Below are 57,671 nucleotides of genomic sequence, written 5' to 3' on the forward strand. Positions count from 1 at the left end.
ACCCATGCTGGGCGCACACATTAAGAAACCCGCCTTGATACCAAGGCGGGTTTTGAGTTATATATTCATCTCAGGCTAATGCCTCTTTTTTCTTTTTATACTGTTTTATAAAACCGATGATAGCGGGTATGAATGCCGTTAACGAGACAAGCATTAAAGTAAGGAATAAATTCTCTACTACCCATGAAATATTCCCTAGGATGAACCCTGCCGCCAGCCAGAGTGAGGTCCAGATCAAACCCCCGATAAGGTTAAAGCATAAAAATGTCTTATATTCATATCCGGTGTATCCTGAAACAAATGGCACGGAAGTTCTCATGAGCGGAACAAACCTCGAGGCAGAAATGGCTAGCCTGCCATAGCCAGATAAGAAATCCTTCGCTTTGCCAATGGATTTATCTGATGTTAAACGGTTTAGATAATGTTTTTTGGAGTTTAACTTCATTAGCTGCTTGCCAATGAAGAAATTCTGACTGTCACCCAGGATTGTTGCAGCTGCAAAGAGCATAAACAAGCTATTAAGATCCAAATCGCCGGTAGCTGCCAGAGTTCCGCTTGCAAAGACCATTGAATCCCCTGGCAAAAATGTTAGGATGACGAAAGCCGTTTTAAAGTAAACAATTAAAAACAACATTATATAAATAGCTGCCCCATACTCATCAATATAGTAGTGGAGACTTGTATCAATGTTTTTTAGCAACGGAATGATTTGGTCCATTACGCCATCCCCCCTACCAGATCTCCTGACCGTAAATACTTCGATATATATCTATTGAAACATAATCTTATGTCAGTTTGCCAAATAGAAGAACCAAGCTGAATTTTGATTTTGTTAAAAATTGTATACCCATCCATTTTTATTCATTGTCTACTCACCTTGACACAAAGATTACAAACAGAAAATGTTATTGGATAAAAAGATAGTTATTTTCGAATAATAACGTCACATTAGTAATTATCTATAGAATACATACTTTAATGTTAAATGTGATTAATTGCTGGAGGTTTTTCTCTTGGAAGATATTAACCATAACGTTAGCCTGTCATCAGGAGAATTAGCGAATCTTTGGAGTCAGTATATGAATGATTCGTTATCTATTTGCGTACTGACCCATGCCGTTAATACGGTTCAGGATGAAGACATAAAGGAGATCCTTCAATTTGCCGTGAACCTTGCTGAACATCACATTGTAAAAATCAAAGAGTTTCTAAAGCAGCAAAATTACCCGAGGCCAAAAGGTTTTACCCTGGATCAGGATATTAACCTGAATGCTCCTCCTTTATTTTCAGATACCTTTATGTTGGTATATATGCATATCATGACATTGCATGGTATGACAGGCTATGCTGGGGCAGTGGGTACTTCAGTCCGCGCCGATCAAATCACCTATTTTATAGAATGTAATAATGAAGCTATGGCATTATACGAACGAACCGTTCACTTAATGCTAAAAAAAGGCATATACAGCAGAACACCACATATCAATAGTCCAGCAAAAATAGATTTTGTAGACAATAAAAGTTATTTATCTGGCTGGTTTGGAAAAAAGCGTCCATTAAATGCAATGGAAATTAGCGGGCTAAGTTTAAACATGCAAAAGACAGCAGTAAAAGTTGTACTGGAAATTGGATTTGGACAAATCTGCCAATCAAAAGAACTTCAGAAGTACTTTAACAAAGGAAGAGATATCTGTAAGAAACATTTCGAGACTTTTAGGTCATTTTTAATTAAAGACAATTTATCTTCTCCAAATTTATGGATTTCAGAAGTTACTAATTCAACTGTACCTCCATTTTCAGACAAACTGATGTTATTCCACATCGTCACATTAATTTCCGCAGCTGTTGGGTTTTATAGCGCAGGTTTGTCAGTATCACAAAGACGGGATCTTGCTTTGGAATACACAGGACTTGTCACAGAAATCGGGTTATATGCAGAGGATGGGGCTCAGCTGTTAATAAAAAACGGATGGCTTGAACGGCCACCGATGGCAGATGATAAAGATGCCTTATTCAATAGCCAGTAAAAAGTTTCTACTAAAAGATAAGTTCCTTAAGTTCTGATTATTATATTTGATATAAAAAAAACATGCAGCCTCTCATGGCTGCATGTTTTTTATTTATGCTTGGCTGCTCCCCATTCAGATGGATTCTTACGCCATTCTGCCAGGCTGTCAATATTCCCCTTCGTGATTAGCCCTTTTTCCTCTGCCAGGTTTGCAAGTGTCGTAAAGTCAGTCAAAGAATATGCTGTGATATTAGCTGCGCTAAGCTGCTGCCTTCCTTTGTCTAGTTCATATGTAAAAATCGAGACAACCCCGAGTACTTCGCAGCCTGCTTCTCGCAATGCCTCGACTGCTTCAATAACACTGCCTCCTGTTGAAATTAAATCCTCAACAACGACGACCTTCTGGCCCTCGGTAACCTTTCCTTCAATCTGATTCCCTTTCCCATGTCCCTTTGCTTTCGAACGCACGTAGCTCATTGGCAGATCAAGCAACTCGCTGACCCATGCCGCATGAGGGATTCCGGCTGTTGCAGTTCCGGCGACCATTTCTGCCTGAGGAAAATGTTCGGAAATCAAGTTCTTCAGTCCGTTGGCAACTTCCCTGCGAACTGCCGGGTATGACAGAGTCAGACGGTTGTCACAATAGATAGGGGATTTTAGGCCAGAAGACCATGTAAACGGCTGATCCGGCTGTAAGCTGACGGCTTCAATTTCAAGCAAAGCTTCTGCGATTTGTTTTTTCACTTGTATACACCCTTCCATTCATTTTTGATTGCCAGGTAGCTCTCAAGGGAATTTGCGGCACGGGTAATCGGCCTGCCAACTACGATTGCCGATATACCCTGTTTCCTTGCAAATTCAGGCGTTGCTGTTCGCTTCTGATCCTGCAGCGCACTTTCTGCCGGCCGGATGCCAGGGGTGACAGTGATAAAGTCTGCTCCTAACCGCTCATGGATTAAACCAGCTTCATTCGGGGAACAAACTACACCATCTAGACCAGAACTTTTTGCCAGATTTGCATAATTTAATACCGATTCCTGCAAGCCTGCTCCAATTTGTTGTTCCTGCTTAACCTGACTTTCAGATGTGCTTGTGAGCTGGGTGACTGCGATACAGTATGGTCTTTTTTGTCCAGGTGCAGTGCCGGATTCAAGTCCCTCGAGTGCCGCGCCCATCATCTCCGATCCTCCAGCAGCATGGACATTTACAATGTCACACCCCAGTCCAGCGAGCACCTTCATCGCACTTTTTACCGTATTAGGAATGTCATGGAGTTTCAGGTCAAGGAAGATTTTATGATTCTGCTTCTTTAACTCCTCAATGATGGACGGCCCTTCGGCATAAAAAAGTTCCATTCCAACTTTTACAAAAAGCTGTTCATGTTCAAAAGGCTTTAGGAATTCCATGACCTGGGTTTTCCCAGGAAAATCAAGGGCGATAATAAGCGAGTCTTTCATTCTTCTTCCAGCTCCTTCCCGTTAATTCAGAAATATGTTCTGCCCCAAGTTTATTTAGCCATTCCGGTAACTCTTCAATTATCTTCGGACATATAAATGGATCAACAAAGTTCTGTGTTCCAACGGCAGCAGCACTTGCACCGGCAAGGAAAAACTCGATGACATCTTCAGCGGACTGAATACCTCCCATTCCAATGATTGGAATCGATACGCGCTGGCTGACTTCATAGATCATCCTGATGGCAACTGGCTTCACGGAAGGGCCCGACAAGCCGCCGGTTTTATTTGCAAGAATCGGCTGCCCTGTCATAAGGTCGATTCTCATGCCAAGTAAAGTGTTGATCATCGTAAGTCCATCCGCACCGCCATCCTCAACTGCCCTGGCGATTTTCACAATGTCTGTAACATTCGGAGAAAGTTTCACATATACAGGCACTTCAGACACTTCTTTTACCTTTCGGGTCAGTGCCTTGGCCATCTCCGGATCTGTACCAAATGCAATCCCGCCTGTTTTGACATTTGGACATGATATGTTTAGTTCAAGTGCATGGACATTCGGAGCCTTGGATAACTGCTCTGCTACCTTTATGTAATCATCCTCCGTTGAACCAGCTATGTTCGCAATGATTGGCACATCAAACTGCTCTAACCATGGAAGCTCTTCGTTAAAGACCTTTTCGAGTCCAGGATTTTGCAGGCCGATTGCATTCAACATTCCGCCCGGTGTCTCAGCAACTCTTGGAGTTGGATTCCCGAATCGAGGTTCAGGTGTCGTCGCTTTTACCATGATTGCCCCTAGCAAACTCAAATCATATAATTGACTGAACTCTCGGCCAAAACCAAAGCAACCGGAAGCCGGCATTACCAGATTCTTCAAATTAAGCCCTGGCAGCTGGATTGATAGCGAACTCATATGACAACCTCCCCTGCTTGAAATACTGGCCCATCGCTGCAGACCTTTTTATATGAAAAGCCTTGCGGATCATCCTTCGTATGGCAGACACATGCAAAGCAAGCACCAATTCCGCATCCCATCCGTTCTTCGAGAGATAAATATGTTTTCGGCGCATAATGACCACCCTCGATTGCCCGTAACATCGGTGTCGGACCACAGGCAAAGACAATATCTGCTGGAAGCTCTAATCCATCAAGAATATCAGTGACAAACCCTTTTCTTCCGTAAGACCCATCCACAGTCGCCACAAAAACTTCTCCGAATTCAGCCAGCTCTTTTTCGTAAAAAACAGCATTTGCTGACTGGAATCCGATAATACTTATGACGTTTACTCCTTTACGGGCCAGCTGCTTAGCCAACTCATACATGGGAGGGACTCCGACGCCGCCGCCAACCAGGACAGCTGTCTGTCCCCGCTTCGCTTCATCCACAGGAAAGCCATTGCCTAATGGTCCCAGAAGATCGACACTCATACCTATGGACTTATCGGCAAGCAGAGAAGTTCCTTTTCCCTGCCTCCGGTAAATAATCGTGAACGTGCCATTATTGATTGAAGCGATGCTAATTGGCCTGCGCAGCAGCGGATCGAATCCGTCTGCTACCTTTACATGAACAAACTGTCCGGCCTGTGCCATTTCAGCGGAAAGCTCACCTTCCAGGACTAATTCAAAGATATCCTCTGCAATTGGTCTGTTGCTGACTATCTTGCAGTTTTCCTGCCTGATCATGAAAGCACACCTTCTTTGGCCGACTCCATCGGCTTTAAGGCATCTGCTGAAAATGTCATAGATTCAATGACTCTCAAAATCGCTTTTGCAGTATCCAGTGAAGTCAGGCAAGGCACGCCATTTTCCACAGATTCGCGGCGAATCCTGAACCCATCACGTTCCGGCTGCTTGCCTTTTGTCAACGTATTGATGACCATCTGTGCTTCTCCCTTGCGAATCACATCAATCAGGTTCGTGCCTTCAGAACCGATTTTTCCGACTGTTTTCACCTTAATGCCAGCAGATTCGAGATATTTGGCTGTACCTTCTGTTGCCATCAATTGATAGCCAATGTTCGAGAATCTTTTTGCAAGTGCCAAAGTTTCTTCTTTATCCTTATCTGCGACTGTAAGCAGGACTGTACCGAATTCTTTTATTTTCATACCGGCTGCAATCATGCCTTTATATAAAGCTTTTTCCAGTGTCGTATCCTTGCCCATAACTTCACCGGTGGACTTCATTTCTGGTCCGAGCGTGATGTCTACGCGGCGTAATTTTTCGAAGGAGAACACCGGAACCTTCACAAAAACGCCTTCTTGTTCAGGCACAAGTCCTGTTTCGTAGCCCTGTGCTTGCAGGCTTTGCCCAAGGATGACCTTCGTAGCGATCTTCGCCATCGGTACATTGGTGATTTTGCTCAGGAATGGTACAGTACGGCTGGAACGCGGGTTCACTTCAAGCACATAGACTTCTTCATTTGCAATGACATATTGAATATTCAGCAAACCGACAATGTTCAAGCCTCTTGCCAGATCGATCGTATAGTTCACAAGTTTTTGTTTTACTTCCTCGCTGAGGCTCTGCGGCGGATAGACCCCGATTGAATCTCCCGAGTGGACGCCAGCTCTTTCGATATGCTCCATAATGCCTGGAATTAGTACATTTTTCCCATCGGAAATCGCATCGACTTCTACTTCTTTTCCAGTCAGATAACGGTCGATCAGCACAGGATATTCAGGATTTACCTTCACTGCGTTTTTCATATAATGCAGAAGTTCTTCTTCCTTATAGACAATCTCCATTGCCCTTCCCCCAAGTACGTAGGATGGACGAACAAGAACCGGATAGCCGATTTCTTCAGCAATCAATGCTGCTTCTTCAACTGACTTAGCTGTGCTTCCCTTCGGCAGCGGGATTTCAAGATCAGATAGTGCGTGTTCAAACTTGTCGCGGTCCTCTGCACGATCCAGATCTTCCAGGCTTGTTCCGAGAATCTTCACTCCTCTGTCGACAAGCTTTGCAGCCAGGTTAATCGCTGTTTGGCCCCCGAATTGGACGACAGCGCCAATTGGGTTTTCGAGATTGATAATGTTCATGACATCCTCAATTGTTAACGGTTCAAAGTACAATTTATCCGAGATGCTGAAATCGGTAGAGACCGTTTCAGGGTTGTTGTTGACGATGATAGCCTCATAACCCGCTTCTTTGATTGCTTTTACGGAGTGGACAGTTGCATAATCGAATTCGATGCCCTGACCGATCCTGATTGGCCCGGAGCCCAGCACAATGACGCTTTTTCTTTCTGTCACTACTGATTCATTTTCTTCCTCATATGTGCTATAAAAGTAGGGCGTTTCCGATTCGAACTCAGCGGCACAGGTATCGACCATTTTAAAGACAGGGATCAGACTGTTATCAAGCCGCCACTGGTATACACCCTGTTCTTCGACATTCCACAGACTGGCTATTACCTTATCAGAAAAACCTTTCTGCTTTGCTGATTTGGCTGTTTCCAGGTCAAACTTCTTTTCAGCCAGCTCTTCCTCAAAAGCTATTAGTCTCTCTAATTTATGAAGGAAGAATAAATCGATTTTGCTCCAGCTGTGAAGAGTTTCAATGGATATGCCTCTTCTGATTGCCTCTGCAAGGTAAAATAATCTCTCGTCACCAGCCTTGCGAATTCTCTTTTCCAGCAATTCATCGTAGATTTCGCTTTGATTATTCAAAGAAAGGTGAATTACATCAGCTTCAAGCGAACGGATCGCTTTTAACAGTGACTCTTCGAAAGTACGGCCGATTGCCATAACTTCACCAGTTGCTTTCATCTGTGTTCCAAGTGTGCGGTTGGCTGATTCGAACTTGTCAAATGGCCAGCGCGGGATTTTTGTTACAACATAATCAAGCGCGGGTTCGAAGCAGGCATATGTTTTCCCTGTCACAGGATTCAGCATTTCATCAAGCGTCAGTCCTACAGCAATTTTCGCTGCAAGCTTGGCAATTGGATAGCCAGTTGCTTTAGAAGCCAACGCTGATGAGCGGCTGACACGCGGATTTACTTCAATTACATAGTAGTTAAAGCTGTCAGGATCAAGTGCGAGCTGGACATTGCATCCTCCTTCAATTTTCAGGGCCCTGATGATTTTCAGGCTGGCATTCCTGAGCAGCTGGTATTCGCGGTCACTCAATGTCTGGCTCGGCGCTACGACGATGGAATCCCCTGTATGGACTCCGACCGGATCGAAGTTTTCCATATTGCAGACTACAATGGCGTTATCATTGCTGTCCCGCATCACTTCGTATTCGATTTCCTTGAAACCGGCAATACTCTTTTCTAGCAAGCATTGACCTACAGGACTGTTTTTAATACCGCTTGTAACAATCTCGATAAGCTCTTTTTCGTTGCTGCAAATTCCGCCGCCGGTTCCTCCCATTGTAAAAGCAGGGCGGACAATCACTGGGTATCCGACTCTCTCCACAAAGGTATAAGCCTCTTGAAGATTGTGGATGATGTCGCTGTCAGGGACCGGCTGGCCGAGCTCGTTCATCAGGCTTCTGAACAGCTCCCTGTCTTCTGCCTGGTTGATCGCATCAAGCTTCGTGCCGAGAATTTCTACATTGCATTCTTCCAACACTCCTGCTTTCGCTAGCTCCACAGCCAGGTTTAATCCTGTTTGACCCCCAAGTGTCGGCAGGATCGCATCCGGGCGCTCCTTGCGGATGATCCTTGCCACAAATTCAAGAGTAAGAGGCTCAATGTATATCACATCTGCAATTTCGGTGTCAGTCATGATGGTTGCAGGATTCGAGTTGACGAGGATTACCTTATAGCCTTCTTCCCTCAGTGCGATGCATGCCTGTGTTCCTGCATAATCGAATTCTGCCGCCTGGCCAATGATGATCGGACCTGACCCGATGACTAATATACTGTTAACATCTTTACGCTTTGGCATGTGTGACAGCCTCCTTTTTTTCTGCTTCTACAAGCTCGATGAATTGATTGAATAATCCGTTCGCATCCTCCGGTCCTGGTGAAGCTTCCGGGTGATATTGGACAGTAAATGCCGCCGCTGTTTTATGGGCAAGACCTTCAATTGTTCCATCATTCAATGCTATGTGCGTAACCTCAAGCTCGGTACCTGTGACAGAGCCTTCCGTGACGGTATATCCATGGTTTTGCGAAGTTAGAGCTACTTTTCCCGTCCTTAAATCTTTTACTGGATGGTTTGAGCCGCGATGCCCGAATTTCATTTTCTCTGTATTTGCGCCGCAGGCAAGTGCGAACAGCTGGTGGCCAAGACAAATCCCAAACAATGGAACCTTGCCCAGCAAGCCCTGGATCATTTCGATTGCTTCTGGAACATCCTTCGGGTCCCCAGGTCCATTTGACAGCATGATGCCATCCGGGCTCAGACTGAGAATTTCCTGGGCAGTCGTATTGTAAGGGACGACAACCACATCGCAATTACGATCATTCAGTTCTCTTAAAATCCCATGCTTCAGGCCAAAATCAACAAGGACAACCCTGTGGCCGCGCCCTGGACTAGGATAAGCTGTTTTCGTTGATACTTCCATTACCTGATTGTTCGGCAGTGTTTTGCTTTTAAGAGCAGCAATAATATCTTGAGGATTTTCATCGATCCCGCAAATTGAACCCTTCAAGGTTCCGTGTTTACGAATGATTTTTGTCAGCTTCCTAGTATCAATTCCAGCAATGCCCGGGATGTTTTTCATTTTAAGATAAGCGTCCAAAGAAAGTTCTGAGCGCCAGTTGGATGGATATTCGGCATTTTCCTTTACGACGAGACCGTGGACAGCAGGACTGATTGATTCAAAATCATCCCGGTTGATTCCATAATTACCGATTAACGGGTACGTCAGGGTGACAATTTGCCCGCAGTAAGAGGGATCTGACAGGATTTCCTGGTAGCCTGTCATTCCTGTGTTGAAGACAACTTCCCCAATCGCCTCCGTTTCACTTCCAAAGCCTTCTCCAATAAATACCGTGCCATCTTCCAAAATCAACTGTTTTTTCATACGCTCACAACTCCCTTTTCCCAGACAATTTTTCCTTCAGCGATCGTCAGTACTGGCCATCCTTTGCATTTCCAGCCTGAAAATGGTGTGTTTCTTCCTTTTGATAAAAATTCATCTGGATTGATTTCCTTTTCTTCTTCAAGATCAATCAATACCACATCGGCCGGCGCGCCAGCTTTTAGCTGTCCATAAGGCAATCCGAAAGCTTCTGCGGGTTTGACAGTCAAAAACTCAAGCAACTGTTTTAAGGTAATGATGTTTGTTTTGACCAGATGCGTATATAAGAGCGGGAACGCTGTCTCCAGTCCGACAATCCCAAAAGGCGCTAACTGGATTCCCTCTGCTTTTTCTTCGATTGTATGTGGTGCATGGTCAGTAGCGATAAAGTCGATTGTTCCGTCCAGCAGTCCTTGTATCAAAGCCTCGTGGTCTGCCTTGCTTCTTAGCGGCGGATTCATTTTATAGTTGGCATCATTGCCTTTAATGTCATCTTCATTTAATAGCAAATGATGTGGAGTGACTTCCGCTGTCACTTTTATGCCATATCTTTTTGCGTCCCGGACTGCCCTGACAGATTCTTTCGTGCTGATATGGCAGACATGATAGTGGCATCCTGCTTCTTCTGCCAGCAGGATGTCTCTTGCTATATGTACAGATTCGCACACTGACGGGATTCCGTTGATTCCCAGTTCAGCAGCTTTTCTTCCCTCGTGTAGAGAGCCTTTATTGATCAATGTATTGTCTTCGCAATGTGCTACGATTGCAATATCCAGCTGTGCAGCCTTTTTCATTGCCTCAAGCATCATTCCCGCTGACTGGACTCCGACACCGTCATCGGTCAGGGCAAAGGCACCGGCTTCTTTTAATTCTGCAAAATTCGTTAGCTCCTGACCTAGTTCACGTACAGTAATAGAGGCATATGGCAGAACCCTTACGGAAGCTGTTTCCTCAATTTTTCTCTGAAGCCATTCCATCTGGTCTTTTGAGTCCGGAACAGGTCTTGTGTTCGGCATTGCGGCTACTGTTGTGAAGCCGCCCTTAGCTGCAGCAAGTGTCCCTGTAGCAATCGTCTCTTTCTTCTCTCCGCCTGGCTCTCGCAGGTGGACATGCAGGTCAACCAATCCTGGCGCAACCAGCCTGCCTTCTGCATCAATGATTTGCTTAGCATCTGCAGAGATTTCATTGCCAACTTTTGTGATTTTCCCGTTTTCTATTAAAATATCAACTGATTCAAACCCGTTCTCAGTAACTAGTTTGCCATTTTTGATTAGCATCGACATATTCCCTTCCCCCATTTCTATTTTCAAGTGCTCTTTTTAATACTGCCATCCTGATGTACACACCATTTTCCATTTGTTTGAAGATCCGTGACTTCTGACTTTCAACTAATTGATCTGCAATTTCGACGCCGCGATTGACCGGTGCTGGATGGAGAATAATGCTGCCCTTCTTCATCAACTTTTCTCTTTCAAGCGTTAAACCATACGATTTATGGTACTCATTTTTATCAAACAGGAGTTTGCCATCATGCCGTTCATGCTGGACTCGAAGGAGCATGACCACATCAGCCAACTCGATCGCCTCGTCTACTGACATATAGCAGCAGCCAGCTGGAAGCTGACTTTGATTCACCCAATCCTCTGGTCCTGAAAAAACAACTTTTGCTCCAAGTCTGACAAGTGCATCTGCATTGGACCTCGCTACACGGCTGTGGAGGATATCACCGATTATTGTTACTGTAAGCCCTGCAAATCTTCCGAATTCCTGCTGTATTGTCATAAGGTCGAGCAATGATTGTGTTGGATGATGCCCTTTTCCATCGCCAGCATTGATGATGGGAATCGAAATCCCTTTTTCAAGTTCTGTGAAATAACTGTCAGCACCGTGCCTGATTACGACCGCGTCGGTGCCGATCGCTTCAAGTGTTTTAACGGTGTCGTATAATGTTTCGCCTTTCAGTACACTTGATGTCTGGACCTCAAACGGGATCACCTCAAGTCCCAGCTTGCGTTCAGCCATCTCGAAGCTCGACTTCGTCCTCGTGCTTGGCTCGTAAAATAAATTGCTGATGAACAGCCTCTCTTTTGGCTGCCAAATCTTCCCGCCGGCAAATTCACTTGCGGACAAAATAATTCCCTGTATTTCCGTTGCACTAAGCTGTGAAGTCGTCAGTAAATCCCATTTCATGGCTGATTCCCCTCCATTTTTTCAAGAAAAAAAGCACCCTGTTTTCTGACTCAACAGGGTGCTTGACTATGAGCTTGCCGGCATAAACCCCGAATTTTCGGGTTTGCGTGCATCTTGAATAAGCCGGTTCGCTCATAACACCCTTTTAAGCCTCTCTGGACTTTATTAAAAGGTGGTACTATGCTACATCGTTCTTTTTCTCAGTTTTTTTTTCTTCTTCCACTTTAAACATATCTTCTTCAATATCCGGACGTCCTGGCAGCACAAGGTTAAGGATGACTCCAATCAGGGCAGCTAAGGCCATGCCATGTATTTCAAAGTTTTCATTTAGCTTAATGAATGCTCCGCCAATCCCGATAACCAGGATAACTGATGAGACGACAAGGTTTCTTGTGTTGCCAAAGTCGATTTTGCTGTCGACAAGCATTCTCAAACCTGATGAAGCGATGATCCCGAACAACAGGATGGAGACGCCTCCCATAACCGGTGTTGGGATTGAGCTGATCAATGCCGTAATTTTGCCGATGAATCCGAATACGGTTGCGATGATGGCTGCTCCTAGCAGGACATATACGCTGTACACTCTTGTAATCGCAAGGACACCGATATTTTCGCCGTAAGTCGTCTTTGGCGGTCCGCCGATCAAACCGGAAATCATCGTAGCCATTCCGTCACCCATGATGGAGCGGTGAAGACCTGGCTCTTTAATATAGTCTCTCCCGACAACCTTGCTCAGAACAAGCTGGTGGCCGATATGCTCGGACAATGTCACAATTGCTACCGGAACCATCAGCATGACGATTTCCCAGCTGATACTTACATTGTAATGAACGAATGGGAAGATAAAGTCTGGCATCTCGAATATATCTGCTTTTTTTACTCCGCTGAAGTCTACGATTCCTATTGCCATTGAGTAAAGATACCCGACAATAATCCCGGCAAGGATTGGAACCATGCTGAGCATTCCCTTTCCATAAATCGAGAAGACGATTGTCGCTGCAAGAGTTACTAAAGCGGCAGAGAAATGAATCAAGCTGTATTCAGTAGTTCCAGGGACATTCATTGCCATGCTGACCGCAGTTCCTGCAAGTGAAAGTCCAATGACAATGATGACTGGGCCGACTACAACCGGTGGCAGCAAGCGCATAATCCAGCGGTAGCCTGCTTTTTTGATGATAAGTGCAACGATTCCGTAGACCAAACCTGCAAGGAAGGTTCCAACCATGGCTGCACCTGGTCCCCCTCCCGCTTTGGCTGCGATGATCGGAGCAATGAAAGCGAAGGATGATCCGAGATAAGCCGGAACCTGGAATTTTGTGATGATCAGGAAAGCGATCGTTCCAAGTCCGCTTGAAATCAAAGCGATTGCCGGACTTAAGCCGACCAGGTAAGGTACAAGGATTGTCGCGCCAAACATGGCGAATAAGTGCTGAATGCTAAGTGTGAACCATTGGAATGGTGATGGTACATCTTTAATATCTAGGATTGGTTTGTTCATATTTATTCCCCTCTCTTTTGTACAAAAAAAACCCTCTTTGCCAGTAGATACAAAGAGGGTAAGGGTTAAAAAAACCCGCACAAAGCCATCAGCCATGCGTTCCCCCTTTTCAGCCTCTCTGGACTGCATTTAAAAGGGCATTATTTATTTTTCAAAAATGCTTACGCGTTCTTCTTCATCAACTTCCTGAAGCTCGACGACGATTCTTTCCGAGCTTGATGTCGGTATGTTCTTGCCTACAAAGTCTGCCCTGATCGGCAATTCCCGGTGTCCTCTGTCGACCAGAACAGCAAGCTGGATGGTCGCCGGCCGGCCGATGTCAATCAATGCATCCATCGCCGCACGAACTGTCCTGCCTGTGTAAAGAACATCATCCACCAGAATCACCTTTTTATTCGAGATGTCGACTGGTATATCCGACCCTTTTACCTCAGGCTCCTTGTCATCCGTCTTTTTCGTCAAGTCATCACGATACAGGGTGATATCCAGCTCACCTACCGGGATATCTGCACCTTCGATCTCACGGATTCTTTCCGCCAGCCTTTTGGCGATATAAATTCCTCTCGTACGGATCCCGACAATGACACTGTCCTCGATCCCTTTGTTTCTTTCAATGATTTCATGGGCTATCCTCGTCAATGCCCTGCGGATTCCCTGGTTGTCGAGCACAACCGCTTTTTCAGCCATTTGTTTTCACTCCTTCTCTGTCTGTGGTATGAAAACGGAAGTTCAGCACGTCGTATGTTTCATACAAAAAACCCTCTTGTCTGTTTAGGCAAGAGGGTAAACGTGTGGTGTTAGCATGCAGCAGAGCATACATCATATGCCTGCCTGCAAATCCGTTTCCTTCTCAGCCTCACGGGACTGTCTTTAAAGGACTTATTAAACTATAGTCATCTTAAAATAGATGTTGAACTTTGTCAACAATTTTCTCTAAAATCGTTTAAAAGCTCAACGAAATATTCAGGCAGCGGAGCTTCAAATTCCAGATACTCCCCTGTCCTTGGATGATCGAAACCAAGCAGTCCAGCATGCAAGGCCTGACCGCCAAGATCGAGCGTCTTTTTCGGACCGTACTTCGGGTCTCCAGCCAGCGGATAGCCGATGTATTTCATGTGGACACGAATTTGGTGCGTCCTGCCTGTTTCAAGCTGGCACTCAACAAATGTAAAATCCTTAAACCGTTCGAGTACATTGAAATGTGTGACAGCATTTTTGCCATTATCAACCACTGTCATGCTCTGGCGGTCCTTTTGATCGCGCCCAAGCGGCGCATCGATCGTACCGTGATCATGCTGGATATTTCCATGAACGAGCGCCTTGTATTTGCGAGTAACTGTTTTAGCTACAAGCTGGTTGACCAGGCTTTCGTGGGCCATATCATTTTTTGCCACCATCAATAGACCTGAGGTATCTTTATCGATCCTGTGGACGATTCCCGGGCGAAGCACGCCATTAATGCCTGATAAATCCTTGCAATGAGCCATCAGCCCGTTAACAAGCGTCCCAGTCATATGTCCAGGAGCGGGGTGGACGACCATTCCCTTAGGCTTATTCACAACAAGAACATCTGCATCCTCATAAAAGATCTCAAGATCCATTTCCTCAGCGATTACATCCAGGACTTCTGGCTCTGGAATGATGATTTCAAGCTGATCATTCAAGCTGCATTTATAATTAGTTTTGATTTGAGCTCCATTAACAAGAACATTTCCGTCCTTGATCCATTGCTGCACCTGGCTCCTCGACCAGTCTGCTTCAAGTGTCGAAACTACTTTATCTATTCTGTCACCAGCCTGTTCCTCACTGATGATGTGTTCCATTTTCTCCATAAGCTTTTCTTTTCGCCTCTCTCTCTTCCCTGATCATGTCAATCATCAGCAATCCTACACCGATTACCAGCGCAGAATCCGCGATATTGAAGATAGGGAAATCGTATCCGAAGATATAGGTGTTGATGAAATCGACAACTTCCTTTCGGTATACCCTGTCGATAAAATTCCCAATCGCCCCGCCCAGCATGAAACCAAGCGAAATACCAAGCAGAAGTTTGCCTTTAGCTGCCTTTTGAATATAGACGACAAGGCCAATCACTACAATGATGGTAATGACATAGAAGAACCACATTTGTCCCTGCAGGATTCCCCATGCAGCACCACGGTTACGGTGCGAAGTAATATACAAAAAGTTCTCTATGACCTTTATGCTCTCTCCAAGCTCCATATTTTTGACTATAAACCATTTAGTAACCTGGTCAAGCAAGATAACAAACAGTGCAATTATGTAATAAAACACAAAGGTAACCTCCACATCAATTCATTACCTTTGAATTTTAGCACATATAAGATCAAAACGACAGATTTTATAAATTTTAGTAAGAAAACACCTACTAACAGCAATGTTCTACTTGAAAATAGTGATTAGGATCTTAATTTTTAACAGAAAATGAACCTTCAAAATGGTTTATTTCCGATGTATCCATTTTTATAGCGAAAATTTATTTTTTATAGCGAAAAAATTTATTTTATAGCGACTTTTTCCTTTTTATAGCGAAAAAATATGTTTTATAGCGACTTTTTTTCTTTTATAGCGAATTGGAAATTTTCAATGATTTTTTCCAGTACAGTTTGTGTGGAAATATAATTCTAAGTTTCAAAGTGCATTTTTATATGATCTCTTTTTGCGGGACCAAATTTAATCTTAATAAAACTCAGGAATAGATGGGCTTCCGGTAGTATTGTTCGATTTGGTCTAACTCCACAGCTGACCTAGCTGTAGGAATTCTCTGCAAAAACTCATAGGGTAAATATTCTCCAGATATCTCGCACTTCCCATATTCACCAAATTCCATTTTCTCCAATGCTGTTTCTATGTCGTTTAATTCATCAACAATGTATTGCAAAATCCTCTCATCTTTCTGGCCGTGATTCAGGTACGCTAACAATTCTGTTCTCGTTTCGCGGAGCTCATTGTAAATGTAATCAAGATTACCTTCCATGTATCTGCCCCCGTTCCTGTTTACAGCTATTATTTCCACAGGCTTCAGGCTGACTCAGCTAAACTTTTTACATGTACTGCAGGATTTCCCAAGCATAAAAAAACTCCGGGACAAAAACCCGAAGTTCGAAAATGGATTAGTAATTTTCTTTTACAACAGTTGCACAGCGTTCACATAATGTTGGATGTTCTTCGACTTTGCCGACTTCTGGTGTAACAACCCAGCATCTTTCACAAGTTTCACCTTCAGCTTTTGTAACAACAATCGCTGCACTGTCAAGCTTGATCGCATTGTCAGGAGCCTGGTCGTAGTTTCCTGCCACTTCAAACCCTGAAACAATGAACAGCTGGCTTAAGTTTTCAGAGATTGAATCCAGAAGCTCTTTTGTGCTGTCGTTTACGTATAGCGACACTTTTGCAGTCAGGGACTTACCGATGACCTTCTGATTCCTTGCTTCTTCAAGAGCCTTTAGGACATCGTCACGAAGCTTCATGAATGCATTCCACTTGTTTTCAAGTGCTTCTGCATTGGCGATTTCCTTAGCTTCAGGCATATCTGTCAGCTGGACGCTGTCTTCCTTTGCTGAAGGGATGAATCCCCAAACCTCATCAGCTGTATGCGAAAGGATCGGTGCAGTCAACTTCACCAACGCAAGCAAGCTTTCATGCAACACAGTCTGGATAGCTCGTCGCTCAGAGTTATCTGCAGCTTCGATATAAAGGACATCCTTTGCAAAATCAAGATAGAAAGAGCTCAGATCCAAAGTACAGAAGTTGTTTACCGCATGGTATACACCTGCAAACTCGTAATTGTCATACGCATTGCGGACATATTTGGTCAATTTGTTCAGCTTCACGAGCATGAACTGATCCACTTCGCGCAGCTCGTCGAATGGCACTGCATCTGTTTCAGGATTGAAATCAGAAAGGTTGCCAAGCAAGAATCTGAATGTGTTACGAATTTTACGATACACTTCAGCAACCTGCTTCAGGATCGCGTCCGAAACACGTACATCTGATTGATAATCGACGGATGCAACCCAGAGACGCAGGATATCGGCACCCAATTGGTTCATAACCTTCGCAGGAACGACAACGTTACCAATAGACTTGCTCATCTTTCGGCCTTCGCCATCAAGTGCGAAACCGTGGCTCAGGACACCTTTGTAAGGTGCTTTCCCTGTTACTGCAACTGCTGTTGATAATGATGAGTTGAACCAGCCGCGGTATTGGTCAGATCCTTCAAGATAAAGGTCGGCTGGACGCTGAAGGTCATCACGCTCTACCAGAACTGCCTGGTGGGATGAACCTGAGTCGAACCAAACATCCATAATGTCCGTTTCTTTCGTAAACTGGCCATTAGGGCTGCCAGGGTGGCTAAAGCCTTCAGGAAGCAATTCTTTCGCTTCTTTTTCAAACCAGATATTTGATCCATGCTCACGGAAAAGGTTTGAAACATGTTCGATTGTTTCATCCGTAATGATTTCCTCTCCGTTCTCAGCGTAGAATACCGGAATCGGAACGCCCCATGCGCGCTGACGGGAAATACACCAGTCGCCACGGTCACGTACCATATTGAATAGTCTAGTTTCACCCCAAGCCGGAACCCATTTTGTTTCTTCAACCGCTTTTAACAATTCTCCGCGGAAATCCTTGATTGACGCAAACCACTGTGCCGTTGCACGGAAGATGACAGGTTTCTTTGTTCTCCAGTCATGAGGATAGGAGTGACTGATGAAGCTTAGCTTCAGTAAGGCACCTGCTTCTTCTAGCTTTTCTGTGATTGGCTTGTTTGCCTGATCATAGAATAAACCTTCAAAGCCTTCAGCCTCAGCTGTCATAACACCTTTGTCATCAACAGGGCATAAAACTTCAAGGCCATACTTCTGGCCAACATGGAAGTCATCTTCCCCGTGTCCAGGTGCAGTGTGGACACATCCTGTACCAGCATCGGTCGTTACATGGTCACCTAGCATGACTAAGGAATCGCGACCGTACAATGGATGCTTTGCAAGAACACCTTCAAGCTCTTTACCAGCAACTTTCTTAACGGTAGATACATTCTCCCAGCCGATTTCATTTGTAACTGATTCGAGAAGTTCTTCAGCCACAAGGAACTTTCTTCCGTCTGCTTCAACAACAACATAAATCAATTCAGGATGTACAGAAATTCCAAGGTTAGCTGGGATCGTCCATGGAGTAGTCGTCCAGATGACGATTTCTACATCCTGGTCAAGAACTCCTTTGCCGTCTTTCACAGGGAATCCAACATAAATGGATGCAGAACGCTTATCCTGATACTCAATTTCAGCTTCTGCAAGAGCAGATTCACTTGACGGTGACCAGTAAACTGGCTTTTTCCCTTTGTAGATGTATCCTTTTTTGGCCATCTCGCCGAATACTTTGATTTGCTGTGCTTCATATTCAGGCTTCAAAGTGATATAAGGATTTTCCCAATCACCTCTCACTCCCAGACGCTTGAACTGTTCACGCTGGTTGTTGATCTGCTCATAAGCATACTCTTCACATAGCTTCCTGAACTCAGCTACCGTCATTTCCTTTCGTTTTACGCCCTTGTTCGTCAATGCCTGCTCGATTGGCAATCCATGAGTATCCCAGCCAGGTACATATGGCGAACTAAATCCGCTCATTGATTTATAACGGACGATAAAGTCCTTTAGGATTTTATTAAGTGCGTGCCCCATATGGATATCTCCATTAGCGTATGGAGGTCCGTCATGCAGGATGAAAAGCGGCCGTCCTTCAGTGTGCTTTTGAACCTTTTCATAAATATTCATTTCTTCCCATTTTGCCTGAATTTCAGGTTCCCTGTTCGGCAGATTTCCGCGCATTGGAAACTCGGTCTTCGGCATGAGCAAAGTATCTTTGTACTCCATTCTATTGATCCTCCTAATTTTACCGTTGCAATCATGAAATAATACGATTTCAGAAAACAAAAAAACCTTCTCATCCCTGAAAAGGGACGAGAAGGTTTATATTCCCGCGGTACCACCCTAAATAGACAAGAATTCATGATTCTGTCCTCTTAGCATTCTTAACGCGAATGTCACGCCTGTGCTTACTGATCCTTAAAGGATGTTCAGCTCGGAACTATCGGGTGATCTTCTGGCTAACCGCTTGCAATGGGCTTCCACCTTCCCCATTTCGCTGAAAAGCAAGCAACTGGAACGCCATACTGTCCCTGTCATCGTTTCTGTCATGTATTGCACTTTGTTATGAAATTATATGCGAAATAATGTCCCCGCGTCAAGCCAGTGAATCTTCTTCTTCTCTTGCAGCAGCCTTCAATTCTGTTGAATCCAATTCATATTCAAGCAGATGATCCCAATCATCGGTATTCAGCATATCAAGCTGCGCCTCGATCAGCATCTTGAACCTTGTTCTGAAAACTTTTGACTGCTTCTTCAATTCTTCAATTTCAAGGGCGATTTTCCGTGCCTTTGATAAGGATTCGTTGATGATCCTGTCAGCGTTCTTTTCGGCTTCCTTGACGATCAGCTTTGCTTCCTTTTGTGCATTGCGGCGGACTTCTTCCCCGGCTTCCTGGGCAATGACGATTGATTTATTCAAGGTTTCTTCTATATTTGTAAAATGGCCAAGCCTGGAATTCATTTCATTCAGCTTTTCTTCCATTTCTTTTTTCTCACGGATAATTAGTTCATAGTCCTTGATCACCTGGTCAAGAAACTCATTTACTTCATCTTCATCATACCCGCGAAATCCCTTATTAAATTCTTTGTTGTGTATATCTAACGGCGTTAAAGGCATGACGCCACCTCCCATTAAGTTATAATCCTTTATGTACTTAAAGCAATGATTCGACAAATAAACTAAAAATCCTTCTTCTATTACTATATAATTATTTTTTTCTCCCGGCAATAACTCGATATTTATCTTTTTTTGTTTTCCCTTCAATTGTGATAATTTTCGCACGCCCGTAACCACGTGCGGAAATGACATCACCTTCACCGCATTCAAAAGCAGTATTTTCAACCGCAGTCCAGTTAACCTTTACCTGGCCATGCTGTATGAGAAGCTGGGATTTTTGCCTGGATACATTGAATAGAGCGGACATGACAGTATCTAGCCGCATTGAGGAAACAGTAGTGGTCATTTCATTCCATTCCTCAGCAATACCAACAGCTTTTTCAAGCGGAAGCTCTGACAAGCCAATCGAAGCTCTGCCAATAGATTCTAATTGAAGCCCGATGTAGTCGGCGATTTCCTCTGCTGCGAAAAATTGCACTGTATCCCCTTCAATCAGGATATCCCCAAATTTCCCGCGCTTCAAGCCAAGTGACATTAGGCTGCCCAGGACTTGGCGGTGTTCAATATTCACAAATTTCTTTGCATAATCAATTCCAAAAAGCTTGACCTGAAAATCATCTTCTTTAACTTCCAAATACTCTGGAAAAAGAAATGCCCGTTTTCTCTCGGTACCTGGTGCACCGCCAAACAGCTCCCACTTAACATCGGGATGCTTGCCGATGACAGTAGACAAGATTTGCTGCTCCCTCGGATCCAAAAAATCCGTCAGTTTCGGAGCATAATTTCGTTCAACATACTCTTTCCAGTTAATGACCTGATCGATAAATTCCCGTTCCTCAGGACGGAAATGCTGGTAAATACTCATTTACGTTCTCCTTTTACACTTAAACATTTAGAAAAATAAGCAGGGCCTGATTTAGACCCTGCTTAGTTAGAACCATAATGCTAGTTGCCTTAATCCATCTACAGCAAAACGCAACACCAGGAAAGCAACGATTGGCGAAATATCAATCATGCCGATTGAAGGGACGATCCTTCTGAAAGGCTCCAGGAATGGTTCGCAAATACGTGCTAAAAATTGTCCTATTGCTGTTTCTCTGGCATTAGGGAACCATGACATGAAAATATAAATAATCAGGGCCCACTGATAAATACTGACTAGCTGAGCTATTATGCCTATTACTAAATCCATTTACTCTACCACCTCGACTCTTGGTAATCCCGCTCCTGCATCAGCTCAGAAATATTTCCTGTTACTTCAACATTATCCGGGGTACATAAGAAGATATTCATGCCGATCCGCTGGATATCCCCGCTGATCGCATATACAGTTCCGCTGAGGAAATCTACGATACGCCTTGCCTGATCCTGTTCGATGCGCTGCAGGTTCACGACGACTGCGCGGCGATTTTTTAAATGATCAGCAATATCCTGTGCTTCCGCATACATTCTAGGTTCCATCAGGATTACTTTCGAAGACTTTTGCACACTCTGCAGGCTTACTACATTCTGTTTTTGCTGAACAGGCTGTTTATTGGGCTTAAATGGCTCAGCTTCTTCCTCGAGCATTTCCTCATCATTATAGTCATATTCATCTTCCAGGAAAAAAAATGTCTTAATTTTTGATTTTAAGCTCATATTAATGCACCTCCGATTCATTGCCTACCAAGGCAGTGCCAATTCGCACCATTGTTGATCCTTCTTCAACAGCTATTTGAAAGTCATTTGACATTCCCATTGACAGTTCATTACATGGTGCAAATTCAAGTTTCAGCGATTGTATATCTGCTTGCAGCCTTTTCATTGTCCTGAAGCAATTCCTGATCAATTGCTCATCCTCTGTAAAAGGGGCCATCGTCATCAATCCGCTGATTTCAATATTGGAAAACTGCTTCAGTTCCTGTACAAAACCAATGACATCATCCGGTCTTAAACCATGCTTGCTCTCTTCGCCGGATGCATTGACCTGGATCAGACATCTCACTTTTGAATTTGATCGCTTATTGATTTCCTTTGCAAGTGACAGCCTGTCCAATGAATGGATATATGTAACATGCTCAATGATGTTTTTCACTTTTCTCGTTTGCAGCGACCCGATAAAATGCCAGACTGGCTCGTCCCCTAATTCGCCAATTTTATGAAGCAGTCCTTCATCCCGATTTTCGCCAAAATGGGTGACCCCAGCATCCATGGCTTCCTGTGCCCGTTCTGGTGAAACATATTTAGTCACCGCGATGATTTTGACCTCTTCTGGATTGCGCCCGGCTTTTTCACAGGCATCTGCTATTTGATTCTGGATAACCTCCAGATTTTCTCTGACTTTCATTATGGATGGCTATCCTCCTTCCAGCCGATATAAGCCATCATTCGGCCTGCATTACCCTTATCCCGTCTATGGGAATAGAAATGCTCACTATGACAGCTAGTGCAATAATCGGTCACATGTACATTCCCGTCTTCTACTCCTGTCTTTAACAGGATCTGACGGTTCAATTCCTTTAGATCGAGAGAATATTGACCTTCACTAACTTGATTATATGGTACTTTGTCGACACCATCTAGTATATTTTTCACTAAATTGATGACTCTCTCATCAACAATATAACATTTTTTGCATATTGATGGGCCAATAATGGCAGAAATTTTTTCTATTTTTGCGCCATTTTGCTGAAATTTGCTGATCATCTCCGCCGCAATACCGTGAACAGTGCCTTTCCATCCAGCGTGAGCGACCCCGATCAGCCTTGTCTCCGGTTCGATAAAATAAAGCGGTACACAGTCTGCATAACAAAGCGTAAGCAGTATTCCTTGCTCATCTGTCAAAAAGCCATCCGTTCTTGAAAAAGAAGTATCATAGGCTGTTGAGCCTCTTCCTTGATCTGATTTTCCGATTTTGGCGATGATGATATCATGAGTTTGTTCCGCTCCAACCCAGCTGGAAAGTGGAAATTCGATCTTATCGGACAGCAGGAGACGATTTTCGCAAACGGCATTCTGATCGTCTCCTACATGGAAGCCGAAGTTCAAACCCGAAAAAGCATCCTGCTGGCTCACACCACCGTTCTTCGTCGTGAAACCAGCCTCAAGTCCAGGATAGCGTTCCATCCACTCTTTAATTTTAAAATATTCCTGGCTTTCTAAGATGAATGGCTCCATATTTTTACCCCACACGTTTTTGTCTAGTTTATCACATACAAACCGCAATACAACAGTATTACGATGTTACTCATCACCGTCATTTTTCTGTGGCAGATAGCCCCCGCTGTCTTTATACCGGACTAAAATGACATCTTCACCTATTTTCAGTATATTTGTCCAGGGAATTACAACCTCATCTTCCTTTCCGAAGAATCCCAGCACCTTACCTGAACTCCCAATCACAACAGCTTCGATTTTACCCGTATTTAAATTAATTTCAAAATCCTCTATATTACCAAGCCTTTTTCCATCCGAGACATTCACAACATCCTTAACTTGAAATTCTGTCACCTTAACCATATAGATCCCTCCGGATTTCGCTTTGGCATTAATTAGCCCTTATATAAAATATATGAAGGGGAAACAGATGTATGAATTACTTCCGTGGATCTTGAATATTAAGGATAGGTCCTCTTTGAAAATGACCTGAACGAACCGACATAGGATAAAGAACAAAAAGCGCAAGCGCCTCGTTCAGCCCCGACAAGCGCTGGAGGTCCGCCCAATGAAGTCGTTCTTTGACTTCAATGGGCGGATCGAAGCGACTCGAGGGGCTAGGCGCTGAAGCTGGATTAAGAAAACTACATGCAGTTATCCACACCTAAATAATTTTATAATTTCCTTAACTATAAAAAAAGCTGCCAAATGGCAGCTTAGCTTTGGATATTTTTATTCATTTGTTTGATGGCTGCTTTTTCAAGTCGGGACACCTGGGCTTGCGAGATGCCGATTTCATCGGCAACCTCCATTTGTGTCTTACCCTGGAAGAATCTCTTCCTTAGGATCAACTTTTCACGCTCATTCAGGCGTCTCATACCTTCCTTCAAGGCTATTTCTTCTATCCAGTTTGTATCCTTATTCCGTTCATCACTTAGCTGGTCCATCACATAGATTGGATCTCCGCCATCATTATAGATCGGTTCAAATAACGATACTGGATCCTGAATCGCATCTAGAGCGAAGACAATTTCCTCGTGAGGTACCTCTAGAACCTTGGCGATTTCTTCCGCAGTCGGTTCCCTTGATGCCTCACTCATCAGCCTTTCACGTACCTGAAGCGCTTTATAGGCTATATCCCTTAATGAGCGTGAGACTCTGATTGGATTATTATCTCTTAAATACCGTCTGATTTCTCCGATGATCATCGGGACGGCATAGGTGGAAAACTTAACATTTTGTCCGAGATCAAAATTATCAATGGACTTCATAAGGCCTATACATCCGACCTGAAATAGGTCATCGACAAACTCGCCCCGGTTGTTAAAACGCTGGATTACACTTAAAACAAGCCTCAGGTTCCCATTCACAAGTTTCTCTCTTGCTGTGATGTCACCGCTTTGCATTTCTCTAAAAAGTTTTCTCATTTCCTCGTTTTTAAGAACGGGAAGCTTTGATGTATCAACACCGCAAATTTCAACTTTGTTTCGTGTCAATCTTTTCCCTCCTCACAGGAGCTGCTGTCAAAAATCAGTATCTCCGCAAGAAGGAAAAATATGCACTATTTACCTAAAGCCTGGACTGGATTCAGGAAGAATCAGCCAGGAAAACCGCCAAGTTATCACTTTTAACCGAGAGAAAAATTTTTTATAGAAAATTTTTCTGCTATACCATTTTATTGAATTCTTTACGCAAACGTTTGATGATTCTTTTTTCCAGACGTGAAATATAAGATTGTGAAATCCCTAGCATATCCGCTACATCCTTTTGTGTCTTTTCCTCGCCGCTGCCAAGACCAAAACGCAATTCCATGATTTGCTTTTCACGATCAGAAAGCTGCTGCAGCGCTTTAACCAGCAATTTTTTATCCACATTGGACTCGAGATCTTTTGTAATTATATCGTCATCGGTTCCAAGAACATCAGATAAAAGCAGTTCATTTCCATCCCAATCAATATTCAAAGGCTCGTCAAAGGAAACTTCCGAGCGCAGTTTATTATTCCTTCGCAAATACATCAAAATTTCATTTTCAATACATCTGGAGGCATAGGTTGCCAGCTTGATTTTCTTCTCAGGATTGAACGTATTGACTGCCTTAATCAAACCGATTGTTCCGATACTGATTAAGTCTTCAATGTTGATGCCCGTGTTTTCGAATTTACGCGCGATATAGACAACGAGTCTCAAATTCCTTTCGATGAGAATTGACCTTGCCGCTTTATCCCCATTAGGAAGTTTGTTCAAAAGCACTTCTTCCTCTTCTTTCGTTAAAGGAGGTGGCAATGCTTCGCTACCGCCGATATAATATATTTCATCTGTTTTCAAGCCCAGTTTCATTAATAATTTATACCAGTAATAGGATATCCGAAGCCGCAAATTTTTCATTGATTGTCCTCCTTCTAAATTATGTATTTCTGAGTATAGTAATATTAGCTTACCTTCACCGTTGGCTCTTGTTTTGCCATCCCTGCCATCATTTTTGGATGGATAATACATTGAAAACTGCCATCAGCCGAAAGTTCCTGCACAGTAAAAGATATTAACCCCTTTTCTGCAATATAAGTTCCTTCGTCTGTAGTGATCTTGATCTTGTCAGGATTAAAGGCAATGATTAACTGATGCTCTTGTCCGACTACCTTGCATGGAATGATTCTCATTCGATTTTCCAGCTGCTGGGAAAAAACCTCTTCACCTGACAAAACACAATCGGGATTTTCAGCAATTTTTTTGATTTCACTTGGCATACTCTCCAAACAGTCTGCTATGGATAATATCATAACTGGCATTTTTGAGATTGGATCATAAAGCTGGTTGCCGCTATCTATCAATCCTTTAAGGCTAAAATCCATCTCCATGAACTGCACTTCAACTTTTGCCAGTGATTCATATTGAATCTTTGTCATTTCGAATTGTTCAATATTTCTCCTCGAAAAATGCCAGGCGAGCGGAAACCCCAGCAATACAAACAGCCAACTGATTGGATCGCCAAACCCTTTAATATGGTTCATCGCCACATTCGATGCCAGGTTCATATCGAACTGGATAAAGTAATGCACCCCAGTCAAGGTGCCTCCAAGCAGAAAGGTCGTTACATAAAAAGTCATGAGTGCTTTTATGAAAAAACGTAATCTTTTATAGCCAAAAGCTGCCAGGACCATCAATATCGAAAAGAACAGTTTTCCCGCTGGGTGCCCCGCTGCAGCATGAAACGGAGTAATTGATAATATAATGAGCAGTGAACCTATAGCCCCTCCCGCACATAGCCGCCAGAGCTTAACCTGTCTTTTCAGGATAATGGCAGTCAAGTAGAGTAGGAACGTATCAAATAATAAATTCAATGCCCAGATGACATCCAGATAGACCTTCACCTCTCATCCTCCTATGAAAAGCGCAAGCGCCTTGGTCAGCCCCGACAAGCGTTGGAGGACCGACCAGTGAAGTCGTTCTTTGACTTCATTGGGCGGACCGAAACGTCTCGAGGGGCTAGGCGCTGGAGCTAGACACTAATTTAAGTGTAAACTCTATAGGCTTTTACAGGTACAGAATTCGCATGCGCCTGTTCTACCGCTGTAGGTGCTATGCCAGAGTCAAACTCCGATTCTTCATCCCTATTGCCTGAAATGATCAAGCATGCCAACCTATTTAACGGTCCAATCTGGCAAACCGCCCAAACTACTTTGGGGATAAAAACCATCTGGCGCCAAGCAAAGCAAGATTAGCAACCACTGTTGAAGCACGTGATGACCGATTACATCTTGCTCTATCATTCTGTTACGGAAAAGTATATCGTCATTGGGCTATGAAGTGTGTCATAATCTGGCACCAAAACAACAGAGATTTTCACTTTTCCCTTCGGATTTTGTCAATTTTCAGATTATTAACTTTAGGAATACTGTTGCTTGAATTTTTAGTAGGCCATCTATTCCTAAAGGGTATTGTTTAGTAGATTTCTAAAAAACATAAAAAGGGCATAGCCATTTTGGCTATGCCCTGCTGAAGTATAAATTAGCGTCTTCTGTTACGATTGCGCAGGAATGTTGGGATATCAAGAGCATCATCGCCTTGTGGAGACTGATTGCTTCTTGGTGCTTCCTGCTGGATTTCTTCACGTTTAGGCTGTTCGCGCTTGATCGCACCCATACCTGGCTTTTGCTGTCCTCCAAAACCTGGTCTTGTCGGTTTAGGCTGGACGACTTCCTCATTGAAGCCTGTTGCAATCACCGTTACGATAATTTCATCTTTTAAGCTTTCATTGATGACAGAACCGAAGATCATATTTACATCCTGATCTGAAGCTGTGGCGACGATGTCAGCAGCTTCTTGTACCTCGTATAAGCTAAGGTTCGTTCCGCCAGTGATATTCATAAGAACACCTTGAGCACCATCAAGTGATGTTTCAAGCAACGGTGAGGAAATAGCCTTTTTAGCTGCTTCAGTAGCACGGTTTTCACCCGCAGCAACGCCAATTCCCATCAACGCCGAACCCTTATTGGACATGATTGTTTTGACATCGGCAAAGTCAAGGTTGATCAAACCAGGTGTAGCGATCAGGTCTGAAATACCCTGGACACCCTGACGAAGAACATTATCCGCTTCACGGAATGCTTCAAGCATAGGTGTACTTTTGTCGACAATCTCAAGCAAGCGGTCGTTTGGAATGACGATCAGTGTGTCTACCGCTTCCTTCATTGCACCAATTCCACCGCCAGCTTGTCCAGCACGCTTGCGGCCTTCAAAAGTGAATGGGCGTGTAACTACACCTACTGTCAACGCTCCAAGATCCTTGGCGATTTGAGCGATAACTGGGGCTGCACCAGTACCTGTTCCGCCGCCCATACCGGCTGTAACGAATACCATGTCAGCGCCTTTTAGCACTTCTTCAATCTGCTCTTTGCTTTCTTCGGCAGCCTTCTTCCCTACTTCAGGATTAGCTCCTGCTCCAAGTCCGCGCGTCAACTTTGCGCCGATTTGCATTCTGATTTCAGCTTTAGAAAGGTTAAGCGCCTGTGCGTCAGTGTTGACCGCGATGAATTCTACACCTTGTACGCCGTGTTCGATCATTCGGTTAACTGCATTATTTCCGCCGCCGCCAACACCGATAACTTTTATAGTAGCAAGTGAATCTAAATTTGTATCAAATTCCAACATGACAAATCCTCCTAATTCGCCGATTTCCTGTTAGCTCTGATTACTCAAAAAAGTAGCCAAGAAATTTCTTCATTCTTGAGGTGACTTTTTCTTCAGGCTGTTTCTCAGGCTTCGATTTTGGATGCGGCTGTTTTTGAACTCTCTTTTCTTTCGGTTCCATTTCACTAAAAGCAGCTTCCATTTTCTTTCCTTTTAATTTTGCGTTTTTATAAGCAAATTGGATTAAGCCGACTGCTGTCGTGTACTGGGGTTCTCTTACGCCAATATAATCTGGAATGGCGATTCTTACCCTGCTTTGGAAAATATCCTGGGCTAGCTCCAGAACACCCTGCATATTGGCTGTTCCACCTGTCAGGACAAAACCACCTGGCAAGTCCCTTATGTTCATGTGTTTCAACTCATCCTGGACAAGGGAGAAGATTTCTTCCATTCTTGCCTCAATGATATCGGCTACTTCCAGCTGATTGAACTGCTGCTGCTGGTCGCTGCCAATAATTGAAACCTCGAATAATTCCTCTTCGGATGCATGGTCGTAAAAGGCATGTCCATGCTTCAATTTTAATTGATCCGCTTCTTCAGTTGTCGTGCGCAAACCGATTGATAAGTCCTTGGTGATATGGTCTCCTCCAACCGGGATGACAGATGTCCCTCTTAAGTGTCCGTTCTCGAACACAGCGACCGTCGAAGAACCGCCGCCGATATCAATCATCGCCACACCCATATTCTTTTCATCTTTAGAAAGTGCGAATGCCCCCGCAGCAAGCGGCTGTAGGCCGATATCCACAATTTCAAGTCCAGCACGCTCAACACAACGAAGAGTATTATGTAAGATGGTCTTTGAGCCAGTAATGATCGTTCCTTCCATTTCCAGCCTTACACCGATCATGCCTCTTGGATCATTGATCTCATCAAGACCGTCCACGATAAATTGCTTTGGAATCACGTCTATTATCTCTCGCTCAGGCGGAATCGATACCACCTGTGCAGCATCAATGACTCTCGCTACGTCCTCATTCGTGATCTCGCGATTGTCGCTGGAAACTGCAACCACGCCATGGCATGGCAACAGGGAAACATGATTGCCGGTGACACCTACAATCACCTGATTAATCTTTAAACCTATCATTCTTTCAGCTTGTTCGATTGCCCTTTTAATAGAATGAACGGTTTCATCTATATCAACAATGGAGCCCTTCCTTAACCCTTCGGACTTTACATTGCCAACACCAATTATATTTAAAGTGTCGTTGACCATTTCCCCAATGATTACCTTCACACTGGATGTACCGATGTCAAGACTGACATATATATCATTGCTGTTCATTCTGTGGCACCTCCTTCAACAATTCCTAGTGTTTGAACAACAATTTCTTGCACCTATCTAATTGCGTTTCATTTTTTAATTACATTACTTTATTCGTCACAATTAAATATTTCCCTTTTAAAATATCATTTTTTTTTCTACTTTTCAGTTGTCGTTGACCATTTTGTCAATATTATTCTCCTGATGACGGCTATATTCTGGAACAGCCTTACCCCGAAGGCAAAAACTGCTGCTAAATACAAGTCTACACCAAGATGGACACCTAGAAAAGCTAAACTTGCTGCTAATACTATATTAAAAAAGAATCCTGATACAAAAACTTTTTCATCATAAATATTTTGCAGCTGGGCGCGGATCCCTCCGAACAAAGTATCGAGGGCTGCAAGGATCGCGATTGATAAATAGTTGGAGTATTCTTCAGGAATTGTGATATCGGTCAATAGCCCAATGATTACACCGATGACCAACCCCATGATTGGAAGCCACATTATCCGTTGCCTCCCCCTTTGTCTGTTTTAACGGGTTCCATGTACCTGATCCTGATTGTATCTTGATATGGAGGTACAACCAATGCGCTCTCAGGCCTGTTTACGATCACTTCCAGATTATCGATAAAAAAATCCTCTGCTACCGTGGAAACCTTCATACGATTGTATAACTTTTCGGCTGAATCTCCATTTTCCGTAATTACCCGAACTTCAATAGGAAAACGGTTTAAAGAGTGGCCGTTGATTTTTGTCACCCTGTTTATATCCCGGATGACGGTAGTATTAATGACCCTCTCTCCATCAACAGAAACATGCTTCGCGCCATACATGTTCAATTCATTCAAAAGCCTTTTAAGCATATCTGGAGAAACCGAAGGCGGATTGTCACCCTCGACAATCAGGTTGAATGCAGGTTTAATCGTTAAAGTGATCCCCGGTCCGGTGATCTCGGTCAGTCCAGCCTCATCCTTCAATTCTGCAAGGGTTTCCCTCAGTACCTCTTCCTTGCTTTGCTGCCGCTCAGTTTCATACTTAGCTATTTTTTCTTCATTAGACCTGATTTCAAGAAGCAGCTTGGACTGTAATTCCTTCTCCTTCATTAAATCCTCACGAAGCTGCCAAGTGTCACGTGTATCCCTGACTTCTGGTTCCCTGACGGTTTGAAACTGAATGGCGACCATTAATCCAATAATTGCAGCTATAATACTGAAGCTGAGATTCTTTGGTCGGCCCAATGCATTCACCTTGCTTTCTATTAGGCCATTCCTGGTGGTTTTCATTCAATCCCATTCTAAACAGCCTGTTAACCTATTTTCTTATACGGCATTCTTTTTTGGAAAGAAAGTGATGGTTGTCATCATTTTCCCAAAATCGGATCCATTTTAAGATCTTCCTTTTCTTCTAGCGAAAAAACAATCTGGTCATTCACAAGCTGATCTTTTACCCCACCGGTAATATTGAGAGCGGAGGAAAGAACATCGGGGTCACCAATAGCAGTGATTTCAAATGGGGCAGGATGCTGGTAGCCATCAACAGTGATGACAGGGCCTGTACACAATATATATGAATTGTGGGAAATTCGCTGCCCGTTCACAGCGATAGCTGCTGCTCCTGAAATGTACAATTCATTGATCACCTTGAAAACATGATGCTCGTGGACGAGATAATTATTGATATTCTCTTCATCAGGATCGTATTCTCCATCAGCCAGAGTAACTTTTACTCCCTTGCCACTGACCTCTACCTTGCCAAGAAACATACGGTATTTCTCAGCGTCCTCAGCCATGTTAAAGAAAACCTGCGCTTCTTTGGAAAGGCTGGTCTCAATTTCCCTTACCTTTTCCTGCTTTTCATTCAGCTCTTTCTGAAGCTCACGGTTTTTTTCTTCCTGTTCTATCAAGTCGTTTCTCAGACTTAAATGCTTCTCCCATTGCCTGTCCGTCAATCCCTGGCCTTTTTCCCCCTCGTCCTGTGTGACACGGAATGAAAAAGCGACCATGAAGCCAAGTACCAGGAAAACGATTGAAAGAATTACACGATTACTGTTCACTTTCTTTTTCAATTTCAACTTCCTCAGCTTCCTCTGCTTCATATGCTTTAAAATAAGAGCCAACCTCGAGATCGATGACACCCTTTTTAGAAGGATCAAGCTGGCTGACAATTGAAGGATAGTGTGCCATTTTTTCAGAAAAAGTCCTGAGAGTAGCATTTACCTCGAAACCATCATTCATATACAGCTTAACAAGATATTTATCCGTTTTAACAGGCTGTGAGTGTATTTCTGAGATAGAATTGATGACCACTTCTGGCAGTTCCTCCAGTGAAGCAATCATTTCATCCAGGACCTTCCCTTCCTTAAAGCCTATTAAGATTGGCGCGTTGACAGGAATCTCATCAATCTGCTTTTCTCCAAGAATATTTCCATTTTCAAGGACCGGGTAAAAATTCTTCCCCTTTGAAATGTATGCAAGCCTGCTATATTCTGCCAGCTCAATGGCAACCTTATTTGGAAACTTTACGTTCACAGTAGCTTGTTTGATTTCCTGAATTTTCTCCAGCTTTTCTTCAACTTCGCCTTTGCTGATTTTCCATACATTTGACTCGAAACTTAGTCCGCTTTTTTCCACGATGTGCTCGTCGGAATAAGACTCATTTCCTGAAACAGTAATCTCTTTCACCTTGCTTAGCGGTGACTGAAAATAGATCACACCGGCTATTAATATAAAAAACATAGCCAGAAGCATGATAAGCCTGCGATTAGCTTTCTTGCGTCTTTGATGTTTTAATTTTGGAATCCGATCTTCAATTGAGACGATTTTCCTCTTGTCCATTTTCAATCCCCTCTTTATCGGCTGAACCCTTTTCCAATAAGAATAACATCTTTTTTTCTCGATCCTGCAGGTTAAAGCCATTGTTATAATAAATTTAGAATCAGAAGCTTTCCCTGGAATTAATAACAATAAGTATGTACAACAGCACATAATAAGAAAATAACCAACGGCATGAACCTTTCATGCCGTTTCTTATCCAGACAGCATCCTAATCTAATGAATTATTATATCACAGAATTTGACAGCTTGAACCACTTTCCTGCTATTTCCGACCTATAATTTCTACCTCTGTCTCCATTTTCACACCATGTAAATCAAGGACTGTGTCCTTAACATGCTGAATCAGACCAAGTACATCCTCAGCCTTTGCATTTCCCTTGTTCACAATGAAATTCGCGTGAAGCTCCGAAATTTGTGCCCCGCCGATTTGATGGCCTTTCAAACCTGATTTTTCGATTAAATTACCAGCATAATTGGGCAGAGGATTCCTAAAGACACTGCCGCAGCTTGGAAAGTTATATGGCTGGGTTTCTTTGCGATAATCCTTGTTTTTTTGCAGCTCCGCCACAATTTCATCCTTATCGCCTTCTTGAAGTTGGAAAATGGCTCCCACGACAACACCTGGCCGCTCTTTCTGAAGGACAGATGTCCGATATGAGAATTTCATCTCTTCATTTGAGAGCCACTCTAGAGTGCCATCTTCAAAAAGTACATAGGCTTTCTCCAGGATTTGTGAGATATCTGATCCATGAGCCCCTGCGTTCATATAAACCGCGCCGCCAATTGACCCGGGAATTCCACCTGCGAATTCAAGTCCCGAAAGTCCTTTTCGGCTAATGGTGATTGCAAAGTTGACCAGTGATAGACCTCCACCAGCTGTCACTCTAGTGCCATCGATCTCCAAATCATCAAGCCCGGAACCGAGTTTAATTACAGCACCTTCAATGCCTTTATCTGAAACGAGGAGATTCGAACCCCTGCCGATCACGGTCCATTCCACACCAGAATCCTTAATGACTTCAACCGCTTTTCTTAAATTTTCTATTGATGAAGGCTCAATAAGTATGTCAGCAGGTCCGCCAATTTTCATTGATGTATGGTTTGCCAGCGGTTCATTTTCCTTTACCGAACCGATGTTCAATTCCCTAAGTTTGTTAGCTAGATCCTTCATAATTACCTTCCTTTCACGATACAGCTATTTTGACCATTTTATGCAGCTGCATGCCTATAGGCTACTTTTCCGCCATTTCTTCCATGAGACGGTGCAGTCTCTGGGCTGCGTCAGGTATGCCTAGTTTTTTCGCCGCCTTTTTCATATCGGCCAGCTTTTCTTCATTGCCCAGTATGTGGTCTATGCTTTCGACCAACTTGGGCCCTGTAAGATCTTTTTCAAGCAGAAGCCGTGCTGCTCCGTTCTCGCTTAATGCCCGTGCGTTTTTTTCTTGATGATTGTCGGTTACATATGGGCTAGGAATAAGTATGCTGGGAATCCCCAATGAAGTAAGTTCAGCCAGGGTTGTCGCTCCGGCCCTTGCTACAGTTAAATCAACGCCGGATAGAACCTCGGGCATATTGTGAATAAATGGTTTGATGATGACATTTTCGGGATTACCGACAAGTTCAACTTCCTTCCGTACATCTTCAAAATGGACATCGCCCGTAACATATAGCACTTGATATGATTTGCCGCTTAATTCAGTGAGACTTTTTACGACTGCTTCATTTATTGGCCTGGCACCCCTGCTACCGCCAAAGATAAGCACAGTAGGAATTTTAAGCTTTAATCCGGCAGACAATCTGCCTTTGATTCCATCTTGGCCCAGTACCTCTGATGCTCTAGGGTTTCCAGTCAGCACAACTTTTTGCTCAGGGAAGAATTCCCTAGCTTCTTCAAAGCAAATTGCGATTTTATCAACATAACGGCTCAGGAATTTATTCGTCAAACCTGGAACGCTGTTTTGTTCATGGACAATAGTCGGTATGCCCATTTTGGCAGCCGCATAGACTACAGGACCGCAAACATAGCCCCCAGTGCCAATGACAACATCTGGCTTGAATTCTTTGAGCATTTTTTTACTGTCCCTGACACCTTTTAGGAAACGCAGAATTGTTATTACGTTTTCAAATGAAATCTTTCGTTTGAACCCTGTGATATGTATGGATTTAAACGGGATGTTCTCCCTGGGCACAAGCTTGCTTTCGAGCCCTTTTTCCGTGCCTATGTAGAGAAACTCGACATTTTCATCCTTTTTTTGAATTTCCCTTATTAGTGCGAGCGCAGGGTAAATATGTCCTCCTGTACCGCCGCCGCTAACTGCAATCTTCATATTCCACACCTCAACAACTTATCTCTTTTTTTAATCGCGCGTCCATCACGCATACATTTACATCCGGATTTCGTGATGTGAATAAAAATTGTGAAAAGGAGCCTGTAAAAAAGGCACTCCCCGGTTTTACCCTATTCTACTATATTCTAAACTAAAGAACAGTTTTTAGAGATATTGTTATTTAAATGTAATATAGCATGAACACAGCCATATTCCTAACATATTCATAGGTCATGTCCGAATTTCCGGCTCCTTTTTAAATCTTAACTCACAGAAGGAAAAGTAATCAAAAACAAAAGACCCTGATGGCAGGGTCTTTTGTTTTTTTACAGTTTAATATCTCGAGTGGCGACTGATATTCAGCAGTACACCGACGGCCATCAGCATCAGTGTCAGTGATGAGCCACCATAGCTCAGGAATGGGAGCGTTATACCAGTAACAGGCATAAGGCCGGTGACAACACCGATATTGATCATGACCTGAATGGCAATCATCGCAATGATTCCTGTGGCCAGGAAAGTTCCGAATAAATCGGGAGCCCCAAGCGCAATCCTTACTCCCCTCCAGAGCAGCAAGGAGAATAAAAGAAGAATCAATGAGCCGCCAATGAACCCAAGCTCCTCAGCGAGAATGGCGAAAATAAAATCTGTTTGGGGTTCAGGCAGATAAAAGAATTTTTGCCTGCTTTGTCCCAGGCCAAGCCCGAACAATCCTCCAGGACCGATTGCGTATAGCGATTGGATCATTTGAAACCCGCTTCCGAGAGGATCCTGCCATGGGTCTAGAAACGATGTAATCCGTTTCATCCTGTATGGCGCAGATATAATCAGTCCGACAAAACCTGCGACCCCCAGCAGACCGAGTCCGACAAAATGGCTTATCCTGGCACCAGCAATAAAGATGATGACAACAGAAGTACCGACCATAACTGTTCCTGTACCTAAATCGGGCTGAAGCATAATGAGGCCAAATGCCAAAAACACAAGCCCTAAAGAAGGGAAAAGTCCCTTTTTAAATGAAGTGATTGCTTTCTGGTTCTCTGACAAAAATTTCGCGAGGAAGGCAATCATCGCAATCTTCATGAACTCTGATGGCTGAACAGAAAAGGCACCTACTCCGATCCAGCTCCTCGATCCATTCCGCACATTTCCGACTCCGGGAATCAAAACAAGGATTAGCAGAACAAAACAAATAATCAAAATGACCTTTGCCCATGTTCTCCATGTCCAATAGTCAATATTCATGATGAAAAACATCGCGATGATCCCGACGCCGGCAAACAGCATTTGCCGTTTCGCAAAGAAAAAGGAATCATTAAACTTATAGTCCGCCCAGACAGCACTTGCGCTATAGACCATGATCAAGCCCACTGCCAAAAGCGTAAAGGTAACAATCATTAGAAAAATGTCTGGAGTAGATTTTTTCGTTGGCAAAGCAATACACCTCGGCTGTATGATTTAGGGCTCATATGCCGCTTCACATCCAGCCTGCAAATGAGGCCAAGCAACCTGAGTCATGTTGTTCAAGACAAGCCCTTACTTAAGCTTATGCACGGCCTCGATAAACATGTCTCCCCTGACCTCAAAAGTTTTGTACTGATCCCAGCTTGCACATGCTGGAGACAGCAGGATGACATCACCGGGTTCTGAATGTTCAAATGCCACGGGAACGGCCTTTTCAACATTATCGGCCCGCAAAATCGTTTTTATTCCTGCATCACGGCCAGCCTGTCCAACTTTTTCAGCAGTTTCTCCAAAAGTAATCAATGTCTTTACATATTTCAACGAAGGAACAAGCTCATCAAAAGAATTGCCCCTGTCAAGACCGCCGGCCAGCAAGACGATTGGTACATCGAATGCTGCGAGGGCATTTTCAGTAGCCAATATATTCGTTGCTTTTGAGTCATTATAAAATTTACGATCATCAATAGTCCCTACATACTGGAGCCTGTGACGAACGCCTGCAAAGCTGGTAAGCACCTTAATGATGGCCTCTTTATCTGCACCTGAAAGCAGGGTCGCCGCTACGGCCGATAGTATATTCTCCAGATTATGCTCGCCCGGCAGGACGATATTCTTTGTTTCAATAATTTGCTCTCCGTTAAAGCAAACCCAGCCGTCCTTCACATAGGCACCATTTTCAAGCACCTTCCTTTTTGAAAAAGGAACGACTTGCGCTTTTGAATTGCGGGCAATTTCCATGCATTCCTCCTGGTCGGCATTGACAATCAGGAAGTCTTCTTCAGTCTGGTTTTGTGTAATCCTAGCCTTTGCATTAATATATTCATTTCTTGTACCGTGATAATCCAGGTGTGCGTCATACAGATTTGTAATGATGGATATCCGAGGCTTGAACTGGTCGATTCCCATCAATTGAAATGATGACAGTTCAATGACGATCGTATTTTCAGCTGTGGCTTCCTGAGCAACACCTGATGCTACCGTACCGATATTTCCTGCAATCAATGGATGCTTGTTTCCCGCCTCAAGCATTTCGAATATTAAAGTGGTAGTAGTTGTTTTTCCGTTAGTACCTGTAATACCAATCAGCGGTGCCTCGGAAATCTGGTATGCAAGCTCAACCTCGGTAATTACCGGAATTTCTTTTTCAATCGCCTTTTGAATCATAGGATTATAGTAGGGAATTCCGGGATTCTTAACGACGAGTTCAAAGCCTTCGTCCATCAATTCAATCGGATGGCTTCCACACACAACCTTGATTCCCTGTTCAAGCAATCCTTGCGCTTCGGGATTTTCAGAGAGAGGCTTACTATCGTTGACAGTTACAAAAGCGCCTAATTTATGTAGTAGAGCAGCCGCACTGACTCCACTCTTGGCAAGACCAAGTACTAGTATCTTTTTATGTTGATATGTTTTGATATCTTTCATCTAGATCCACACCTCAATATAAATTCCAAGGATAGCGAAAAGAAGACCTACAGTCCAGAACGTGACAACAACACGCCATTCTGACCAGCCAATCAATTCGTAGTGGTGGTGAAGGGGACTCATCCTAAATATTCTTTTCCCAGTAGTTTTAAATGAAATCACCTGAAGGATTACGGATAATGTTTCAATCACAAATATTCCGCCAATGATAATCAGGATAATCTCAAGCTTTGCAAGGATCGCTACAGTTGCAATAGCCCCACCAAGAGCGAGGGAACCTGTGTCACCCATGAACACTTTAGCAGGATGCGCATTGAAAACAAGGAATCCTAAAACAGCGCCAACCACCGCGACTGAAAAAATAGAAAGCTCATATTGAGATTGGCTCCAGGCAAGTACAGCGAATGCACCAAATGCAATAGCAGCTGTTCCGGAAACCAGCCCGTCAAGCCCGTCCGTCAAGTTAACAGCATTTGAGAACCCGACCATCCAGAAAATAATGAACAGTGCATAACCCCATCCGAGATCAAAAGAGATGTCTGTTAACGGGATGCTGATGACTGTTGATAATTCACTTTGCTTGAATATGAAGTAAAAAATAACGGAAATAATAATCTGGCCAAGCAGTTTTTGTTTCGAAGTCAAGCCCAGGTTTCGCTTCATGACAACCTTGATGAAATCATCCATAAAGCCAAGCAGGCCAAATCCAAGAGTAACAAATAACAATAGATACGTTTCTACTGAAGGCTGGGAGAACTTTCCCGTCATGACGAGGGTCGTGATGGTGATGGAGATTAAGATCATGACGCCGCCCATAGTCGGTGTACCTGTTTTTTTCTGATGCGATTTCGGCCCTTCTTCTCTGATGCTCTGGCCAAATTTAAGCCTTCTCAAAAAAGGAATAAACACTGGAGAAAGCAGAACAGTGATAAGAAAACCCATCAATATTGTGAAAAAGATAACTTGCTCCAGCATTCTATTCCTCACCTGCCTTATTACGATTGCTGCCAAAATCATTGATGTTTTCGGCCATCACAGCTATATCATATGTTTCATCAGCTTCATTAAGAAGTGCTTTGTTCAGGAAAATGAATTTAGTTCTTTCGTTGAGGTCTTCTTGTTGTGTTAAGTAATCATAGTATGAGTTCATAATTTTCTCTAAGCCTTTCAAATTATCTTGTGTATAAAAAATTGGGAAGTGGTTTGGCGCATATGCAGGCACCTGCTCGCCTTCAGGCCAGACAGCTGCCACAGCGCCATTGGAAATTGCTTCCTGTAAAGTCCCGGAATCATTCGATACCGGCACAAATAGGCCTTTAGGCTGTTTAGCATCAGCCAGACTGCTTACAGTATGAAAGTGGATATTCTCATCCCTTATTCCAGCAGCTCTTGAAAATAGACTTGAAACATCCTGGTATGTCAGCATATTACCTCTCCTCTATCGCCTCGCGTGCCACAATCCGGTCATCAAAGTCGAATGTCCTGTCACCTATTTGCTGGTATGTTTCATGGCCCTTCCCAGCAATCAGGATCACATCCCCAGACTTCGCATTTTTTATGGCATGCTGGATAGCTTCCTTCCTGTCAATAATCGAAGTATAAACTTCGCCTTTTACTCCTTCTTCCATATCCTTGATGATTTCTGCCGGATCCTCGCTGCGCGGGTTATCAGATGTGAAGATGGCATCTGTAGAATATTCACAAGCGATTTTCGCCATAAGCGGACGCTTGGTTCGATCCCGGTCGCCTCCGCAGCCAACTACACAGTAAACCTTCTTCTGTGCAAATTGCTGTATTGTTTTCAAGACGTTTTCAAGACTGTCCGGGGTATGTGCATAGTCAACGATCACAGAAAAATCCTGTCCTGCATCGACTACTTCAAACCTTCCCGAAACTCCTTTAACACCTTCAACAGATGCGATAATAACCTCTAAAGGTACTCCAGAAACGAGAGCAGCTCCGATGCTCGCAAGTACATTATAAATGCTGAACTTTCCAATTAACTGGATGTTTACCTTTTTCACGCCAAACGGGCTGACCAAATCAAATGATGTTCCGCTGGCTGTCATCGCAATGTTGATTGCCTGCAGGTCAGCATGGTTGTCGATCCCATATGTTAATATATGGGCAGTTGTCAGCATGGCAAATTCATCACTTGCCGGATCGTCTGAATTCAAGACTGCAAATTTCGGTTTCTCATGGTTAAAGGCATTTCCAAGCTGGGAAAAAAGAAGTCCCTTCGCCTTCCTGTATTCTTCCATTGTCTTATGGTAGTCCAGATGGTCTTGCGTCAGGTTTGTGAAAACAGCAACATTGTAATCCGTCCCATGGACCCGGCCATAAACAAGCGCATGCGAAGATACCTCCATTACCGCTGTATCAACTTGTTCGTCGACCATTTTCTTGAACGTCTTTTGAAGAGTCAGGCTCTCCGGTGTTGTATTCTTCACTTCAAAAATTTGCTCGCCAATCTTTGTGTACATCGTTCCAATCAAGCCGGTTTTCTGATCAGCATCCTTGAAAATCTGTTCAATAATATGGCTGGTCGTAGTCTTTCCGTTCGTACCAGTGATCCCAACCAGATGAAGCTTATGGCTAGGCTGGCCGAAAAACGCATCAGCAAGCACAGCCATTGCACGCACCGTATCCTTCACAACAATTACCGGGACATTCACAGGCAGTTCTCGTTCGGCCAGAACGGCTGCAGCTCCATTCTTCACGGCTGATCCAGCAAAATCATGACCATCAACTGTATAACCTTTTATGCATATGAATAAACTTCCAGGAGTCACTCTGCGGTTATCATTTTCAATTGAAGTAATTTCGGGATTTTCTCCCTTGTAATCCACGAACGGGTGCAAGTATCCAATCAATTCGTGTAATTTCATAAATATCAAATCCTCTCAAACAACATGGCGACTCTTATTTTACATGATTAGGCTGAAATTAGCCATTGTTGAGACGAAAAGAGCAAGCCCTTTTTACACGAGTCAGACTGGGTCTGCTCCTCAACAAGCGAAATAACCAAGTATCCTGAAGCAGGCGGCGGATGATTATCCTGCCGCCGCCTGCTCACCATTAGCTTTCGTTTTATTTCCTGTTAATCGTTCATATAAACCCTAATGGTTGATCCTTCCTTAATTTTCACCCCTGGTGAAGGAAGCTGTTTGACAACTTTCTCCCCATCGCCTGCTATATCAAGCTTGAAATTGATAAGTTGTTGCCTGAGCTCCTGTTTGGATAAGCCAACCAGGTCAGGCACCTCCACCATAGGTGTATCCAACCAGGTCAATTCTTTTTCAATCTGGTCCTTCCTAGGAGGAACCTCCATAGCCCGCAGGCTGTCCTCCATCATATCTCCAACAATAGGTGCTGCCACTACCCCGCCAAACTGGACTGTTCCCTTAGGATTGTCAACCGCTACATAGATGACAATTTGCGGATCATCAGCAGGAGCAAAACCTATGAAGGAAACGATATGGTTATTTTCAAGATAGCGTCCATCCTTTGCCTTTTGGGCAGTACCTGTTTTGCCGCCAACCCTGTAAGAGTCAACATAAGCATTTTTCCCTGAACCTTTAGCTACGACACTTTCAAGCGCATGCCTGATTTCCTTCGAGGTTTCTTCAGAGATAACCCTTCTTTTTGCCTGTGGAGATTTCTTCATGACGACTTCGCCTGTAACAGGGTCAATAAGCTCTTTTGCAATGTAAGGTGTATACAATATTCCACCATTTACTGCTGCTGAAACCGCAGCGACCTGCTGAATCGGTGTGACGGAAACACCCTGTCCAAAAGCTGTTGTTGCCTGCTCGATTGGACCAACTCTGTCCAGGTTGAACAGGATGCCTTTCCCTTCCCCTTGAAGGTCAATGCCTGTCTTCTCTCCGAAACCGAAATCCTTCACATATTTAAATAGTTTTTCTTTTCCGAGTCTGTCTCCTAGCTCAACGAAACCAGGGTTGCATGAATTCTCGACAACCTCAAGGAACGATTGGCTTCCGTGTCCGCCCTTTTTCCAGCAGCGTATTCTGGCCCCAGCCACTTCAACAGAACCGGAGTCATGAAAGTGATCTTTTTCAAGGTCGACCTTCCCTTCCTGAAGTGCTGCGGCAAGTGTGACAATTTTGAAAGTGGAACCTGGTTCATACGTGCTCCAAATCGGCAGGTTCCGGTTGTAAACTTCCGGGGCAACATTGCGGAAATTGGCTGGATCAAAGTCAGGCCTGCTCGACATTGCGAGGATCTCCCCGTTGTTCGGATTCATGGCAATCGCAATGATGCCATCCGGATTGTATTTGGCCTGGGCAATATCCAGCTCCCTCTCGACGATAGTCTGTACCCTGCTGTCGATCGTCAGCTTTAAATCAAGCCCGTCCACAGGAGGTTGGTAATCATCAGCCATATTGTTCATCCGCTGCTGTTTTGCATCCGCATAAAATTGAACCGAACCCTTTTCTCCTTTTAACTCCTTATCATAATAGAGCTCCAGCCCCATCAATCCCTGGTTGTCAATACCCGCGAAGCCAAGCACATGTGACAAATAGCTTCCATACGGATAATGGCGCTTTGAATCCTCGCCGATGTATATACCTTTGATATCGAGCGCCCTGATTTCCTTGGCTTTCTCGTGAGAAATCTTTCTGCCCTCTGGAATTCTCTCAATCATGGCTTTTTTCGTAATATGTTGATAGGCCTTCTCTTTAGACATGTTTAAAGCCTTCGCCAATATTTCTGCAGCAGCTTCGGGATCCTCTACCTGGCGCGGCACCACGTAAACAGTCGGTGCACTAATATTCGTTGCAAGCGCCACTCCATTCCTATCCGTTATTTCCCCTCGCTGCGGTTCAAATGGGACGTTCCTGCTCCATGAATCCTTCGCCTTTCCTGTCAAAAAGTCTCCAAGCATAAACTGCACATAACCAAGCCGGACATCTATGATGAAAAACACCAAAATCCCAACCACCAGAACGAGAGCCAACCTCTTTCTGACCGTCACATTTGATACACGCATATAGTGAACGAACCTCCCTCTATAGTTGTTCCAATAGTAAACTAAGATACTCTCAGACACTCGTTCAAATATATGCTTGTACGAATTACAATATAACAAGAAGTGGAGACAAGCTGAGGTTTATAAAGAGCAGGGATAAGGAAGTGTTACTGACTACTAGTAAGGAGGATTTCATTGCAGCGTTGGTAGAACCAGGTGATACTTCGGACAAATCATGAAGTTCTGGCTACTGATTTTGGCCGAACTTGGTACTGCTTCAGACAAAATGAGCTGATTCAGCTGAGGTTTTGTCTGAACACAGGGCTACTTCGGACAAAACTAGATGATCCAGCTACTGATTTTGGCCGAACTTGATGCCACTTCAGACAAAATGAGCTTACCCAGCTGATGTTTTGTCTGAACCTAGGGCTACTTCGGACAAAACTAGATGATCCAGCTACGATTTTGTCCGAACTTGATGCCGCTTCAGACAAAATGAGCTGATCCAGCTGAGGTTTTGTCTGAACCTAGGGCTACTTCGGACAAACCATGAAGATCAGGCTACGATTTTGGCCGAACTTGATACTGCTTCAGACAAAATGAGCTGATTGGACTGTGGCTTTGTCTGAACACAGGGCTACTTCGGACAAAACTAGATGATCTAGCTACGTTTTTGTCCGAACTTGGTACTACTTCAGACAAAATGAGCTGATCGGGCTGAGGTTTTGTCTGAACACAGGGCTACTTCGGACAAATCATGAAGATCAGGCTACGTTTTTGTCCGAACTTGATACTACTTCAGACAAAATGAGCTGATCAGGCTTTGGTTTTGTCTGAACACAGGGCTACTTCGAAAAAATAGAGACATAAGCTTAGAATTTTATCGGCTCCTAAGACAACTACCAATTACCGTCAGCAAACAAAAAAACAGAGAAAGGGCTTATCCGCCCACTTCCTCTGTTTCTTCATTTTCTTCTTCAGTTTTCAATGATTTCTCAAATTGCTGCAGCGGGGTTTCCAGCTCGACAATCAAATTTTCGCCTTCATTGATTGGTAATCCTGGCTTAAGACTTTGTTTCGTGACATAGCCGCTGCCGGCTTTGTTTAGCTTAATATCTGTAATTTGCGCCAGCTTCATTACGTCTCTGAGTGACCAGTCTGTCATGTCTGGGTAGGTCATGACTCCAGATGCCCTGATAAAGACCTTTTCTCCTTCGAGCGCCATAATATTAGCCTTTGGCAACTGCTCAACAACCTGGTTTCCGTCTCCTATTATCACTGTTTCAAACCCTTTGGATTCAAGCAGCTTCTTCGCTTCTGCTGCAATCAGCCCTGTTACATCTGGAACAGGACTGGAATCTGCTTTTTCCACAGTGGCAGGTTTGATATTCAAATACTGTAGACTGCTCTTCATCACAGATTTAAAAATCATAGACGTTGGTATAGAGCCTTTAAAATAATGGTCAATTTCCGGCTGCTGAACGGCGACATAGACGATCAGTTTAGGATCATCTTTTGGAGCCATTCCAAGGAATGAAAACAGATAATCGCTCGCTCCGTCTAAATAAGCCCCGTTTGCTGTTAAGTTCGCAGTACCAGTTTTACCAGCAACCTCGTATCCCTCGATGGCGTATGATTTACCAGTACCATGCTCACCAGTAACAACCGTCCCTAAAACATCTCGGACCTGCTTTGCTGTTTCAGCTGATATAGGCTGACCAACGGACTTCGGCTCTTCCTGCGTGATCACTTCACCAGTGTTCGGATTGACTATCTTATCAATCACACGCGGTTTCATCATCTTGCCATCATTTGCTACTGCTGTTGCAGCCTGTACCATCTGGATTGGTGTCACTGTTGTTCCCTGACCGTATGATGTCGTGATTTTCTCAATCGGCCATCTATAAACAATAGTTCCTGCTGCTTCGTTTGGAAGGTCAATGCCTGTAGGCTGGTCAAAGCCAAAATCAGTTAAATACTCCCTGAATTTTTCTGTGCCGATTTTTTCATTTACTAGCTTTGCCACTGCTACGTTTGAGGAGCGCTGGATTCCTTCAAGATAGGTAATTGAGCCCCAGCCACTGCCGTTATGGTCGCGAATCGGCTTGGAGTTTTCGGTTACTTTATAGGATCCAGATTTATACCACTCATTCGGATTCCATTTGTTCTCCTCAATTGCAGCTGCAAGCGTGAAAATTTTCATCGTCGAACCTGGCTCGATCGGTGTTTCAACAACTTCATTATGCCAGCTTTCATTTAAACCCTCCCTTGTCGTCGGGTGGAAGCTAGGCCGCTGTGCCATCGCAAGGATATCCCCTGTCTTCGGATCAGCGACAACTGCAATGATTTTCTTTGGCTTGTATTCCTTGTCTACACGATCAATTGCATCCTCCACGAACGTCTGGATTTTTTTATCAATCGTTAAAAAAACATTGCTGCCATCTTGGGCAGGAGTAACTTTTTTCTCACCATCAGGTAAAAGGAAGCCCCATAAATCACTTTCAAACGAAAGTGAACCATTTTTACCAGTCAATTCGTCATTAAGCGTTTTTTCAATCCCCAGCTGTCCAGAAGTAACCGTTTTATTGTCCTCTGTTTCTTCCTTTTCTACAAATCCGACTAAGTGGGATGAGAATACACCATTCGGATAGAATCTCTTAGAATCTCGTAAAAAAGTAATCCCTGGCAGCTTTTCCTCTTCGATTTCACGTTTGGTCTGATGAGATATGTCGCGGCCGGCTTTTCCAAATTCAACCTGCCATGCTTTTTCTTTGGTCAGACGTTTGTATATCTCCGATTCGCTCATATCTATATATTTTGCCAGTACTGCCGCGGTCTTCGCAGGGTCACTGACATGCTTTGGTTTCTTTTTATTCGTTGTCACAGATTCATTAAGGATAGCGACAAGCGTGTAGGCAGTTGTATCTTCAGCAACAACTTCGCCTTTTCGGTCAAAAATCGTTCCTCTTGTCGCCTCGATTACTTTTTCATTTGAATACTTCTGCTGTGCCCTTGCAGCCAGGGCTTGTCCATGTACCTCTCCAGTTACCTGGATGGAAATGAACCTGAAAATCAAGATAAAAAAGAGCAGGCTGAATATTACGAATAATACCGCTGCTCCTGCATTCATATTTGGCTGTTTCTTGATCATCAGTTTTCCACACCTTTAACATTGTCTTCATTCAATGTTAAACCGAGCTTTTCTGTTACCTGTTTGATTCTTTCATAGGTACTTAATTCGCTAATCTGGATTTCAAGGTCACTGTTAATCTTTTGCTGCTCCTGAATATTGCCTTCAATGATTTGAATTTCTTTGTTGACTTCGTAAATGGCTGCCTGTTTTGAAACCATGAATGTTGCGCCGAAGCAAACAATTACCCCGAAAACAAACATGAGGATTTTTTCGCCGGGCGTCAGTATCGGATTGCGCTTGACCGGTGCTTTTGCCGGTGCCTGAACAGTTTGCTGCTGTTGTTCTTGCTGCAATTTTCTAGCCAGATTGCTCATCATTTTCCCTCCTGAAAATTATATTTTAAATTTTATCTTTTTACTTTTTCAGCGATACGCAGTTTTGCAGATCTTGCCCTGTTATTGAACTCAAGCTCTTCCTCTGAAGGGAGAATCGGCTTTCGTGTGACCAGCTTCAACTTCGGCTGGTATTCCTCGGGAATGATTGGCAAACCTGGCGGCAGCGGCGGAGTTTCGCTCGCTTTTTTCAAGGTTACCTTACAAATCCTGTCCTCAAGTGAGTGGAAGGTGATAACACTGATCCTTCCGCCTAAAGCAAGCAGGTCAATCGCCTGTTCGAGTGATTTTTCAAAGACGCCAAGTTCATCATTAACAGCGATTCTCACAGCCTGGAAAACCCTCTTTGCCGGGTGACCACCTTTTCTCCTTGCAGGTGCAGGAATTGCATCCTTGATCAACTCTACAAGCTCACCAGTGGTTTCAATCGGTTTGATTTCCCTTGCTGCCTCGATCTTTCTGGCAATCTGCTTTGAAAATTTCTCTTCCCCATACCGGAAAAAGATCTTGACCAATTTCTCATATGGCCATTCATTAATGACATCGTAAGCGGACAATGGTGCGTCCTGGTCCATCCGCATATCAAGCGGAGCATCATGATGGTAGCTGAAGCCACGTTCAGGCGTGTCCAGCTGTGGAGATGAAACCCCAAGGTCATATAGCACACCGTCAACCTCAGTTACACCATGATTTTCAAGCTCTTCCTTCAGATGAAGAAAGTTGCTTTTAATGATTGTCAGCCTGTCGCCATAAGCTGCAAGCTTTTCTTTTGCATTCGCAATTGCGATATCGTCCTGGTCAAACGCGTATAGCTTTCCTTCGTCTGAGAGCTTGGACAAAATCAATTCACTGTGGCCTGCGCCACCGAGAGTGCAATCCACATATGTACCGTCAGGCTTGATATCGAGCCCGTCTACTGTTTCTTCCAGTAAAACTGTTGTATGCTTGAACATTATGATCCACCTTTCCAATCGAGGAGCAGGTAATATTATATCAGAATAATGTTACCCTTAAATATCAAATCCAATCATATTTTCCGCAATTTCAGCAAAAGATTCCTCAGATTCTGCGAAATATTCTTCCCAGATGGCTTTGCTCCAAATTTCAATTCGATTGGAAACACCTAAAATCACACATTCTTTCTCAAGCTTGGCGTACTGCATCAGCGGGGAAGGAATATTGACTCTCCCCTGTTTGTCAATTTCACTCTCGGTAGCACCCGAAAAGAAAAAACGGGTAAATGCTCGTGCATCTTTTTTCGTCAGTGGAAGTCCTTTGAGCTTGTCTTCGATCACTGACCATTCAGAAACGGGATAGCCAAATAAACACTGGTCAAGCCCACGGGTAAGAATGAACATTTCTCCCAGGTTTTCACGGACCTTGGCAGGGATGATCAATCGGCCTTTGCTATCAACATTATGATGGTATTCACCCATGAACATGCCACTACCCCCACTTTCTAAATCCAATGTACCACATTCCCCCACTTTTCACCACCTTATTTTAAATATTCTCCCCCCGCCCTTGAAATCCTCCCGGAAATCATCATTTCCATCAATTTCTTTCATTTCAAAAAGATGCTTTTACCTAAATGCGCCGTTTCCTTTCCTTTCGGGAAAAGAAGAGCCGCTGCTTTTAGGTTAATTCATCTCCCTCTCTCTTTACAGGAAATGCAGAACCGTTGCTTTTACCGTAATTCATCTTTCCTTCTCTTTTCAGGCAATGCAGAACCATTGCTTTTATCGAAATTCATCTTCCTCCCTCTTTTCGGGCAATGCAGAGGTGTGACAATAATATCCCAAAGAAAAAAAGCTCCATCCTCCTAGGATGAAGCCTGAAGTTACAACTTTATAATTTTGTGGGTTCCATCGAATTCATAATGAAGCTTCAGTAATCCTGGTATTAAATCCAGTCCGTACTTATTCAAATAGTAGAATGGGTTCCAGACTCTTTCCTGCGGTGATCCGCCTGGTCTTAAAGCATTTTCCACTCTTGTGAATTTTCTCAGGATATGGTCATGTTTACGGCAAATTGCCTCTACAATTTTATCTTCCATGAATCCAACCTGCTTTATCAGGATAGATTCGTTTTTTTGCAGCATTGGCATCAGTACCGGGTCAATCCCGTTTGATTTTTCGCGGATGACTTTATATTGTTCTGTCAGATTCCTTTTTACATTCTCGAAAAGTTCTTCTACTTCTCGATCCTTTAATGAATCGATAAATTTCAATTCATGTCCACTTGTACCTGAAATTAAAACTTCTTTCAAATCCAGATTCAGTTCTTCAAGGTCAGACTCAATCGACCTTTCAAGCAGTGTGAGGTTAAGTCTTGGAACGAGCGGAGGCATCTTAAGCCCGAAATTTTCAAAAGCGAGTTTGAGCTCGGCCCAATAAGCAATTTCACCAGGACCGCCAATGAAGGCAAGCGTTGGGAAAAGCCACTCCTGCATTAAAGGACGTGTGACGACATTATTGCTTAGCTTCTCAGGATATTCGTTCGCAATCTCCACCAGCTCATCATATGTGAAGCTTACTTCTCCATTTTTACCTGAAAATCCGCCACTTTGTGGGTCAAATTGGAGCAAAATCCGCTCGTTTACTTTTTCATCGTAAAAGAAAAGGTTCGCAGCATTTTCGTTAATATCAATCATATTCGCAAATCCTGCCGAGATTGTCTGTTCTTGCTGGACGAGAACAGCAGTTGTAACTTCACGGTGATTTTTAATTTGATTGATGAAATATTCTTTTTCCAGCCTGCGCAGCTCTTTATTTCCGGAATCCACAATCAGCAAACCTGAGTCCTTGAAAAGTTCCATGATAATCATCGCAAAAAAATCAACGAAGGATTCCGCTTTCTCCAAAGATTCTAAAGCAAATGCCAACACTTCTTTCGTGTACTTTGTTTCACCGTATGTTTCCATGATTTCTTCAACCCAGGAATAGCATAGCTCCCGGTTGATACACACTTCTGAAATCATTTTTTTCTCTAGATTCCTTTCAGGATAAACCCACTTTTCCTGCTTATTGTCCTTCATGACGTACACATGGTTAACTTCCTGGTAATCATGGTCCTCTCCGGCAATCCAGAATACGGGTACGACTGGGACGCCCAGCTCCGCCTCTTTTTGTTCAGCAAGCTTGATAATCGAAATCACTTTATGAATTGTATATAGGGGGCCAGTCAGAATACCTGCCTGCTGTCCTCCGATGACTGCAACGCTATTTTCTTTTCTGAGCTTATCAATATTGTCAATGATTTTGTCAGACTTGGCATAACGAGACATAAAGAACTGTATATGGTCTGCAAGCTCATTCCTCATAAAGCTTCTGTTTTTCAATTCATCAAGGCGATGGATATAAGATTTTTCATCTGTAAAATTATAATGAAAGAAGCTCTGCAATTCAGGGCTTCCAGCCAGGTAATCTGTCGCAAACCGGTTCGCTGCCGGAAGAGAGAGATTCAACATCTCCATTAGCTTGTACTTCCTTTCTCGTAAGCAATTTTCACTGTTATGAGTATAGCATTGTTTGAATTGAAAAGAAAAAAACTTTGCTTTACGAAATTTCTAAAATCAAGATTCTTTTCAATCCAGCTTAGGATCAGCTAAAAAAAATGCTGGACCTCCTAATGGACGGTCCAACACTGGATTAAGCAAACAAAAATGTCAGGCGCTTAACCAAACCATACAACACAAGGACGATGTAGGCAGAAAAGAAAAGCAGGAAATTGAAGCGCCAAAAGCCTCTGAATACTTTCGGCAGTACGATTTCCTCTTTATATTTCCAATGAACCCAGACAAATATTGCCGCAAGTAATAGCAGGATAATCAAAATCAGCCACAGTAATGACTTTTCCCAAATAGTGATGATCAAAAAGTGGACAGACATCACCAGCAAAAAGGTGCTGAAATCAATGGCCATATTGACCGAACGCCGATGGTTGCCTGTGATTTGCTTACTGATGATGAACACAGCGAGGTAGCCAATCATTGGAACTGTGATCAATGCGGCAACAAGTGCGGAGAAGAATCCCGGCATCATGCTCCCTCCCTTTCGTGCTCCTTCCCCTTGATGCAATGATAATAATTATGTATTAATGGAGCTTTTATATTTTTGCTTCTAGATAATTCGAGCAAATACCCAAGTATGGCGTCAATTTCAGTTTGTCGGCCATTTTCAATATCTTTATACATGGATGAATGGTTATTTGCCGTTTTTTCGCAAACTGTCATTAGATTTTGGAAGTACTGTTCCCGATTTGGCAAATCAAGTACATATGCACACTCATCAAACATTTGCTTAAAAATTTCAAAGTAAAATGGATTGTGGACCAGTTCACCGTTTTTAACTTTAAGAATTGCTGTCAATGGATTGATAACCGAATTGACCACCAGCTTTTTGATTAGCATCTCCTTGAAATCCGGTTCAAAGATAAACGGGAAACCCGAAGAAGATATAGTAAATAATTCTCTAAGCAGGTCATCTTCTCCTTTAAATACCGCTGTTCTTGTCACGCCCAACCCATTATGCTGAACTGTAAAGCCGTTCTTTCTTACAGCTCCGTGTTCAACGGATCCAACATAAACTTCAGCTGTTTCCAATTCAGAAAGCAGCTTGATATGGCCATAGCCATTTTGAAGAAAAAGGATGCTCCCTTTGGCTTTATCTTTTATATCAGATATTAAACCATCCAGCTGGTATTGCTTTACCGCGACAACTGTTAAATCATCGTTCCCCTTCCATTCCTGGATAGGAACAGCAGTTACCTTCGCAGGAGTATGCTCTATTCCATTTTTAACAAGATGAAGACCATGTTCGTTAATAGAGTCTGCTTGTTCCCGTGTCCTTGTGTATATAGAAACATTACTGCCCATGCTCAGGTAATAAGAGAATAATAAACCTATTGATCCGCCGCCAATTATTCCTATTTTCATTTGAACCCCACATCCTGTCCTAAGGGACATTCATGTCTATCGGAAAAAATTATTACATTTGACACCGATATTACAACGACTTTAGTCATATTTTAGCAGAAACTATTGCTTATTAGGAAGAAGGGATTATGGTTATTTGAATTAATTTTGATAGAACAATATCTTTTCCCCCTAAAAGCAAAAATGGAGACCCAATAGGATCTCCATTTTGCTTTTGTCGAGGGAATTATAGATAACTACCTGGGTTGTTTAAGCCCAGCTCCAGCGCAGCCCCTCGAGTCACTTCCGCTTTTAGTTCTTAAACTGGATATACAGGATGTTTTCTTACACTGAATTCCATATCTTTTGTTTCGTATAGCTTGAACCGGTCGATCAGTGCATTCCTCAGGTCGTTGGCTGCAACAATGTCATCAACAATCAATTCGGAAGCAAGCTTATAGATGTCGATACTTTCTTTATACTCCTGGTGCTTCTCCTGGACAAAAGCGATTTTCTCTTTAGGGTCTTCAATTTGATTGATTTTGTTGGAATATACTGCGTTAACCGCAGCTTCCGGACCCATTACCGCGATCTGCGCAGTCGGCAGGGCGATGCAGCAATCAGGTTCGAATGCAGGTCCTGCCATTGCGTATAAACCAGCTCCGTATGCCTTACGGACAATTACAGAGATCTTCGGTACTGTCGCTGAGCTCATCGCAGCAATCAGCTTCGCTCCATGGCGGATGATCCCTGCTCTCTCAACCTTCGTACCAATCATGAAGCCCGGCACGTCAGCAAGGAACAACAATGGGATATGGAAGGCATCACAGAGTGTGATGAATTTAGCAGCCTTATCGGCAGAGTCGACGAACAATACTCCGCCCTTCACCTTCGGCTGGTTGGCAATGATTCCTACTGCCCTTCCATCTATACGTGCAAGCCCAGTGATAATCTCTGGAGCGAACAGTTTTTTGATTTCAAAGAAACTTCCTTCGTCGATCAGCGCATCAATACCTTCATACATATCAAATGGCGCATTCTGGTTCAATGGAACAATCTCTTCAAGACTTCTTCCAGACTTAGGAGCTACTCCTGCAACTACTTCTGTCTTCGCCTGGAAATTCGCAGGGAAATAGCTCAAATAGCGCTTCGCCGATTCAATGGCTTCTTCCTCGCTGTAAACGAGCATGTCGCCTACCCCACTGATGGAACAATGCATGCGGGCTCCGCCCATTTCTTCAAGCGTTACCTTTTCGCCAATTACCTTTTCTGCCATCCTTGGTGACCCAAGATACATCGAAGCATTCTGGTCAACCATGATCACGATATCGCAAAAAGCTGGGATATAGGCTCCGCCTGCTGCAGAAGGTCCGAAAAGAAGACAGATTTGCGGAATTACTCCAGACAATTTCACTTGATTGTAAAAGATCTTGCCTGCTCCCCTTCTGTTAGGGAACATATCAAGCTGATCCGTAATTCGCGCACCTGCTGAATCGACCAAATACAATAAAGGCACCTTTAGTTTTTCAGCTGTTTCCTGGATCCTGATAATCTTCTCAACCGTCCTTGCTCCCCAGGAACCCGCTTTTACTGTTGAATCATTCGCCATGACACAGACTGTCTGGCCGCCGATTTTTCCGATCGCTGTTACGACACCATCTGCCGGAAGGTCTCCAGCCTGGAAATTGGCGAATTTGCCATCTTCCTCATAGACTCCGTCGTCAAATAATAGATTCAAGCGCTCACGCACAAATAATTTATTTTGCTCAGCCAGCTTTTCATGATATTTCGGTTGGCCGCCAGCCTCGATTTGTTGAACTTTCTCCTGCAATGAATCAGTTAAAGTCTTCGCGGTAGTCATTCTACTCCTCCTTAAAATCTATTATTCTAATACAAGCAGGACATCGCCTTCATTAACAAAGTCCCCGATGTTCACCTTTACTTCCGCAACTGTGCCTGCGCCCTGACTTTCAACAGGGATTTCCATCTTCATGGATTCAAGCATCAGGACTTCCTGTCCCTCTGATACCGTATCTCCACCTGCTACCATCACATTTAGTACTGTCCCTGCCATATTTGCTGTAATTTCTTTCATGTCTTTTCCTCCTCTATTTAGATGCCATTTTTCTTTCTGTTAAATAGGCTGTTGTATAATTGCCAGATTTAAAGCCTTCTTCACTTAATATCTCCGCAAACAACGGGGCATTGGATTTAATGCCTTCGACTTTCAGGTTCGCGAAAAATTCCTGTGCAAGCTGGATTGCTTCTTCCCTGCTACTGCCTCCTACGATGCATTTGGCTACCATAGGATCATAAAAAGGGGTTACCGTCGAACCCGATTCATATCCAGAATCAACTCGAACGCCTTCTGTCTCCAGCCATGAAAACTCACTGATCTTTCCAGGTGAAGGCAGGAACTTTACAGGGTCTTCCGCATATAAACGAAATTCGATCGCCCAGCCATCCTTTTTGATCTCATCCTGAAGCAGCGGCAGTTTTTCACCGCGGGCAACGAGGATTTGCCACTTAACTAGATCCAGGCCAGTAATCGTTTCTGTTACTGGATGTTCAACCTGCAGTCTGGTGTTCATTTCAAGGAAATAGAAGTTTTCGTTCTCATCAACGATGAATTCCACCGTTCCTGCGTTCACATAGTCCACTGCTTTAGCGGCTTTTACGGCTGTATCATACATCTTCTGACGTGCTTCTTCCTTCAGGAATGGCGAAGGTGCCTCTTCAATCACTTTTTGGTGGCGGCGCTGGACCGAGCAATCACGTTCGAACATATGTACATGGTTGCCATGGGTATCGCCAAAAATCTGCACCTCGACATGCCGGGCATTTTTGATATATTTTTCTATGAATACTTCATCAGAACCAAAGTATGCCTTTGCCCTGCCCTTCGTAGAATCAAAATTCTTAGCGAGCGCTTGCTCATTTTCACAAAGCACCATGCCAATGCCCCCGCCGCCCCCGCTCGCCTTTAGCATGACAGGGTAGCCCATTTTATCTGCAAGTTTGACAGCATCCTCCAGCGTCTTTAATCCCTGCTCACTGCCGGGAACGACAGGAACTCCTGCTTTTTCCATTGTTGTTCTTGCGACAATTTTATCGCCCATTTTTTCAATCGTATCCGGAGCAGGACCAATGAAAGTCAAACCTGCTTCCTTCACTTTGCGGGCAAACGCTGCGTTTTCTGATAAAAATCCATAACCAGGATGAATGCCATCCACCTTTTCTTCCTTTGCGATTCTTAAAATTTCATCTGCATTGAGATATGATTTTTGTACAGGCGGCTCGCCAATCCGGTAAGCGCTGTCAGCTTCTTTCACAAAAGGCAGCTCTTTATCCGCATCAGAATAGACAGCTACTGTTTTTACCCCAAGTTCTTGGCAAGTCCGGATAATACGAAGCGCTATTTCCCCTCTGTTCGCAATTAATATTTTTTGCACGCTATTTCCCCTTTCCCGTAAAAAAATACGCTCACTATATAAAATTCTACAATATTCTGTATACTTCCTGCAAAAATTGGAACCGCTTTCTAAAATTCAAATGCAGAATTTTTCATGTTTTTATAATATAATAAAAATAGGCTATAAAAAACAAATATATTCAGCTGCCTTTAAATATTTCATATTTCGGGTAAAGTACAATCAATTATTGGCGGCATGATCGGGGGATTGTTTTATGGTGAATAAAGTGGAGAAACTCAAAATCAATTATAAGACATTAGAAGAATTCAAGAAGTTCAAAGAGTATGGTCATCAGGAACTTTCGATGCTGGAGGACTTGGAAGCGAACATTGTTGAAAATGATAGCGATTCACCGTTCTACGGAATCTATTTCGGTGACAAGCTTGTTGCCCGTATGAGCCTTTACCAGGTCAAGAAGCAATTTGACCGCTATTTCGAGCCTCCCCAGGATTATCTTGAACTTTGGAAGTTAGAAGTGCTTCCAAATTACCAGGGCAAAGGCTATGGAAAAGCACTAGTTGAATTCGCGAAAAGCTATGGTCTGCCAATCAAAACAAATCCAAGAGTGAAATCTCAGGACTTCTGGGATAAAATGGGCTTCACGCCAGTTCATTATGATGTGGAGCGAGACCGTGGCGAGAACCCGCTTGTCTGGTATCCAGCAGGTGTAACTGAACAATTGCAATAATCTTTTTAAAAATAGCGCCTGCCGTTTCCGGCAGGCGCTTTTTATCATCTATTTTTCAACCTTCTCCAGACTTCCTTTTCCTTCAACCTGGAAGTTCATTTTTTGCTGCGGCTCCTCGACTTTAGGGCCTACTCTTTTTTTCGCACGCTCCATGATATCAATAAGGGCACGATAGTCTTCCTCCATGGAACGCAATTGTGTTCCTAATTTTTCATTTTCGGCAGACAAGTAATAGATTTGCTTTTCAAGCTCGCGGATTTTTTCTTTATTTACACCCTGGCTGTCTGCAACGCCCGCTTTTTCATAGAGATCATCAAGATATTGCTTTACTGCTTCTATGTTAAGGCTGGCTTGCTTTTCCTCTTGTTCAGAAGGACTTGTTGGCACTTCACTCACAGATGCCGCTGGCTCCTCTTCTCTCACCTGGGTCTTTGCCTGTTTTTTCGCTTCCTTCCGCTGTTTTTTCGCCAGCTCAATACCAGATTTATATTGTTTCCTCACATAGGAATTCCAGCGAAAACCACAAGCTGCTCCTGTCCTCGAAAGCTGCTTTCCTACTTCTTCAAACGCTTTCAGTTGCGTACCGCCTTCTCTGATATTTCGCAGTACAACTTCAGCAAGCAATAAATCTTCATCCTGTGACCAGGCATCCTGACGGGTTAATGGCATCAATAAATCCCTCCTATTGTTTTTTATTCATTCATATGCATCTAATAGGAAAGATAGACTGATAACACCTAATACCCTGCTAATTATTTTTATTTTTTTTGCTCATGAATTCGTCCACTTTTTTGTGGTGTGCGTCATCCTCCCAAAGAACAGCACATCTTGCAGCTTCTTCTTCCATCCTTTCTTTCATTGATAAAAGCTTCCATTTTTTATTCAACATTGTTTTATATTCTTCTAATACAGTTGTCTCTTTATCCAAGCTCCCACTCATAAATGAGAGACAGGCATCTATCGGATCATCTTTATAAATTTGATGGATGAACCCAAAATCCCTGAGTTCTTCAGCTGTGTGAATTTTTGCATCAAGGAGCATTTTCATCGCAATATTCTGCGGAAGTTTCTCTAAGAGGATCGATCCTCCTCCCCAGCCGGTTGTAATGGCGAGATTCCCCTGGACAAATCCCGCTTTCATTCCTTCTCTTCCTATCCGGAAGTCGCAGGCAGAAGCAATTTCACAACCTCCGCCTACAGCAGAACCATTCAGAATGGCAATCGTCGGTTTCGGCAGTACTAGGAGCTTATATAAAATACCCGCCATCCTTGAGAGCATCCCATAAGCCTGGGTCTCTGTTTTTAAAATGTGGAATGCGGATAAATCCCCACCAGAACAAAATGCCTGGTCACCTGCCCCTGTAATAGCAAAGACTTTAACATCATTTCCTGCAGCCATATCGATTGCTTTTTCAAGTCCGGACATTACTTCATAGTTTATGGCATTTCTCCTATCAGGCCTGTTGATCGTAAAAAATAGCACTCCGCTTTTTTCTTTTGAAATTATGTATGGATCCATTGTTTGCCTCCTATCATTCTCGTCCACTAAATTTTATCAATATTCTGTACATTTAAAAAGTGCTGGAGATGCTTGAGCAACTAAAATTAGCGGGTAAAAGAGTTTGCAGGAAAAACATGAATTTCACGCAAAGAACAAAAAGCGCAAGCGCCTCGTTCAGCCCCGACAAGCGCCGGAGAGCCGCCCAATGAAGTCGTTCTTTGACTTCAATGGGCGGATCGAAGCGACTCGAGGGGCTAGGCGCTGGAGCTGGATTAAGAAAACTACATGCAGTTATCCACACCTAAATAATTTTATAATTTCCTAAACAAAGAAAAAAGCACAGAGATGCGAATGCATCCTGTGCTTTTCCTTAGAAAAGATTAGTCGTTTACAACTTCTTTTCCTTTGTATGTTCCGCAAGCTTTGCACACACGGTGAGCAAGTTTCATTTCACCGCAGTTAGGGCATGCTACCATACCCGGAACTTGTAATTTAAAATGAGTACGGCGTTTTCTTTTCGCAGTTTTAGACGTTCTTCTAAATGGTACAGCCATTCTTCCCACCTCCTTAAAAGGAATAAGAAAGTTTATGAAGGCCAGTCCTTTTCTGGACCTCCACGCTCTTTTTTAATCGATTAGTCAGAGGAATCCTTAGAGTCCTCAAAGAATTTTGCAAGTCCGGCAAGTCGGGGATCAAGTTTTTCGGATTTCTCCTGTTCCTCGATTACTTCCCAATCCTTACCTGACTGGGGTGCGCCTTCTTGACCAGCGCTATCATCGCTGAATACTTGCATTGGAATTTCCACTAGCAAGATCTCTTTGATGATGGGTTCAAGATCAATGACATCGCCTGTTACTTGATGAACTTCCTCATCAGCCTCATAGTCGTGGCTGTTTAACATGAAAGTTTCAGTTGTTTCCACATCAATTGGATATTTTACATCAACCAGTGTCCGTGAACAAGGGAGAATTAGATGTCCATCAATCCGGATATGGAATGTCACGCGTGTGGCACTGATATCTG

At 43.5% G+C, this 57,671-nt stretch carries 55 protein-coding genes and 1 other annotated feature (1 of these 56 running past the window's edge); of the genes, 2 read left to right on the plus strand and 53 right to left on the minus strand.

Translation table 11 applies throughout. The features are described from left to right. Positions 1 to 70 precede the first annotated feature (70 nt). On the minus strand, positions 71 to 718 hold the full coding sequence (locus J7E32_RS16715; protein WP_214909533.1) for a VTT domain-containing protein: 648 nt from the start codon (positions 716 to 718) through the stop codon (positions 71 to 73). Between the two features lie 295 nt (positions 719 to 1,013). On the opposite strand from J7E32_RS16715, the gene J7E32_RS16720 reads away from it, so the two are divergent. Further along, a complete protein-coding gene (locus J7E32_RS16720) occupies positions 1,014 to 2,027 on the plus strand; it encodes a DUF3231 family protein (protein ID WP_214909536.1) in 1,014 nt (337 codons plus the stop codon). 89 nt (positions 2,028 to 2,116) lie between these two features. Here J7E32_RS16720 and pyrE read toward each other — a convergent pair whose 3' ends face one another. The 48 genes from pyrE to J7E32_RS16960 form a co-directional block, all read right to left on the minus strand. Next, positions 2,117 to 2,752: an orotate phosphoribosyltransferase gene (gene pyrE, locus J7E32_RS16725; protein ID WP_214909538.1), complete on the minus strand. Its 636-nt coding sequence runs from the start codon at positions 2,750 to 2,752 to the stop codon at positions 2,117 to 2,119. Then, complete coding sequence (gene pyrF / locus J7E32_RS16730; RefSeq protein ID WP_214909540.1) at positions 2,749 to 3,465, minus strand: orotidine-5'-phosphate decarboxylase; 717 nt, start codon at positions 3,463 to 3,465, stop codon at positions 2,749 to 2,751. The genes pyrE and pyrF overlap by 4 nt, the downstream gene beginning before the upstream one ends. Beyond that, complete coding sequence (locus J7E32_RS16735) at positions 3,437 to 4,378, minus strand: dihydroorotate dehydrogenase (RefSeq protein WP_214909550.1); 942 nt, start codon at positions 4,376 to 4,378, stop codon at positions 3,437 to 3,439. The genes pyrF and J7E32_RS16735 overlap by 29 nt, the downstream gene beginning before the upstream one ends. Continuing rightward, on the minus strand, positions 4,375 to 5,148 hold the full coding sequence (locus J7E32_RS16740; protein ID WP_214909552.1) for a dihydroorotate dehydrogenase electron transfer subunit: 774 nt from the start codon (positions 5,146 to 5,148) through the stop codon (positions 4,375 to 4,377). Before J7E32_RS16740 ends, J7E32_RS16735 begins: the two co-directional genes overlap by 4 nt. Beyond that, positions 5,145 to 8,357, minus strand: coding sequence for a carbamoyl-phosphate synthase large subunit (gene carB / locus J7E32_RS16745; protein ID WP_214909561.1), 3,213 nt, complete (start codon positions 8,355 to 8,357; stop codon positions 5,145 to 5,147). Before carB ends, J7E32_RS16740 begins: the two co-directional genes overlap by 4 nt. After that, positions 8,344 to 9,441 (minus strand): carbamoyl phosphate synthase small subunit, encoded by a 1,098-nt coding sequence (locus tag J7E32_RS16750; RefSeq protein WP_214909563.1) that lies wholly within the window; start codon positions 9,439 to 9,441, stop codon positions 8,344 to 8,346. The genes carB and J7E32_RS16750 overlap by 14 nt, the downstream gene beginning before the upstream one ends. Then, a complete protein-coding gene (locus J7E32_RS16755; protein WP_214909565.1) occupies positions 9,438 to 10,721 on the minus strand; it encodes a dihydroorotase in 1,284 nt (427 codons plus the stop codon). The genes J7E32_RS16750 and J7E32_RS16755 overlap by 4 nt, the downstream gene beginning before the upstream one ends. Then, entirely contained in the window at positions 10,684 to 11,628 is a 945-nt protein-coding gene (locus J7E32_RS16760) for an aspartate carbamoyltransferase catalytic subunit (protein WP_214909567.1), read from the minus strand. Before J7E32_RS16760 ends, J7E32_RS16755 begins: the two co-directional genes overlap by 38 nt. A 178-nt stretch (positions 11,629 to 11,806) precedes the next feature. Then, the gene (locus tag J7E32_RS16765) at positions 11,807 to 13,126 is read right to left on the minus strand and encodes a solute carrier family 23 protein (protein WP_214909569.1); all 1,320 of its coding nucleotides are present in this window, start codon (positions 13,124 to 13,126) and stop codon (positions 11,807 to 11,809) included. Positions 13,127 to 13,270: 144 nt separating this feature from the next. Next, complete coding sequence (gene pyrR / locus J7E32_RS16770; RefSeq protein WP_214909571.1) at positions 13,271 to 13,813, minus strand: bifunctional pyr operon transcriptional regulator/uracil phosphoribosyltransferase PyrR; 543 nt, start codon at positions 13,811 to 13,813, stop codon at positions 13,271 to 13,273. Positions 13,814 to 14,046: 233 nt separating this feature from the next. Continuing rightward, positions 14,047 to 14,958, minus strand: a complete 912-nt coding sequence (locus J7E32_RS16775) for an RluA family pseudouridine synthase (RefSeq protein WP_214909573.1) — start codon at positions 14,956 to 14,958, stop codon at positions 14,047 to 14,049. Continuing rightward, positions 14,930 to 15,421, minus strand: a complete 492-nt coding sequence (gene lspA, locus J7E32_RS16780; RefSeq protein ID WP_214909575.1) for a signal peptidase II — start codon at positions 15,419 to 15,421, stop codon at positions 14,930 to 14,932. Before lspA ends, J7E32_RS16775 begins: the two co-directional genes overlap by 29 nt. Before the next feature lie 415 nt (positions 15,422 to 15,836). Next, positions 15,837 to 16,124, minus strand: coding sequence for a TraR/DksA C4-type zinc finger protein (locus J7E32_RS16785; protein ID WP_214909577.1), 288 nt, complete (start codon positions 16,122 to 16,124; stop codon positions 15,837 to 15,839). A 136-nt stretch (positions 16,125 to 16,260) separates the two neighbouring features. Next, positions 16,261 to 19,020 (minus strand): isoleucine--tRNA ligase, encoded by a 2,760-nt coding sequence (gene ileS / locus J7E32_RS16790; protein WP_214909583.1) that lies wholly within the window; start codon positions 19,018 to 19,020, stop codon positions 16,261 to 16,263. 79 nt (positions 19,021 to 19,099) lie between these two features. Then, positions 19,100 to 19,341: a binding site (T-box leader), on the minus strand. Between the two features lie 49 nt (positions 19,342 to 19,390). After that, a complete protein-coding gene (locus tag J7E32_RS16795) occupies positions 19,391 to 19,912 on the minus strand; it encodes a DivIVA domain-containing protein (RefSeq protein WP_214909585.1) in 522 nt (173 codons plus the stop codon). A gap of 91 nt (positions 19,913 to 20,003) precedes the next feature. Next, on the minus strand, positions 20,004 to 20,777 hold the full coding sequence (locus J7E32_RS16800) for a YlmH family RNA-binding protein (RefSeq protein ID WP_214909587.1): 774 nt from the start codon (positions 20,775 to 20,777) through the stop codon (positions 20,004 to 20,006). A gap of 66 nt (positions 20,778 to 20,843) precedes the next feature. Continuing rightward, positions 20,844 to 21,104 (minus strand): YggT family protein, encoded by a 261-nt coding sequence (locus J7E32_RS16805; protein WP_214909589.1) that lies wholly within the window; start codon positions 21,102 to 21,104, stop codon positions 20,844 to 20,846. A gap of 5 nt (positions 21,105 to 21,109) precedes the next feature. Beyond that, the gene (locus J7E32_RS16810) at positions 21,110 to 21,550 is read right to left on the minus strand and encodes a cell division protein SepF (RefSeq protein ID WP_041966012.1); all 441 of its coding nucleotides are present in this window, start codon (positions 21,548 to 21,550) and stop codon (positions 21,110 to 21,112) included. Position 21,551: 1 nt separating this feature from the next. Then, positions 21,552 to 22,238, minus strand: a complete 687-nt coding sequence (locus J7E32_RS16815; protein ID WP_214909596.1) for a YggS family pyridoxal phosphate-dependent enzyme — start codon at positions 22,236 to 22,238, stop codon at positions 21,552 to 21,554. Further along, a complete protein-coding gene (gene pgeF, locus J7E32_RS16820; protein WP_214909603.1) occupies positions 22,238 to 23,068 on the minus strand; it encodes a peptidoglycan editing factor PgeF in 831 nt (276 codons plus the stop codon). The genes J7E32_RS16815 and pgeF overlap by 1 nt, the downstream gene beginning before the upstream one ends. Before the next feature lie 66 nt (positions 23,069 to 23,134). Beyond that, positions 23,135 to 23,410, minus strand: a complete 276-nt coding sequence (locus J7E32_RS16825) for a YlmC/YmxH family sporulation protein (protein WP_214909605.1) — start codon at positions 23,408 to 23,410, stop codon at positions 23,135 to 23,137. Positions 23,411 to 23,763: 353 nt separating this feature from the next. Continuing rightward, a complete protein-coding gene (gene sigG / locus J7E32_RS16830) occupies positions 23,764 to 24,543 on the minus strand; it encodes an RNA polymerase sporulation sigma factor SigG (protein WP_023614979.1) in 780 nt (259 codons plus the stop codon). A gap of 169 nt (positions 24,544 to 24,712) precedes the next feature. Beyond that, positions 24,713 to 25,432 (minus strand): RNA polymerase sporulation sigma factor SigE, encoded by a 720-nt coding sequence (gene sigE, locus J7E32_RS16835; RefSeq protein ID WP_041966016.1) that lies wholly within the window; start codon positions 25,430 to 25,432, stop codon positions 24,713 to 24,715. 44 nt (positions 25,433 to 25,476) lie between these two features. Beyond that, a complete protein-coding gene (gene spoIIGA, locus J7E32_RS16840; protein ID WP_214909611.1) occupies positions 25,477 to 26,415 on the minus strand; it encodes a sigma-E processing peptidase SpoIIGA in 939 nt (312 codons plus the stop codon). Between the two features lie 637 nt (positions 26,416 to 27,052). Then, entirely contained in the window at positions 27,053 to 28,195 is a 1,143-nt protein-coding gene (gene ftsZ, locus J7E32_RS16845; protein WP_214909619.1) for a cell division protein FtsZ, read from the minus strand. Positions 28,196 to 28,235: 40 nt separating this feature from the next. Continuing rightward, positions 28,236 to 29,519, minus strand: a complete 1,284-nt coding sequence (gene ftsA, locus J7E32_RS16850) for a cell division protein FtsA (protein WP_214909621.1) — start codon at positions 29,517 to 29,519, stop codon at positions 28,236 to 28,238. Between the two features lie 137 nt (positions 29,520 to 29,656). Further along, a complete protein-coding gene (locus tag J7E32_RS16855) occupies positions 29,657 to 30,007 on the minus strand; it encodes a small basic family protein (RefSeq protein WP_214909623.1) in 351 nt (116 codons plus the stop codon). Next, positions 30,007 to 30,741 (minus strand): DUF881 domain-containing protein, encoded by a 735-nt coding sequence (locus J7E32_RS16860; RefSeq protein ID WP_483297615.1) that lies wholly within the window; start codon positions 30,739 to 30,741, stop codon positions 30,007 to 30,009. Before J7E32_RS16860 ends, J7E32_RS16855 begins: the two co-directional genes overlap by 1 nt. 122 nt (positions 30,742 to 30,863) lie before the next feature. Further along, positions 30,864 to 31,598 carry a DUF881 domain-containing protein gene (locus J7E32_RS16865; RefSeq protein WP_214909638.1) on the minus strand — a complete coding sequence of 245 codons (735 nt, stop codon included), beginning with the start codon at positions 31,596 to 31,598 and terminating at the stop codon, positions 30,864 to 30,866. Next, a complete protein-coding gene (locus J7E32_RS16870) occupies positions 31,546 to 32,337 on the minus strand; it encodes a cell division protein FtsQ/DivIB (protein WP_214909640.1) in 792 nt (263 codons plus the stop codon). Before J7E32_RS16870 ends, J7E32_RS16865 begins: the two co-directional genes overlap by 53 nt. A 262-nt stretch (positions 32,338 to 32,599) precedes the next feature. After that, positions 32,600 to 33,508, minus strand: a complete 909-nt coding sequence (gene murB / locus J7E32_RS16875; protein ID WP_214909641.1) for a UDP-N-acetylmuramate dehydrogenase — start codon at positions 33,506 to 33,508, stop codon at positions 32,600 to 32,602. A gap of 61 nt (positions 33,509 to 33,569) precedes the next feature. Next, positions 33,570 to 34,664: an undecaprenyldiphospho-muramoylpentapeptide beta-N-acetylglucosaminyltransferase gene (murG, locus tag J7E32_RS16880; protein ID WP_214909643.1), complete on the minus strand. Its 1,095-nt coding sequence runs from the start codon at positions 34,662 to 34,664 to the stop codon at positions 33,570 to 33,572. Positions 34,665 to 34,997: 333 nt separating this feature from the next. Then, positions 34,998 to 36,098 (minus strand): stage V sporulation protein E, encoded by a 1,101-nt coding sequence (spoVE, locus tag J7E32_RS16885; protein WP_214909645.1) that lies wholly within the window; start codon positions 36,096 to 36,098, stop codon positions 34,998 to 35,000. A gap of 102 nt (positions 36,099 to 36,200) precedes the next feature. Further along, positions 36,201 to 37,553, minus strand: coding sequence for a UDP-N-acetylmuramoyl-L-alanine--D-glutamate ligase (gene murD, locus J7E32_RS16890; RefSeq protein WP_214909647.1), 1,353 nt, complete (start codon positions 37,551 to 37,553; stop codon positions 36,201 to 36,203). Then, positions 37,554 to 38,528, minus strand: a complete 975-nt coding sequence (gene mraY / locus J7E32_RS16895) for a phospho-N-acetylmuramoyl-pentapeptide-transferase (protein ID WP_214909649.1) — start codon at positions 38,526 to 38,528, stop codon at positions 37,554 to 37,556. A 1-nt stretch (position 38,529) separates the two neighbouring features. After that, entirely contained in the window at positions 38,530 to 38,979 is a 450-nt protein-coding gene (locus tag J7E32_RS16900) for a hypothetical protein (protein WP_214909650.1), read from the minus strand. A 1-nt stretch (position 38,980) separates the two neighbouring features. Beyond that, complete coding sequence (locus J7E32_RS16905; RefSeq protein ID WP_214909652.1) at positions 38,981 to 40,441, minus strand: UDP-N-acetylmuramoyl-L-alanyl-D-glutamate--2,6-diaminopimelate ligase; 1,461 nt, start codon at positions 40,439 to 40,441, stop codon at positions 38,981 to 38,983. A 212-nt stretch (positions 40,442 to 40,653) separates the two neighbouring features. Further along, positions 40,654 to 42,567, minus strand: coding sequence for a stage V sporulation protein D (locus tag J7E32_RS16910; protein WP_214909654.1), 1,914 nt, complete (start codon positions 42,565 to 42,567; stop codon positions 40,654 to 40,656). A gap of 919 nt (positions 42,568 to 43,486) precedes the next feature. Then, positions 43,487 to 45,697 carry a penicillin-binding protein gene (locus J7E32_RS16915; RefSeq protein WP_214909655.1) on the minus strand — a complete coding sequence of 737 codons (2,211 nt, stop codon included), beginning with the start codon at positions 45,695 to 45,697 and terminating at the stop codon, positions 43,487 to 43,489. After that, positions 45,697 to 46,056: a cell division protein FtsL gene (gene ftsL, locus J7E32_RS16920; RefSeq protein WP_353654063.1), complete on the minus strand. Its 360-nt coding sequence runs from the start codon at positions 46,054 to 46,056 to the stop codon at positions 45,697 to 45,699. The genes J7E32_RS16915 and ftsL overlap by 1 nt, the downstream gene beginning before the upstream one ends. Before the next feature lie 29 nt (positions 46,057 to 46,085). Continuing rightward, positions 46,086 to 47,024: a 16S rRNA (cytosine(1402)-N(4))-methyltransferase RsmH gene (gene rsmH / locus J7E32_RS16925; RefSeq protein WP_214909663.1), complete on the minus strand. Its 939-nt coding sequence runs from the start codon at positions 47,022 to 47,024 to the stop codon at positions 46,086 to 46,088. 57 nt (positions 47,025 to 47,081) lie between these two features. Further along, positions 47,082 to 47,513: a division/cell wall cluster transcriptional repressor MraZ gene (mraZ, locus tag J7E32_RS16930; RefSeq protein WP_125479207.1), complete on the minus strand. Its 432-nt coding sequence runs from the start codon at positions 47,511 to 47,513 to the stop codon at positions 47,082 to 47,084. Positions 47,514 to 47,911: 398 nt separating this feature from the next. Continuing rightward, on the minus strand, positions 47,912 to 49,546 hold the full coding sequence (bshC, locus tag J7E32_RS16935) for a bacillithiol biosynthesis cysteine-adding enzyme BshC (protein ID WP_214909671.1): 1,635 nt from the start codon (positions 49,544 to 49,546) through the stop codon (positions 47,912 to 47,914). Positions 49,547 to 49,721: 175 nt separating this feature from the next. Next, positions 49,722 to 50,114 (minus strand): DUF3397 domain-containing protein, encoded by a 393-nt coding sequence (locus J7E32_RS16940; protein ID WP_353654064.1) that lies wholly within the window; start codon positions 50,112 to 50,114, stop codon positions 49,722 to 49,724. Continuing rightward, on the minus strand, positions 50,111 to 51,007 hold the full coding sequence (locus tag J7E32_RS16945; protein WP_214909673.1) for a 2-dehydropantoate 2-reductase: 897 nt from the start codon (positions 51,005 to 51,007) through the stop codon (positions 50,111 to 50,113). The genes J7E32_RS16940 and J7E32_RS16945 overlap by 4 nt, the downstream gene beginning before the upstream one ends. Positions 51,008 to 51,305: 298 nt before the next feature. After that, entirely contained in the window at positions 51,306 to 52,847 is a 1,542-nt protein-coding gene (locus tag J7E32_RS16950) for an acyl-CoA carboxylase subunit beta (protein WP_214909675.1), read from the minus strand. 21 nt (positions 52,848 to 52,868) lie between these two features. Continuing rightward, a complete protein-coding gene (locus J7E32_RS16955) occupies positions 52,869 to 53,081 on the minus strand; it encodes an acetyl-CoA carboxylase biotin carboxyl carrier protein subunit (RefSeq protein ID WP_214909676.1) in 213 nt (70 codons plus the stop codon). A gap of 13 nt (positions 53,082 to 53,094) precedes the next feature. Further along, positions 53,095 to 54,438 carry an acetyl-CoA carboxylase biotin carboxylase subunit gene (locus tag J7E32_RS16960; RefSeq protein ID WP_214909678.1) on the minus strand — a complete coding sequence of 448 codons (1,344 nt, stop codon included), beginning with the start codon at positions 54,436 to 54,438 and terminating at the stop codon, positions 53,095 to 53,097. A 235-nt stretch (positions 54,439 to 54,673) separates the two neighbouring features. On the opposite strand from J7E32_RS16960, the gene J7E32_RS16965 reads away from it, so the two are divergent. Then, positions 54,674 to 55,147 carry an N-acetyltransferase gene (locus J7E32_RS16965; RefSeq protein ID WP_102262095.1) on the plus strand — a complete coding sequence of 158 codons (474 nt, stop codon included), beginning with the start codon at positions 54,674 to 54,676 and terminating at the stop codon, positions 55,145 to 55,147. A 48-nt stretch (positions 55,148 to 55,195) separates the two neighbouring features. Here J7E32_RS16965 and J7E32_RS16970 read toward each other — a convergent pair whose 3' ends face one another. The 4 genes from J7E32_RS16970 to J7E32_RS16985 form a co-directional block, all read right to left on the minus strand. Beyond that, a complete protein-coding gene (locus tag J7E32_RS16970; protein WP_214909680.1) occupies positions 55,196 to 55,816 on the minus strand; it encodes an RsfA family transcriptional regulator in 621 nt (206 codons plus the stop codon). A 79-nt stretch (positions 55,817 to 55,895) separates the two neighbouring features. After that, on the minus strand, positions 55,896 to 56,666 hold the full coding sequence (locus tag J7E32_RS16975) for an enoyl-CoA hydratase/isomerase family protein (RefSeq protein WP_214909682.1): 771 nt from the start codon (positions 56,664 to 56,666) through the stop codon (positions 55,896 to 55,898). A 362-nt stretch (positions 56,667 to 57,028) separates the two neighbouring features. After that, positions 57,029 to 57,202, minus strand: coding sequence for a 50S ribosomal protein L32 (gene rpmF, locus J7E32_RS16980; protein WP_023615018.1), 174 nt, complete (start codon positions 57,200 to 57,202; stop codon positions 57,029 to 57,031). Positions 57,203 to 57,282: 80 nt separating this feature from the next. Further along, positions 57,283 to 57,671, minus strand: the 3' portion of a protein-coding gene (locus tag J7E32_RS16985) for a YceD family protein (RefSeq protein ID WP_041965521.1). 136 nt of this gene lie beyond the right edge of the window; the window shows 389 of its 525 coding nt (coding positions 137-525); its start codon lies off the right edge, out of view; it ends in the stop codon at positions 57,283 to 57,285.

Source organism: Bacillus sp. ISL-55, assembly GCF_018613155.1.
Classification (GTDB): Bacteria; Bacillota; Bacilli; order Bacillales; family Cytobacillaceae; genus Mesobacillus.

Coding starts and splice junctions, on each gene's coding strand:
- J7E32_RS16825 (WP_214909605.1), bottom strand. CDS start 23,410: ATGGTTAAGGTGACAGAATTTCAAGTTAAGGATGTTGTGAATGTCTCG.
- J7E32_RS16855 (WP_214909623.1), bottom strand. CDS start 30,007: ATGTGGCTTCCAATCATGGGGTTGGTCATCGGTGTAATCATTGGGCTA.
- J7E32_RS16775 (WP_214909573.1), bottom strand. CDS start 14,958: ATGGAGAAAATGGAACACATCATCAGTGAGGAACAGGCTGGTGACAGA.
- rsmH (WP_214909663.1), bottom strand. CDS start 47,024: ATGTTCAAGCATACAACAGTTTTACTGGAAGAAACAGTAGACGGGCTC.
- J7E32_RS16900 (WP_214909650.1), bottom strand. CDS start 38,979: ATGCTGACATACCAGGATGTTTCAAGTCTATTTTCAAGAGCTGCTGGA.
- J7E32_RS16815 (WP_214909596.1), bottom strand. CDS start 22,238: ATGAAAGTCAGAGAAAATCTGGAGGTTATCCAGAATCAAATAGCAGAT.
- J7E32_RS16785 (WP_214909577.1), bottom strand. CDS start 16,124: ATGGAAGGTAATCTTGATTACATTTACAATGAGCTCCGCGAAACGAGA.
- ftsZ (WP_214909619.1), bottom strand. CDS start 28,195: ATGTTGGAATTTGATACAAATTTAGATTCACTTGCTACTATAAAAGTT.
- ftsA (WP_214909621.1), bottom strand. CDS start 29,519: ATGAACAGCAATGATATATATGTCAGTCTTGACATCGGTACATCCAGT.
- pyrR (WP_214909571.1), bottom strand. CDS start 13,813: ATGGCTGAAAAAGCGGTTGTGCTCGACAACCAGGGAATCCGCAGGGCA.
- J7E32_RS16945 (WP_214909673.1), bottom strand. CDS start 51,007: ATGAAAATAGGAATAATTGGCGGCGGATCAATAGGTTTATTATTCTCT.
- sigE (WP_041966016.1), bottom strand. CDS start 25,432: ATGAAAAATTTGCGGCTTCGGATATCCTATTACTGGTATAAATTATTA.
- J7E32_RS16715 (WP_214909533.1), bottom strand. CDS start 718: ATGGACCAAATCATTCCGTTGCTAAAAAACATTGATACAAGTCTCCAC.
- J7E32_RS16755 (WP_214909565.1), bottom strand. CDS start 10,721: ATGTCGATGCTAATCAAAAATGGCAAACTAGTTACTGAGAACGGGTTT.
- J7E32_RS16735 (WP_214909550.1), bottom strand. CDS start 4,378: ATGAGTTCGCTATCAATCCAGCTGCCAGGGCTTAATTTGAAGAATCTG.
- murG (WP_214909643.1), bottom strand. CDS start 34,664: ATGAAGATTGCAGTTAGCGGCGGCGGTACAGGAGGACATATTTACCCT.
- ftsL (WP_353654063.1), bottom strand. CDS start 46,056: ATGATGAGCAATCTGGCTAGAAAATTGCAGCAAGAACAACAGCAGCAA.
- pgeF (WP_214909603.1), bottom strand. CDS start 23,068: ATGGAGCCATTCATCTTAGAAAGCCAGGAATATTTTAAAATTAAAGAG.
- J7E32_RS16915 (WP_214909655.1), bottom strand. CDS start 45,697: ATGATCAAGAAACAGCCAAATATGAATGCAGGAGCAGCGGTATTATTC.
- J7E32_RS16905 (WP_214909652.1), bottom strand. CDS start 40,441: ATGAAATTACACGAATTGATTGGATACTTGCACCCGTTCGTGGATTAC.
- J7E32_RS16805 (WP_214909589.1), bottom strand. CDS start 21,104: ATGGATTTAGTAATAGGCATAATAGCTCAGCTAGTCAGTATTTATCAG.
- J7E32_RS16970 (WP_214909680.1), bottom strand. CDS start 55,816: ATGCCATTAACCCGTCAGGATGCCTGGTCACAGGATGAAGATTTATTG.
- J7E32_RS16765 (WP_214909569.1), bottom strand. CDS start 13,126: ATGAACAAACCAATCCTAGATATTAAAGATGTACCATCACCATTCCAA.
- bshC (WP_214909671.1), bottom strand. CDS start 49,546: ATGGAGATGTTGAATCTCTCTCTTCCGGCAGCGAACCGGTTTGCGACA.
- J7E32_RS16955 (WP_214909676.1), bottom strand. CDS start 53,081: ATGAAAGAAATTACAGCAAATATGGCAGGGACAGTACTAAATGTGATG.
- J7E32_RS16810 (WP_041966012.1), bottom strand. CDS start 21,550: ATGAGCTTAAAATCAAAAATTAAGACATTTTTTTTCCTGGAAGATGAA.
- J7E32_RS16940 (WP_353654064.1), bottom strand. CDS start 50,114: ATGATGCCGGGATTCTTCTCCGCACTTGTTGCCGCATTGATCACAGTT.
- J7E32_RS16865 (WP_214909638.1), bottom strand. CDS start 31,598: ATGAAGCAGAGGAAGCTGAGGAAGTTGAAATTGAAAAAGAAAGTGAAC.
- J7E32_RS16965 (WP_102262095.1), top strand. CDS start 54,674: ATGGTGAATAAAGTGGAGAAACTCAAAATCAATTATAAGACATTAGAA.
- rpmF (WP_023615018.1), bottom strand. CDS start 57,202: ATGGCTGTACCATTTAGAAGAACGTCTAAAACTGCGAAAAGAAAACGC.
- mraY (WP_214909649.1), bottom strand. CDS start 38,528: ATGCTGGAGCAAGTTATCTTTTTCACAATATTGATGGGTTTTCTTATC.
- ileS (WP_214909583.1), bottom strand. CDS start 19,020: ATGGAGTACAAAGATACTTTGCTCATGCCGAAGACCGAGTTTCCAATG.
- carB (WP_214909561.1), bottom strand. CDS start 8,357: ATGCCAAAGCGTAAAGATGTTAACAGTATATTAGTCATCGGGTCAGGT.
- J7E32_RS16740 (WP_214909552.1), bottom strand. CDS start 5,148: ATGATCAGGCAGGAAAACTGCAAGATAGTCAGCAACAGACCAATTGCA.
- murB (WP_214909641.1), bottom strand. CDS start 33,508: ATGAAGGATCTAGCTAACAAACTTAGGGAATTGAACATCGGTTCGGTA.
- J7E32_RS16750 (WP_214909563.1), bottom strand. CDS start 9,441: ATGAAAAAACAGTTGATTTTGGAAGATGGCACGGTATTTATTGGAGAA.
- J7E32_RS16910 (WP_214909654.1), bottom strand. CDS start 42,567: ATGCGTGTATCAAATGTGACGGTCAGAAAGAGGTTGGCTCTCGTTCTG.
- mraZ (WP_125479207.1), bottom strand. CDS start 47,513: ATGTTCATGGGTGAATACCATCATAATGTTGATAGCAAAGGCCGATTG.
- murD (WP_214909647.1), bottom strand. CDS start 37,553: ATGAAAGATATCAAAACATATCAACATAAAAAGATACTAGTACTTGGT.
- J7E32_RS16870 (WP_214909640.1), bottom strand. CDS start 32,337: ATGGACAAGAGGAAAATCGTCTCAATTGAAGATCGGATTCCAAAATTA.
- J7E32_RS16760 (WP_214909567.1), bottom strand. CDS start 11,628: ATGAAATGGGATTTACTGACGACTTCACAGCTTAGTGCAACGGAAATA.
- J7E32_RS16800 (WP_214909587.1), bottom strand. CDS start 20,777: ATGAGTATTTACCAGCATTTCCGTCCTGAGGAACGGGAATTTATCGAT.
- pyrF (WP_214909540.1), bottom strand. CDS start 3,465: ATGAAAGACTCGCTTATTATCGCCCTTGATTTTCCTGGGAAAACCCAG.
- J7E32_RS16950 (WP_214909675.1), bottom strand. CDS start 52,847: ATGACTACCGCGAAGACTTTAACTGATTCATTGCAGGAGAAAGTTCAA.
- J7E32_RS16795 (WP_214909585.1), bottom strand. CDS start 19,912: ATGCCTTTAACGCCGTTAGATATACACAACAAAGAATTTAATAAGGGA.
- J7E32_RS16975 (WP_214909682.1), bottom strand. CDS start 56,666: ATGGATCCATACATAATTTCAAAAGAAAAAAGCGGAGTGCTATTTTTT.